The organism is Alteripontixanthobacter muriae (genome assembly GCF_013336795.1).
GTDB classification, from domain to species: Bacteria; Pseudomonadota; Alphaproteobacteria; order Sphingomonadales; family Sphingomonadaceae; genus Pseudopontixanthobacter; species Pseudopontixanthobacter muriae.
On the sequence record NZ_JAAFZT010000050.1, the window covers coordinates 112,866 to 170,536 of the forward strand.

47 protein-coding genes and 1 pseudogene (2 of these 48 cut by a window edge) are annotated in these 57,671 nt (G+C 62.4%); 31 read left to right on the top strand and 17 right to left on the bottom strand.

The features are described 5' to 3' along the window. Nucleotides 1–827, bottom strand: partial view of an alanine/glycine:cation symporter family protein gene (locus tag G7A66_RS13485; protein ID WP_174296260.1) — the 5' portion only. It extends 700 nt beyond the left edge of the window; the window shows 827 of its 1,527 coding nt (coding positions 1–827); its start codon is at nt 825–827; the stop codon falls past the left edge of the window. Nucleotides 828–1,165: 338 nt separating this feature from the next. On the opposite strand from G7A66_RS13485, the gene secE reads away from it, so the two are divergent. Together secE and nusG are read left to right on the top strand one after the other, a co-directional pair. Beyond that, nucleotides 1,166–1,360 carry a preprotein translocase subunit SecE gene (gene secE, locus G7A66_RS13490; protein ID WP_332310567.1) on the top strand — a complete coding sequence of 65 codons (195 nt, stop codon included), beginning with the start codon at nt 1,166–1,168 and terminating at the stop codon, nt 1,358–1,360. 46 nt (nt 1,361–1,406) lie between these two features. Continuing rightward, on the top strand, nt 1,407–1,943 hold the full coding sequence (nusG, locus tag G7A66_RS13495) for a transcription termination/antitermination protein NusG (protein ID WP_170004355.1): 537 nt from the start codon (nt 1,407–1,409) through the stop codon (nt 1,941–1,943). A 140-nt stretch (nt 1,944–2,083) separates the two neighbouring features. On the opposite strand, the gene G7A66_RS13500 is transcribed toward nusG, so the two are convergent. Then, nucleotides 2,084–2,653, bottom strand: coding sequence for a CC0125/CC1285 family lipoprotein (locus tag G7A66_RS13500; protein ID WP_174296189.1), 570 nt, complete (start codon nt 2,651–2,653; stop codon nt 2,084–2,086). A gap of 669 nt (nt 2,654–3,322) precedes the next feature. On the opposite strand from G7A66_RS13500, the gene G7A66_RS13505 reads away from it, so the two are divergent. The 8 genes from G7A66_RS13505 to G7A66_RS13540 all read left to right on the top strand — a co-directional run bounded on the left by G7A66_RS13505 (nt 3,323) and on the right by G7A66_RS13540 (nt 8,634). Then, on the top strand, nt 3,323–4,213 hold the full coding sequence (locus G7A66_RS13505) for an alpha/beta fold hydrolase (protein ID WP_174296190.1): 891 nt from the start codon (nt 3,323–3,325) through the stop codon (nt 4,211–4,213). Nucleotides 4,214–4,367: 154 nt separating this feature from the next. Continuing rightward, on the top strand, nt 4,368–4,691 hold the full coding sequence (locus G7A66_RS13510) for a YnfA family protein (RefSeq protein WP_174296191.1): 324 nt from the start codon (nt 4,368–4,370) through the stop codon (nt 4,689–4,691). A 203-nt stretch (nt 4,692–4,894) separates the two neighbouring features. Further along, complete coding sequence (locus G7A66_RS13515; RefSeq protein ID WP_174296261.1) at nt 4,895–5,245, top strand: ArsR/SmtB family transcription factor; 351 nt, start codon at nt 4,895–4,897, stop codon at nt 5,243–5,245. Next, nucleotides 5,242–5,706 carry an ArsI/CadI family heavy metal resistance metalloenzyme gene (locus G7A66_RS13520; protein WP_174296192.1) on the top strand — a complete coding sequence of 155 codons (465 nt, stop codon included), beginning with the start codon at nt 5,242–5,244 and terminating at the stop codon, nt 5,704–5,706. The genes G7A66_RS13515 and G7A66_RS13520 overlap by 4 nt, the downstream gene beginning before the upstream one ends. Further along, complete coding sequence (arsC, locus tag G7A66_RS13525) at nt 5,703–6,110, top strand: arsenate reductase (glutaredoxin) (protein ID WP_174296193.1); 408 nt, start codon at nt 5,703–5,705, stop codon at nt 6,108–6,110. Before G7A66_RS13520 ends, arsC begins: the two co-directional genes overlap by 4 nt. Then, a complete protein-coding gene (gene arsB, locus G7A66_RS13530; protein WP_174296194.1) occupies nt 6,103–7,158 on the top strand; it encodes an ACR3 family arsenite efflux transporter in 1,056 nt (351 codons plus the stop codon). The genes arsC and arsB overlap by 8 nt, the downstream gene beginning before the upstream one ends. Nucleotides 7,159–7,355: 197 nt before the next feature. After that, on the top strand, nt 7,356–7,793 hold the full coding sequence (locus G7A66_RS13535) for a hypothetical protein (protein ID WP_174296195.1): 438 nt from the start codon (nt 7,356–7,358) through the stop codon (nt 7,791–7,793). Between the two features lie 71 nt (nt 7,794–7,864). After that, a protein-coding gene (locus G7A66_RS13540; protein ID WP_174296262.1) for an IS5 family transposase occupies nt 7,865–8,634 on the top strand; the annotation gives its coding sequence in 2 pieces (ribosomal slippage) (nt 7,865–8,180 and nt 8,180–8,634; 771 coding nt in all). Nucleotides 8,635–8,773: 139 nt separating this feature from the next. On the opposite strand, the gene G7A66_RS13545 is transcribed toward G7A66_RS13540, so the two are convergent. Then, nucleotides 8,774–9,229, bottom strand: a complete 456-nt coding sequence (locus tag G7A66_RS13545; RefSeq protein WP_174296196.1) for a hypothetical protein — start codon at nt 9,227–9,229, stop codon at nt 8,774–8,776. A 475-nt stretch (nt 9,230–9,704) separates the two neighbouring features. On the opposite strand from G7A66_RS13545, the gene rplK reads away from it, so the two are divergent. Together rplK and rplA are read left to right on the top strand one after the other, a co-directional pair. Then, on the top strand, nt 9,705–10,136 hold the full coding sequence (rplK, locus tag G7A66_RS13550; protein WP_174296197.1) for a 50S ribosomal protein L11: 432 nt from the start codon (nt 9,705–9,707) through the stop codon (nt 10,134–10,136). Nucleotides 10,137–10,140: 4 nt separating this feature from the next. After that, nucleotides 10,141–10,839: a 50S ribosomal protein L1 gene (rplA, locus tag G7A66_RS13555; RefSeq protein ID WP_174296198.1), complete on the top strand. Its 699-nt coding sequence runs from the start codon at nt 10,141–10,143 to the stop codon at nt 10,837–10,839. Nucleotides 10,840–10,918: 79 nt separating this feature from the next. On the opposite strand, the gene G7A66_RS13560 is transcribed toward rplA, so the two are convergent. From G7A66_RS13560 to G7A66_RS13570, 3 genes are read right to left on the bottom strand one after another with little or no spacing between them, the layout of a single operon-like run. After that, nucleotides 10,919–11,467 (bottom strand): pseudouridine synthase, encoded by a 549-nt coding sequence (locus G7A66_RS13560; protein WP_174296199.1) that lies wholly within the window; start codon nt 11,465–11,467, stop codon nt 10,919–10,921. A gap of 21 nt (nt 11,468–11,488) precedes the next feature. Beyond that, on the bottom strand, nt 11,489–12,253 hold the full coding sequence (locus G7A66_RS13565) for a competence/damage-inducible protein A (protein ID WP_174296200.1): 765 nt from the start codon (nt 12,251–12,253) through the stop codon (nt 11,489–11,491). 4 nt (nt 12,254–12,257) lie between these two features. Next, nucleotides 12,258–13,793 (bottom strand): flavin-containing monooxygenase, encoded by a 1,536-nt coding sequence (locus G7A66_RS13570; RefSeq protein ID WP_174296201.1) that lies wholly within the window; start codon nt 13,791–13,793, stop codon nt 12,258–12,260. 125 nt (nt 13,794–13,918) lie between these two features. Here G7A66_RS13570 and G7A66_RS13575 point away from each other — a divergent pair, with 125 nt between their 5' ends. Then, nucleotides 13,919–16,012: a TonB-dependent receptor gene (locus G7A66_RS13575; protein WP_174296202.1), complete on the top strand. Its 2,094-nt coding sequence runs from the start codon at nt 13,919–13,921 to the stop codon at nt 16,010–16,012. Here G7A66_RS13575 and G7A66_RS13580 read toward each other — a convergent pair. Next, nucleotides 16,006–16,305 (bottom strand): flagellar export chaperone FliS, encoded by a 300-nt coding sequence (locus G7A66_RS13580; protein ID WP_174296203.1) that lies wholly within the window; start codon nt 16,303–16,305, stop codon nt 16,006–16,008. The genes G7A66_RS13575 and G7A66_RS13580 overlap by 7 nt on opposite strands. Nucleotides 16,306–16,474: 169 nt before the next feature. Here G7A66_RS13580 and G7A66_RS13585 point away from each other — a divergent pair, with 169 nt between their 5' ends. The 3 genes and pseudogenes from G7A66_RS13585 (at nt 16,475) to G7A66_RS13595 (ending at nt 20,359) form a co-directional block, all read left to right on the top strand. Continuing rightward, on the top strand, nt 16,475–16,723 hold the full coding sequence (locus G7A66_RS13585; protein ID WP_232366915.1) for an FHIPEP family type III secretion protein: 249 nt from the start codon (nt 16,475–16,477) through the stop codon (nt 16,721–16,723). A gap of 58 nt (nt 16,724–16,781) precedes the next feature. Next, nucleotides 16,782–16,952 (top strand): annotated as a pseudogene (locus G7A66_RS13590) (sigma-70 family RNA polymerase sigma factor); the annotation flags it as partial. Nucleotides 16,953–17,083: 131 nt separating this feature from the next. Beyond that, on the top strand, nt 17,084–20,359 hold the full coding sequence (locus G7A66_RS13595) for a helicase-related protein (RefSeq protein WP_232366901.1): 3,276 nt from the start codon (nt 17,084–17,086) through the stop codon (nt 20,357–20,359). A gap of 6 nt (nt 20,360–20,365) precedes the next feature. Here G7A66_RS13595 and G7A66_RS13600 read toward each other — a convergent pair whose 3' ends face one another. Then, nucleotides 20,366–22,579: a fused MFS/spermidine synthase gene (locus tag G7A66_RS13600; protein WP_174296205.1), complete on the bottom strand. Its 2,214-nt coding sequence runs from the start codon at nt 22,577–22,579 to the stop codon at nt 20,366–20,368. A gap of 78 nt (nt 22,580–22,657) precedes the next feature. Continuing rightward, nucleotides 22,658–24,286 carry a mechanosensitive ion channel family protein gene (locus G7A66_RS13605; protein ID WP_232366902.1) on the bottom strand — a complete coding sequence of 543 codons (1,629 nt, stop codon included), beginning with the start codon at nt 24,284–24,286 and terminating at the stop codon, nt 22,658–22,660. 206 nt (nt 24,287–24,492) lie between these two features. On the opposite strand from G7A66_RS13605, the gene G7A66_RS13610 reads away from it, so the two are divergent. Next, nucleotides 24,493–25,704: an acyl-CoA dehydrogenase family protein gene (locus tag G7A66_RS13610; protein WP_174296207.1), complete on the top strand. Its 1,212-nt coding sequence runs from the start codon at nt 24,493–24,495 to the stop codon at nt 25,702–25,704. A gap of 14 nt (nt 25,705–25,718) precedes the next feature. Then, the gene (locus G7A66_RS13615; RefSeq protein ID WP_174296208.1) at nt 25,719–26,789 is read left to right on the top strand and encodes an acyl-CoA dehydrogenase family protein; all 1,071 of its coding nucleotides are present in this window, start codon (nt 25,719–25,721) and stop codon (nt 26,787–26,789) included. A gap of 66 nt (nt 26,790–26,855) precedes the next feature. On the opposite strand, the gene G7A66_RS13620 is transcribed toward G7A66_RS13615, so the two are convergent. Continuing rightward, nucleotides 26,856–28,616 carry a class I adenylate-forming enzyme family protein gene (locus G7A66_RS13620; RefSeq protein ID WP_174296209.1) on the bottom strand — a complete coding sequence of 587 codons (1,761 nt, stop codon included), beginning with the start codon at nt 28,614–28,616 and terminating at the stop codon, nt 26,856–26,858. Between the two features lie 210 nt (nt 28,617–28,826). Between G7A66_RS13620 and G7A66_RS13625 the strand changes: the two genes are divergently transcribed. Beyond that, nucleotides 28,827–30,062, top strand: coding sequence for a serine hydrolase domain-containing protein (locus G7A66_RS13625; protein ID WP_174296210.1), 1,236 nt, complete (start codon nt 28,827–28,829; stop codon nt 30,060–30,062). Further along, nucleotides 30,055–32,121 carry a 3-hydroxyacyl-CoA dehydrogenase NAD-binding domain-containing protein gene (locus tag G7A66_RS13630; protein WP_174296211.1) on the top strand — a complete coding sequence of 689 codons (2,067 nt, stop codon included), beginning with the start codon at nt 30,055–30,057 and terminating at the stop codon, nt 32,119–32,121. The genes G7A66_RS13625 and G7A66_RS13630 overlap by 8 nt, the downstream gene beginning before the upstream one ends. 44 nt (nt 32,122–32,165) lie before the next feature. On the opposite strand, the gene G7A66_RS13635 is transcribed toward G7A66_RS13630, so the two are convergent. Further along, nucleotides 32,166–33,203 carry a YihY/virulence factor BrkB family protein gene (locus G7A66_RS13635; protein WP_269748221.1) on the bottom strand — a complete coding sequence of 346 codons (1,038 nt, stop codon included), beginning with the start codon at nt 33,201–33,203 and terminating at the stop codon, nt 32,166–32,168. Between the two features lie 121 nt (nt 33,204–33,324). Here G7A66_RS13635 and G7A66_RS13640 point away from each other — a divergent pair, with 121 nt between their 5' ends. From G7A66_RS13640 to G7A66_RS13660, 5 genes are all read left to right on the top strand, one after another. Beyond that, nucleotides 33,325–35,703 (top strand): autotransporter assembly complex protein TamA, encoded by a 2,379-nt coding sequence (locus G7A66_RS13640; protein WP_174296212.1) that lies wholly within the window; start codon nt 33,325–33,327, stop codon nt 35,701–35,703. Next, nucleotides 35,703–39,992 (top strand): translocation/assembly module TamB domain-containing protein, encoded by a 4,290-nt coding sequence (locus G7A66_RS13645; RefSeq protein WP_174296213.1) that lies wholly within the window; start codon nt 35,703–35,705, stop codon nt 39,990–39,992. The genes G7A66_RS13640 and G7A66_RS13645 overlap by 1 nt, the downstream gene beginning before the upstream one ends. Further along, nucleotides 39,992–40,225 carry a hypothetical protein gene (locus G7A66_RS13650; RefSeq protein WP_174296214.1) on the top strand — a complete coding sequence of 78 codons (234 nt, stop codon included), beginning with the start codon at nt 39,992–39,994 and terminating at the stop codon, nt 40,223–40,225. The genes G7A66_RS13645 and G7A66_RS13650 overlap by 1 nt, the downstream gene beginning before the upstream one ends. A gap of 84 nt (nt 40,226–40,309) precedes the next feature. Continuing rightward, on the top strand, nt 40,310–40,828 hold the full coding sequence (locus G7A66_RS13655) for a flavin reductase family protein (protein WP_232366917.1): 519 nt from the start codon (nt 40,310–40,312) through the stop codon (nt 40,826–40,828). A gap of 85 nt (nt 40,829–40,913) precedes the next feature. Further along, nucleotides 40,914–44,312, top strand: a complete 3,399-nt coding sequence (locus G7A66_RS13660) for an amidohydrolase family protein (protein WP_174296216.1) — start codon at nt 40,914–40,916, stop codon at nt 44,310–44,312. On the opposite strand, the gene G7A66_RS13665 is transcribed toward G7A66_RS13660, so the two are convergent. Beyond that, nucleotides 44,297–45,118 (bottom strand): sterol desaturase family protein, encoded by an 822-nt coding sequence (locus G7A66_RS13665; RefSeq protein WP_174296217.1) that lies wholly within the window; start codon nt 45,116–45,118, stop codon nt 44,297–44,299. The genes G7A66_RS13660 and G7A66_RS13665 overlap by 16 nt on opposite strands. Nucleotides 45,119–45,174: 56 nt before the next feature. Here G7A66_RS13665 and G7A66_RS13670 point away from each other — a divergent pair, with 56 nt between their 5' ends. Next, a complete protein-coding gene (locus G7A66_RS13670) occupies nt 45,175–45,750 on the top strand; it encodes a TIGR04282 family arsenosugar biosynthesis glycosyltransferase (RefSeq protein ID WP_206675229.1) in 576 nt (191 codons plus the stop codon). Continuing rightward, nucleotides 45,747–46,484, top strand: coding sequence for a glycosyltransferase (locus G7A66_RS13675; RefSeq protein ID WP_174296218.1), 738 nt, complete (start codon nt 45,747–45,749; stop codon nt 46,482–46,484). The genes G7A66_RS13670 and G7A66_RS13675 overlap by 4 nt, the downstream gene beginning before the upstream one ends. On the opposite strand, the gene G7A66_RS13680 is transcribed toward G7A66_RS13675, so the two are convergent. Then, the gene (locus tag G7A66_RS13680; RefSeq protein WP_174296219.1) at nt 46,466–47,494 is read right to left on the bottom strand and encodes an SDR family oxidoreductase; all 1,029 of its coding nucleotides are present in this window, start codon (nt 47,492–47,494) and stop codon (nt 46,466–46,468) included. The genes G7A66_RS13675 and G7A66_RS13680 overlap by 19 nt on opposite strands. A 161-nt stretch (nt 47,495–47,655) precedes the next feature. Here G7A66_RS13680 and G7A66_RS13685 point away from each other — a divergent pair, with 161 nt between their 5' ends. Both G7A66_RS13685 and G7A66_RS13690 read left to right on the top strand, forming a co-directional pair. Next, on the top strand, nt 47,656–49,083 hold the full coding sequence (locus tag G7A66_RS13685) for a dihydrolipoyl dehydrogenase family protein (protein WP_174296220.1): 1,428 nt from the start codon (nt 47,656–47,658) through the stop codon (nt 49,081–49,083). Further along, a complete protein-coding gene (locus tag G7A66_RS13690) occupies nt 49,044–50,099 on the top strand; it encodes a radical SAM protein (RefSeq protein WP_232366904.1) in 1,056 nt (351 codons plus the stop codon). The genes G7A66_RS13685 and G7A66_RS13690 overlap by 40 nt, the downstream gene beginning before the upstream one ends. 17 nt (nt 50,100–50,116) lie before the next feature. Here the strand turns inward: G7A66_RS13690 and G7A66_RS13695 are convergent, their stop codons facing one another. Next, nucleotides 50,117–50,650, bottom strand: coding sequence for a group I truncated hemoglobin (locus tag G7A66_RS13695; RefSeq protein ID WP_332310566.1), 534 nt, complete (start codon nt 50,648–50,650; stop codon nt 50,117–50,119). A gap of 10 nt (nt 50,651–50,660) precedes the next feature. Continuing rightward, on the bottom strand, nt 50,661–51,575 hold the full coding sequence (locus G7A66_RS13700) for a DUF3034 family protein (RefSeq protein ID WP_174296221.1): 915 nt from the start codon (nt 51,573–51,575) through the stop codon (nt 50,661–50,663). Between the two features lie 107 nt (nt 51,576–51,682). On the opposite strand from G7A66_RS13700, the gene G7A66_RS13705 reads away from it, so the two are divergent. Together G7A66_RS13705 and G7A66_RS13710 are read left to right on the top strand one after the other, a co-directional pair. Further along, a complete protein-coding gene (locus G7A66_RS13705) occupies nt 51,683–52,300 on the top strand; it encodes a cupredoxin domain-containing protein (RefSeq protein WP_174296222.1) in 618 nt (205 codons plus the stop codon). Then, nucleotides 52,297–54,615, top strand: a complete 2,319-nt coding sequence (locus G7A66_RS13710; RefSeq protein ID WP_174296223.1) for a putative bifunctional diguanylate cyclase/phosphodiesterase — start codon at nt 52,297–52,299, stop codon at nt 54,613–54,615. The genes G7A66_RS13705 and G7A66_RS13710 overlap by 4 nt, the downstream gene beginning before the upstream one ends. Before the next feature lie 140 nt (nt 54,616–54,755). On the opposite strand, the gene G7A66_RS13715 is transcribed toward G7A66_RS13710, so the two are convergent. Then, nucleotides 54,756–56,189: a methyl-accepting chemotaxis protein gene (locus G7A66_RS13715; RefSeq protein WP_174296224.1), complete on the bottom strand. Its 1,434-nt coding sequence runs from the start codon at nt 56,187–56,189 to the stop codon at nt 54,756–54,758. Then, nucleotides 56,186–57,671, bottom strand: the 3' portion of a protein-coding gene (locus G7A66_RS13720) for a putative bifunctional diguanylate cyclase/phosphodiesterase (protein ID WP_232366905.1). It continues 35 nt past the right edge of the window; only the last 1,486 of its 1,521 coding nucleotides appear in the window; the start codon falls outside the window, past its right edge — the gene reads right to left on this strand; it ends in the stop codon at nt 56,186–56,188. Before G7A66_RS13720 ends, G7A66_RS13715 begins: the two co-directional genes overlap by 4 nt.

A 57,671-nucleotide genomic window follows, 5' to 3' on the forward strand; every position in this document is an offset into this window, starting at 1 on the left:
CCGACCGCGCTCTGCGGATTGAAAGCCCCGTGGAAGATACGGGCGAAGGTTTCAGGGATGTCCTGAATGTCGAGCAGGATGGCGATGGCCGCCATCACCAGATAGGCCGCGGCCATGAAGGGCACGACTTTCTCCGCCACATTGCCGATGGACTTGATGCCGCCGATGATTACCACGAACACGGCCAAGGCGGTGATCAGACCGCCCAGCCATTCTTCCAGGCCGAACAATTCGTTCAGACCGTCGGCGACGGCATTGGCCTGGATGGAATTGCCGGTGATCAGCGCCGACACCAGCGTTCCGATGCAGAACAATATGGCCAGCCACGTCCATTTCGGGCCAAGGCCCATCATGATGTAGGTCATCGGTCCGCCGCGATAGGTGCCGTCAGACGTGCGTTCACGGTAGCGGATGGCGAGCGACCCTTCGGCGAAGCCCAGTGCCATGCCGATCAGCGCGGTGACCCACATCCAGAAGATCGCGCCCGGCCCGCCCAGCGACAGCGCCGTCGCCACGCCCGCCAGATTGCCGGTGCCCACCTGGCCCGAAAGCGCGGTGGACAGCGCCGCGAAAGGAGAAATCTCGCCCGCGCCTGACGTCTTGCGCCCGGCGAACAGGCCCTTGAAGGCACTGCCGAGGTTCCGGATCGGATAGAAGCGCAGCCCCACCATGATCCACAGGCCGACGCCCAGAAGAATGAAGACCATGGGCGGGAAGGCGATGACTTCCTCGCCGTTCCAGGTGCCGCCCCAGATGAAGTCGGAAATATTGGTGATCGGCGCGATCAGCGCTTCCGATCCTGATAAAGTCGTATCCTGCGCAGCCATGCGGCCCCCCTTGGCGTCATCCACGAAAGCAAGGGTGCTAGAGCGGAGCGAAGGATTGTGCCAGCCCTTATGTGCCGCTGATGTCATGGCCCCCGAGCGGGCGTTTGGCGGTCTTGCCATTCGGCGCCCTTGCGCCTACACCGCATCGTCTTTCCGACATCGGAGCCGATTTAAGCCCCTCCCGACCTTGCATCGGGGCGGCGCTGGCCCCATCCCGGAAGAGACGAGTAACATTTGCGAAGGCAGCGGGAACGGCAGACATGGCCAGGACGAACGGCAGCAAGACCAATGATGGACGCGGCAAGGACGCCGCCGATCGCGCCGCGCCCGCGCGCAGCGTGACCAAGACCTCGCCCGGCGAATTCATCCGCCAGGTGCGGACGGAAGCCAGCAAGGTCGTCTGGCCGACGCGGCAGGAAACGGTGACCACCGCGATCTTCGTCGGCATCATGGTCGTCATCCTGTCGCTGTTCTTCCTCGGCGTCGATTCGGCTTTCGGCGCCATCGTCGGCTGGCTGCTGACGCTGGCTTGAAGTCAGCTCAGCGCGACTACACCAAGACACTCATACAGGATTACACATGGCTCGCTGGTATATCATCCACGCCTATTCGGGGTTCGAGAACAAGGTTCGCGACGCGATCATCAGCGAAGCGGAACGGCTCGGCCTGTCCGACGGGGTCGAGGAGGTCGAAGTGCCGACCGAGACCATTACAGAGGTAAAGCGCGGCAAGAAGGTGCAGACCGAACGCAAGTTCATGCCGGGCTATGTGCTCGCCAAGCTGAACCTGACCGACGATGTCTATCACCTCGTCAAGAATACGCCCAAGGTCACCGGCTTTCTGGGCAGCGGCAACAAGCCGCAGGCGATTTCGGAAAAAGAAGCCGCGCGCTATTTCGGCGGCGTCGAGGAAGCGAAATCCGCACCCAAGAAGCAGGTCAGCGTCGATTACGAGATCGGCGATTCCGTCAAGGTGCTGGACGGCCCCTTCGCCAGCTTCAACGGCGTCGTGGAGGAACTGGATTTCGACAAGTCCAAGGTCAAGGTCGGCGTTTCCATCTTCGGCCGCGCCACGCCGGTCGAACTGGATTTCGAACAGGTCGAACTGTCGAAATAACGCACCTGACCATCTCCGCTGTGCGGCGTCCGGCACGAATTGATCCGAAGCCATTGTAACCGGCGGGAGCGCCGATGGCGAACGGCTTTCGGCGCGCTACGCGGTCTTATGACCGGCAGCGCTCCGAACAGCTGGTCTTCCTACCCGGGCATCTGCACATTGGCTTGCAGGCGCGCGATTACTTCGGAGGCATCGAAATTCGGTTGTGCTCCGGCCGGAGGCGTTCCGCGGTACATCCGCACGGTTGCTCTTGCGTCATATCGCTCGATGCGGTCGATATCGACCGTGGTTCCTGGGACGGGGCCGCCGATGAAGGGGTCATAGGTGTTGTAGGCACCGCCAACGCCGTAGAAGCCGTAAGTCGGCGTGAAGGTGGAATAGGTGCCGATACCGGTCGCGGGGTAGGTATCAACATCGGTCGAAACGCTGCGGTCCACGTTTTCACGCACCAGGCTGAAACCGTTGTAACCGCGCTGGCGCGTCAGTTCCGCAGCGCGGTAGAGCAGATAATCCTCGACCGTTTGACGGGAGGTGAACTGGTTTCCGGCAAAGGAAACCCGGTACAGGCCTTCACCCAGCCGCGTGCTACTATAGCCGAAATCCTGCGCCGTGGCCGACGCGCTCTGCGGTGCGTAGGGGGTGGACTGGCTGCACGCCCCCAGGCTGATTGCGGCTGCGGACAGGGCACTCACTAAGGCTAATCTGGTCATTCGCTTTCTCCTTAAGCGCTTGTAACCCCTTCCGTTTTCATTCAGCGCATGACGCAAGCCGGTGTTCCGAGAAAGTCTGGCACGGTTTGCATGAGGGCTTTGTCCAAGGTTCAGATGTTCGGACTAATTTTTTGAGTTCGATATAAGCGGACCAGCTGCTTCCAGTTATTCCGCGCCAGAAGCTGCCTGTCGGCTAACGACTCAGTTGCGGACGTTCGGCCTTCAGCTAAGCTGGCCTGATGGTTGGCAATGGCTACGAAGGCCTCAGTCGGGGTGATAGATGGGGTTGCGGGGCCGCAGGCCTTATTGGCGTTCCAACACTATTCTTCCTGTTCGGCCTTGCCGCACTTGGTGACTGCGCGTCGGAGTGCACTTGGGGCAAGCATCCCTTTTTCAATGTATTGCTGCCATTCGTTGCCGTGACGGCTCTGGTGTTCTTCGCGGTTCCTCACTGGTGAACCGCATGAGGTAATGTCCGTATTCCACCCCAAATTCAGACGTTCGCGCCTGCCGATAAGTTTACCAGGAACGGACCGGCAGCTTTCTGCAATCTTGTGCCAAAAGCTGACTGGCAGCTCACGACCCCATTGCAGACGTTTCGGAGACCTGTGACACTGCTCCTCGCGGGCCACGCTTGAGTGCCCTAAAAATCTTCTTCGGCGGAGTTCTATGCAGATTGAGCGCAACGGGTGGGTCATCAACTTCGAAGCGTTAAGCCCGAGGTCAGGTCCGCCTCTGGTCCTGATTGCAGGAATGGGCGAACAGATCGGCAGCGTGGAGTTTCCTGACGACCAAGCGCAGCTCTTTGCCGACAACGGCTACTACGTCATCAGGGTCGACAACCGCGATTGCGGCCTTTCGCTGCCTCACGTGGAGTTGCCCCGGAGAGACTTCATGCAAACCGTGGCCGCGGCACAATCAGGTGAGCAGGCTGAGATCGATTATACGCTGTGGGACAATGCTGACGACATCGCCGCAGTGCTCGACGAACTGGAGATCAAGCGAGCCCACTTTTGCGGCGCTTCGCTCGGAGGCTTGATCATTCGCTGGTTCGCTGTTCGGCATCCTCAACGGGTGCTCAGTCTGACCATCATCATGAGTGGTAGCGGTGCAGGCTTTGGTGACGATGGCCCGCAAGTCGGACCTGGCGCAATCGCCGCGATGAGCGGAAGAACGGGGCAGCCCGACCGAAGTCAGGCGATCGAGGCCTACGTGGAGAAGTGGCGTAGTTATTGGGGATCGGCGTTTCCGTTTCCAGAGGACTGGTTGCGAGAGCGAGCATCTGTCGCTCACGACCGCTCTTATCGTCCGGATGCATATGTGCGTCAGATGATCGCCGCCTTCGCTGCACCGGGTTTGTGGCATGCGCAACGGGCTATCGATTGCCCGATTCTTGTCATCCACGGTGATGAAGACTCTGTCTTCTCTATGGATCACCCCCGTGCGCTTCACGCGCTTTGGCCTCAGTCCCGTCTCGTCGAACTCCGTGGCGTCGGACATGCAATGCCAAAGGAAACGTGGGACGAGAGCATGAGCGAGATGATGAAGCTACACTCCTGACGAGCGGCAGCTTTCCACCCCACTTTCAGCTATTCTGGGCTCAGCGGCTCGATCCTGAAACCTGCCGAGCAGCTTCCGCCTCCCTTCCGCCAGAAGCGGAATTTCTCGAAGCGACCCCATTGCAGACATCGGCACCGACTGCGAAACGGGCCGAGTGACTGCTCTCGCCTACATCGGTGCTGCGCTAGCGGAGATAGCCGGATGCTTTGCCTTTTGGGCATGGCTGCGGTTGGACAGGTCACCGTGGTGGCTCATCCCGGGCGTGGCTTCCCTGTGTCTCTTCGCCTATTTGCTGACGCTCGTTGACGCGGAACATGCTGGTCGCACTTATGCTGCCTACGGCGGTGTCTACATCCTGTCCGCTCTTGTTTGGCTATGGCTCTTCGAGGGTGTGCAGCCCGACAGATGGGACGTCGGTGGGACCGCGCTCGCGCTTTTGGGAGCGGCAATCATCCTATGGGGTCCGAGGACCGCCTGACCATCCGCTTCGCACCTGGTTTCGTGACCTTCTCCGGCGAGCGAAACCCCGCCCAGAAGCACACCAATCGCTAACAACCTCATAGCCCTCGCTTGATCTCGCTCGGGCAAGGCGCTCCAGAGGCGAGCTGTGAACTATTTCGACGATCATAGAAATATCGCTTGACCATCCTCGCGAGCTGCAATATTTCGACATTCATGAAAATGAACTCACCAGCCGCAGTTGAAGCGCTCGGAGCTCTCGCGCAGGAACATCGCCTCGCGCTGTTCCGCCTGCTGGTTCAGGCGGGGGCCGCGGGAATGCCAGCTGGTGCAATCGCTAAAGAGCTAAAAATTCCCAACTCCTCGCTGTCGTTCCATTTAGCGCACCTCACCCGCGCCGGGTTGATCCAACAAAGACGCGAAGGTCGCTCACTCATCTACACCGCCGACTATGAGGCGATGAACTCTCTCGTCAGCTTCCTCATGGAGAACTGCTGCGGAGGTGCGACTTGTGCCCCCGAAGCCGCTTGCGGTGACGATGCCGCTCAACCTCAAGGAAAGGTATCCGCATGAAGCGCTTGCATGTTCACGTCGGGGTCGACGACCTCACCCGCTCCATCGGCTTCTATTCAACCCTGTTTGGCGCCGGGCCGACGGTTACCAAAGACGATTACGCGAAGTGGATGCTGGACGATCCGCGCGTCAACTTCGCGATCTCCTCCGGCAATGCTCACAAGGGCGTGGAGCATCTAGGCATCCAGGTGGAAAGCGCAGACGAGTTGCAGGAGGTCTATGGCCGCCTCAAAGCAGCCGACCGACCTGTTGTCGAAGAGGGCGCCACCACCTGCTGCTACGCCAAGTCGGAGAAGAGCTGGATTGCTGATCCGCAAGGCATCGTGTGGGAGGCATTCTTCACCAACGGTGAGGCGACGGTCTATGGCGACAATCCCGAACTGTCGGCTCTCTCCGCTAACTCTGCCGAAGCAACCTGCTGTGCGCCTGCGATGGCTCCCAAAGTGACGTGCTGCGGGTGAGCGTTACTATCTACCATAATCCCGCCTGCGGCACTTCGCGCAACACGCTGGCGCTAATTCGCGCCACCGGGACCAAGCCCAAGGTGATTGAGTATCTTGCCGACCCTCCTTCGCGTGATGTCCTGATGTGGTTGATCGAGCGAATGGAGATCGCGCCGCGCGACCTGCTGCGGCAGAAAGGCTCGCTGTATGCCGATCTCGCCCTCGACGACGAGAAGCTGACCGACCACGATCTCGTCAATGCAATGATGGAGCACCCTGTTCTGATCAATCGTCCGATCGTGGTCGGGCCACGCGGGGTCAAGCTATGCCGGCCTTCCGAACTAGTGCTCGATGTGCTCGACCAGTCGCTTCGGGAAGACTTTACCAAGGAAGACGGCGAGCTTGTGAGGGCACATGGCTGACGCACAGGGGCAAGCGAGCGCGCTCGGTGTATTCGAGCGCTGGCTCTCGCTTTGGGTTGCGCTGGCGATCGTGGCGGGGCTGGGGCTCGGAAACGCTCTGCCAGAGATTTTTGCCGCACTGGCCGAGATTGAATATGCTTCTGTCAACTTGGTGGTTGCGCTGCTGATCTGGGCCATGATCTTCCCGATGATGGTCGCGGTGGACTTCGCCAGCCTGCGCGACATCGGACAGCGGCCGAAGGGGCTGGTGCTCACGATTGTCGTAAACTGGCTCGTGAAGCCGTTCACCATGGCTGGACTTGCAGTCCTGTTCTTCGAGGTTGTCTTCGCCGACCTGATCGCACCAGCCGATGCGCAGCAGTATATCGCCGGGCTGATCCTGCTGGGTGCGGCGCCGTGCACGGCCATGGTGTTCGTATGGTCGCAGATGACCCGCGGTGACCCGGCCTACACGCTCGTGCAGGTCTCGGTAAACGACGTCATCATGATCTTCGCTTTCGCGCCCATCGTGGCGCTGCTGCTGGGGATCACCGACATTTCAGTGCCGTGGGAGACGCTGCTGCTCTCGACCGTGCTCTATGTGGTCATACCGCTTCTCGCTGGCGCGCTCACGAGGCGATACTTGCTGGCAAGGAGCGGCGGAGATACCGACGCGGTGACCCGTTTTACGTCGTCCTTGAAGCCGATCTCGGTGCTCGGACTCCTGCTGACGGTTGTTCTGCTGTTCGGGTTTCAGGGAGAGGTGATCGTCTCCCGTCCGCTGCTGATAGCTCTCATTGCCGTTCCGATCATCATCCAGAGCTACGGAATATTTTTCGTCACCTACGCCGCCGCGTGGGCGTGGCGGGTGCCGTTTCCAATCGCCGCACCTTGTGCCCTGATCGGCACCTCGAACTTCTTCGAGTTGGCCGTGGCCGTGGCGATCGGACTGTTTGGGTTGGGAAGCGGCGCTGCCCTTGCTACGGTTGTGGGAGTGCTGGTCGAGGTGCCGGTAATGCTGTCCCTCGTGGCGATAGCCAACCGGACGCAGCGGGGCTTCCCCCAGTAAGCCTCGTCAGATGAGATCAGGCTCTCAACAGCCGAGCTCAAAGCTGCCGGTCCGCTTTCCACCCCAATTTTGGACATTCGGACCTGCCGGAGTTTTCGCCAATAGCGGACTGGCTGCTTTCTGCCATTCTTTACCAAAAGCTGCCTGTCGGCTAACGACCCAATTGCGGACGTTCTCCGAATTGCTAAAATCAAACGATGAGTTTCTATTATTCAGCAATAGACGATAACGACGCGATCCGTGCAAACGACGTGCAGGGTGGACCGTGTCCCGATACCTCTGACTTTCCGTCCATTCACGAGCAAAGTGTGATGGCCTCGCCGCACCTCTGGGAACTCACCGCGATTGCAAATGGAACCCCTTATAGGGATTGCACCTCCGAACTTGTGCCTGTTTGGCCGGCCGGGGAATGCTCGACAGCGGAGCCGATTGCGCAGTTTATTCAACGCCTCCCGGACACTTTGCGTGACGACTTGGCGGATATTGATAATACGCCGGAAATCGCGGCGACTTGGGCAAAGAGCGTATGGGGTATGCAGCCTGATCAAGCCACTAAATTTATAAATGAAGTCAGGGAGCTAGCCGATCAAGCTCGTTCGGTCGGCGAGCATCTATATTGGTGGTCTTCTCTTTAGGCGGTAAACTCATAAACTGGGTTGCGCTTAGCGGCGGTGATTGATTCAAGGCCCGAGAAGGAGCCTTGCACATGCGTCGTCGTTTTGATCTGACAGATTTAGAGTGGTCGGTGGTCGAGCCACTGCTTCCGAACAAGTCTCGGGGTGTTCCCCGGGTGGATGATCGCCGGGTGATCAACGGTATCCTCTGGCGGTTCCGCACCGGCAGTCCATGGGCGGACATTCCCGAGCGTTACGGTCCCCAATCTACCTGCTACAATCGCTTTGTCCGCTGGCGCAGAGCCGGTGTCTGGGATCGGCTTCTGACGGCGGTTTCGCAGGCTTTCGACGGCGAGCTGGTGATGATCGACAGTTCTTCCATTCGGGTCCACCAGCACGGTGCGACCCTAAAAAGGGGGACCCAAATCGCTGCATGGGACGTTCCCGCGGCGGCTTGACGACCAAGATTCATGCCCTGGTCGATGGCCGGGGGCTGCCGATCCAACTACACCTGTCCGAAGGGCAGGCGAGCGATTGCAAACAGGCCGAGCCGCTGCTCGGCGCCCTGCCGAAAGGCAGCACCTTCCTTGCCGACAAAGCCTACGACAGCGATGCCATCCGCCGGCAGATCACAGCGCAGGGCGGCTTCGCCAACATCCCCGCCAAGCGCAACCGCAGGCAAAGCTTCGCCTTCAGCCAGTTCCTCTACCGCTATCGCAATCTGATCGAACGCTTCTTCGGAAAACTTAAGCATGCCAGAGGTTTGGCGACCCGCTACGACAAACGAGCCGACAACTTTCTGGCCGCCATCAAGCTCTTCTCAGCACGTCTCTGGATCAACGCTTACGAGTCTACTGCCTAGAGATCTCCTCCCCGTCCGTTTCCCACCCCGATTCCAGATATTCGCGCCTCTCAATTATTTTGCTGAAAGCGGACCGGCGGGCAGAGGCAATCAAGCAGGCAGTTCTGCCCTCTCAGAGTCGAACTGCCAGCCGCGCTCGTCAGTAGAACGCGTGCTCTCCGCTTACGGTCAGGTCGCGCGCGCTCTCGAGATTGACGTGCGTCTGGTAGTAGAACTTGTCCGTGCGGCGGCCGTTTGCGTGAAACCAGATCCTGGTCGTGCGGGCTGTTCCTCGAACGGCGATTGTCTTTCTGGAAACTGCCTCCGGCAAGGGTGCGCCCAGGCGATCTTCCAACGCGCGTTCGGCCTGTGGAGTCACGGCGATCGTCAGGTTTCGAGGATCGCGATAATCAGGTTGGGAATTGAGGAACAGCCGCCCGCCCTCGCGCCCGGTCCCGCGCACGACCATCTCGAACACGCCGGTGATGCCTTCCTCGGATTGCGCGGCGTTGATTACCGCCTGTTCCGGTGAAATGCGGAGCGGCAAACGGTCGATTGCCGGTGAAGCGCAGGAAGCCCCAAGAAGGGCGAGACTGGCAATAGAAGAGTTGCGCATCGAATCTCCGGAACCGCGATCGCCCTGATTATCGCATGGATTGTTGCCTTAAAAAAACTATTCAACATCCGGCAGCCGATACCCGAGCGAATAGTCGATCTTGCCGGAACAGGATGGCCGCCGACAGGCAATGCTTGCGGCGCGATCCGGCTTTCCTACAGGGGTGCTGCGGCCTAGCACCTGCTCATGCCCTTTCGCCTTTCGCATGCCACTTTATCGCTTGATTTCCAAAGCATGTGCCGGGGAGCAGCTTCCTTTTCAGAACAGTGTTCCATGTGTTCCATCGCCGGGCCGCGCGTCGCATTGGTAGAGGGCGGGGAAGGCGGCGTTTCGCTTGCATTGCCGCGCAAAATCGCTATGTGCGCGGCTCCCTGAAAAGGAACCACTGCGGGAGGCGAATGCGTTCGCTGTCTGACCGCTTATCATGAGGGCGCCTCGCCAGCGATGCGCCCGACAGTGTGAAAGGAGGCCACAAGTGGCCAAGAAGATCGAAGGTTACATCAAGCTGCAGGTGCCCGCGGGCGCTGCAAACCCGTCGCCCCCCATCGGCCCCGCCCTGGGCCAGCGCGGCGTCAACATCATGGAATTCTGCAAGGCGTTCAACGCCGCCACGCAGGATCTGGAAAAGGGCGCGCCGATCCCGACGGTCATCACCGTCTTCGCCGATCGTTCCTTCACTTTCGCCACCAAGACGCCGCCGGCCAGCTTCCTTATCAAGAAGGCCGCCAATCTGAAATCTGGTTCGAAAGAGCCGGGCAAGGTGTCCGCCGGAACCATCAAGCGTTCCAAGCTGTCCGAAATCGCGGAAACCAAGATGAAGGATCTGAACGCGAACGATATCGAACAGGCAACCAAGATCATCGAAGGCAGCGCGCGTTCGATGGGCCTCGAAGTGGTGGAGGGCTGAGACCATGGCAAAGCAGACCAAGAAGCAGAAGGCCCGCATCGCAAACCTGAACCCCGAAGCGGTTTACGATTTCGACGCAGCGCTGAAGACCCTGCGTGACAATGCCAGCGGCAAGTTCGACGAGACCGTCGAAGTCGCGATGAACCTGGGCGTCGACCCCCGCCATGCCGACCAGATGGTGCGCGGCATGGTGTCGCTGCCGCAGGGCACCGGCAAGGACGTGAAGGTTGCCGTATTCGCGCGCGGCGACAATGCCGACAAGGCGCTGGCCGCAGGGGCCGACAAGGTCGGTGCGGAAGATCTGATGGAAGACATGCAGGCCGGTAATCTCGATTACGACCGCGTAATCGCCACGCCCGACATGATGGGCGTCGTCGGCCGCCTCGGCAAGGTGCTCGGCCCCAAGGGCCTGATGCCGAACCCGAAGCTGGGCACGGTTACGCCCAACGTGGAACAGGCCGTGAAGGACGCCAAGGGCGGCCAGGTCGAATACCGCGTCGAAAAGGCCGGTATCATCCATTCCGGCATCGGCAAGATGAGCTTTACTGACGAGGCGCTGAAGGAAAACTTCCAGGCTTTCACCGGTGCTGTCGCTCGTGCGAAGCCCTCGGGCGCGAAGGGCAAATATGTGCGCAAGGTCTCGCTGACCAGCACGATGGGCCCGGGCCTGAAGATCGACACGGCAGGAATGGAAGGCGCCTGAGGCGCAGCCTGTCACATGAATTGAAGAAGGGCCGGCGGGGAAACCTGCCGGCCTTTCTCATGGCACCAGGGTTTTGCGTTCAGACCGCAATCTCGCGCCACTCGCCCGGGGCAAGGCCATCCACGGTCCAGCTACCCACGGCATGGCGTACCAGACGCAGGGTAGGGTGCCCGACCGCGGCCGTCATGCGCCGCACCTGCCGGTTTCGCCCCTCGCGGATGGTGAGCGACAGCCAGCAATCGGCAACGCTCTTGCGGAAACGGATCGGCGGATCGCGAGGCCAGAGATCAGGTACGGCAATCCGCTCGACCTCGGCGGGCAGGGTGGTACCGTCCTTGAGGCGCACGCCCTGCCGCAGCCTGTCGAGCGCGTCGGGCGAAGGTTCACCTTCGACCTGCGCGAGATAGGTCTTGGCCATCTTGTGCCGCGGCTCCGCAATCCGCGCCTGCAAGCGGCCATCGCCGGTCAGCAGCAGCAGCCCTTCGCTGTCCTTGTCCAGCCGCCCCGCCGGATAAACCCCGGGCACGGCAATGAAGCGCGACAAGGTCACCGCATCGGCCGCAACGCCGGAGTCTGAGAATTGCGACAGGCAGCCGAAAGGCTTGTTGAAGAGGATGAGAAGGGACATGGTGCTGCAACAGGCCCGCGTTCAGATCCCGCCCGGAGTGAAGTCGAAGCCAGCCGCGCTGAGCCCGTCGCACAGGCTGTGGAGGCAGCTATGCAACTGGTCGGCATCGGTGCTGCGGATGACGAAGTTGGCACCTACCTTGCCTTCGCGGAAGAAGGGATAGCTGCCGATCTGCGCATTCTCATGCGCTTTCTCGACCGTTCGCAGCAGATCCGCAACCTCGCTCTCGGGGATGAAGCCGCCCACCGTCTCGCTCATCAAGGGTGCGCCGCCTTCCAGTGTGCCGGTCAGTGCGTCCAGCATGCCTGCGGTGATGTGCGGCACGCCGGCCATCATGTGAATGTTGCCGATCTTGATGCCGGGCGCGCCAGACATGCGGTTGGGAATCAACTCGCCGCCTTCGGGAACACGCGCCATGCGCAGTCGCCCCTCGTTCAACCCACCCTTGTCCTTGTAATAGCGCTCGAGAATAGCCCGCGCCTCGGGATGGATGATGACCGGCACGCCAAGCGCAGTGGCCACGGCATCGACCGTGATGTCGTCGTGCGTGGGGCCAATCCCGCCGGTGGTAAAGAGGTAATCATTTCGGTCGCGCAGAATGTTGACCGCTTCCACGATGCGGCTTTCGACATCGGGAACGACGCGCACTTCATCAAGGCGGATATTCTGCACCTGCAACCAGCTCGCGACTTGCGAGATGTTCTTGTCGTGAGTCCGGCCCGAAAGGATCTCGTCGCCGATGACGACAAGACCCGCAGTCCAGATACGCTCGCCCGTGCTCGTCATAGTGCTATTCCGCTGCCTGAGCCCGGGCTGCAGAGGGGGCCGTGTCGAACTGCATGACGCCGTCGTCCACCCGGTCGTTCTTCATAGCGGCGCGGTCCTTGCGGTAGTCCTGATTAAGCCGCCAGGGCAGGTTTTTCGCGCTTTTCGGCATGATGTGTTTCGAGCGCTGGATATATCCGGACGAAAAGTCGAACAGATCGTCCTCCTCCAGCGCGTGATCTTCAGGCAAGATGGGCGTCGCGACATCCGCGACGATGGCCTGCATCTGGTTGAGCAGCTTGCAGACGTATTCCGAGTTCAGATCGGCCCGCAAGGTCCAGCTGGCGTTGAGATAGCCGAACACCACAGCAAGGTTCGGCAGGTTGGAGAACATGCAGCCCTTGTAATAGAAATGCTCGGAAAAATCGATCGGCTGTCCGTCCTTGCGCATGTCGATCTTGCCAGCGATCGCAAGGCTGAGGCCTGTGGCAGTCACGATGATGTCGGCGCGGATCAGCTTGCCCGATTTCGTCAGAATACCTTCCGGCACGAAACGGTCGATGTGATCGGTGACGATCTCCGCCCGATGCGCCTTGATCGCTTCGAACAAATCGGCATCCGGCACCAGACAAAGGCGCTGGTCCCACGGATCGTAGGGCGGGGTAAAGGTTTCGGCATCGTAGCGATTGCCGAGATGCTCCTTGATCTTGCCGGTCAGGAATTCACCGAACTTGGCGGGATTATTACGCGCGCGCTTGTAGAAGAAATCCTGCATGGTCACGTTCTTCCAGCGGGTCAGGCGATAGGCTATCTCTTCTGGCAGGATACGGCGCAGGGCGTTGGCGAATGCATCCTTGGCCGGGCGCGTCGCATACCATGTGGGCGTGCGTTGCAGCATCGTGACCATCTTCGCCTTGCGAGCCATGGAGGGCACGATTGTTACGGCGGTCGCACCCGATCCGATCACCACGACCCGCTTGTCGTCATAGTCCAGATCCTCCGGCCAGAATTGCGGATGGACGACCTGGCCATCGAAATCTTCCCGCCCTTTGAAACCTGCGTCGAACGGCTGATCGTAATCGTAATAGCCCGATCCCAGATACAGGAACCGGGCAGTCATTTCCGAGCGTCCCCGATCGTGTTCGGTGACGATGTGCCAAAGGGCGGATGAGCTATCCCAATCGGCGGAAACCACCGTCGCACCGAAGCGTATATGGCGGCGGATGTCGCGCTCGTCGGCAATCCGGTTGAGGTACTGGAGAATGGCCTCGCCATCGGCGATGCTCTTTTCGTGCTTCCAGGGTTCGAAGACGAAGCCCAACGTATGCATGTCACTGTCGGATCGCACGCCCGGATAGCGGAACAGATCCCAGGTTCCCCCAAGGTTTTCCCGCCGTTCCAGCAGGGTGAAGCTGCGGCCCGGACACATTGCCTGCAGATGCGCAGCCATGCCGATCCCGGAAAGGCCCGCACCTACGATCGCAACATCGACATCGGCTGAAACCGTGCTGCCCTGTGCGGTGCTTGCGGGAATTGTTTCTGCAGTCTGGTTGCGCACCATTGGCTCTCTCCGTTGTTGACACTGGTGTAAGTGGAACAGTTCGCCTTGGCAACGGATCTGGGGGTCGGCTGAAGGCAGGCAGTTGTGGACTGGTCTTGCTGCTCTGCTCTGGCTATCGCGCCGCCATGCGCAAGTATATCGGATCTCCCGCTCTCTTTTCCCTCAAGCTTTCCTGCCTTCTGCCGTTCGCAGTTCTGGCGCCGCCGGTTCTTGCGCAGGAGCAAGGTGACATACCTGACGAAAGCTTGCAGCGACCTTCGAACCAAGCTGAAAATCAGGCGGACGATCTCTATGAGATCATCGTGACCGGTCAGGGACTACCCGAAACGCCGGCTGCTCCTGCCTATTCGGTGCGTGATCTCGAGCGTGAGCAGATCGTGGGATCGCCCTCGGGCCGACTGGAAGATGTCCTTGCCTCGGTCGCGGGGTTCCAGCAGTTCCGCCGATCCGACAGCCGCTCGTCCAATCCCAGTGCGCAGGGTGTGACATTGCGGGCGCTTGGCGGGAATGCAACAAGCCGGGCGCTCGTCCTGCTTGACGGGGTGCCCGTCGCCGATCCCTTTTTCGGCTACATTCCCTTCACCGCCATCGCGCCCGAACGGCTGGGCCAAGTGCGCGTCACGCGCGGAGGCGGAGCCGGACCTTTCGGCGCTGGCGCTCTTGCCGGTACCATCGAACTGACCAGCGCCGATGCCGCCACCCTGGGGCCAGTCAACGCGGCGGCGCTGGTCAACGATCGCGGAGGTACGGAGGCGAGCATCAATTTCGCACCGGAACTCGGCCGCGGATTTGCCGTAGTCGGCGGCCGATATGACCGCGGCCCGGGCTTCTTCACCACCCCTTCCGACCAGCGCGCGGCCGCAAGCGCAAGATCGGAATTCGAAAGCTATTCGGGCCAGATTCGCGCCGTTGCCCCTGTGGGGGCAGGCATCGAATTGCAGGCACGTGTGCTGGCATTTGCCGACGACCGTACCTTGCGTTTCGAGGGTGCAGACAGCTCCAGCAGCGGCCAGGACGCCAGTCTGCGGCTGGTGCGCCGGGGTGACTGGCAGGTCGATGCGCTCGCCTATGTTCAGGCGCGGAATTTCAGCAACGTCGTCATCAGTTCCACCCGCTTCACGCGGGTGCTGGACCAGCGCAACACTCCTTCGACAGGATTGGGCGGCAAGATCGAGATCCGCCCGCCCGTAGGATCTGATCATGTCCTGCGCGCCGGAGCGGATTACCGGCGTGCGAAGGGCGAGTTGCAGGAGGAAGCCTACAGCGCTTTCAGCGGCAATCTGACCGAACGTCGCCGCGCCGGCGGTACGAACAGCGATGTTGGACTGTTCCTGGAAGATGACTGGACCCTCGGCAGGCTGGTGGTCACCGGAGGCCTCCGGGCTGATTACACCCGGATTGCAGACGGTTTTTTCATCGCCCGTGATGCCTCGGGCGAAACCGTGACGAAACTGAATGCGCCGAACCGGTCGGACTGGACGTTTACCTGGCGCGGCGGGGCGGCTTGGCAGACGAGCGACACCTTGCGTTTGCGGGCTGCCTTCTACCGCGGGTTGCGCCTGCCGACCCTGAACGAATTGTATCGCCCTTTCGTGGTCTTCCCCGTGGTGACGCAGGCCAACGCCGCTTTACGCAACGAGATCCTGGAGGGCTATGAAGCAGGTTTCGATTTGACACCGGCTCCTGGCGTCGAACTGTCATTGACTGCTTTCGACAACAGGGTGGAAGATGCCATCGCGAATGTTACCCTGACACCTCTTCTACGCGAACGGCAGAATTTGCCTGCCATAGCGGCGCGCGGGCTGGAGATAGGCGCTGCGCTATCGCGGGGGCAATTCGCACTGGATGCGACACTCGCCCTGACCGATGCCGAGGTGGAAGGCCGCGGCCCTTCGCTCGAGCTTGATGGTAATCGGCCGCCGCAGACGCCTAGCTTTGCCGCCGCTGCAAATCTGGCGTGGAAGCCGCGACCTGACTGGCTGCTTTCCGCAACGCTGCGCCATGTCGGCAAACAGTTCGAAAGCGATGTGGAAACGGATCGCCTTCCTGCTGCAACAACCATCGGGGCGCTGGCTCAACTGCCGCTTGGAGGCAAGCTCTCGCTCGTATTGAGGGGCGAGAACCTGACCGGCGAGACTATCGTCACCCGCAATTCGGGCGGCAGTGTCGATCTTGGTGCGCCGCGCACCCTGTGGGCTGGGTTGCGCTTCGGTTACTGACCGCTCGCATCGCCGCTTCGCGCAGCGGTGTCGAGGGCGCTGAGTATATCATCCAGATCGGTGATGGTCCGCGCCACGGCGTCGGCGTCGAAGCTGGTCATGCAGCGGGCAATCACCGCGTCGCAACTGCCGTAGATCGTGAGCAGTGCAGGTCCGAGCGGATGATTGGGCTCCACACCTGCGCGCAGGGCCTGCACGGCCGATCTGGCCCGGACGAGCTCGCGACCGCGCAGCAGCAGGTTGCCATGCCGGTCGGCATAGAGGGCGCGGCGAAGGGCTGCGGTGGCTTCCATGAAGCAAAGCGATGTCAGAGCATGGCCATCGGAACCCTGGATGCAGGCATCCTGCTGCCAGCATATGTCGGCAAGCTGTTCGCCGAGCCTGGCGCGCTGGGCCTATAGCGCTTGACCGATCCGCCGATGCTACCGGGATTTAGATGTCAGTGGCCGTACCCTGGTTACGCTGGAACTTGGCTACGCGCTTGTTCCTCTTGTCGATGAAAAGCGCGGTGCGCCGCTGGTGTCGCGCATCACCGGGGGCCGGAGACAGCTTTCGCAAAGCTTCGGCTTTATAGTTCCGCAATTCCGTGTGAGGGATTCGCTGGATGTCGACCAGGCCGCCTACCGCATCTTGCTGGGCGGGATGCAGATGGGGGGCGCCGTCACCAAACCCGTGTGCATCCTGGCGATAGATATCGGTGACGTGCGGTAGGGCCATCTGTTGCAAGGCGAAGCGACGAGGGATCCCACTCTCGGTTGCCCGGCATAATGCCCATCTGCCCGAGCGCCAGCGGCTGGTCCTGCAACTGTACTTCGTGGAGCAATTGAACCTCTCTGAGATTGCCGCGGTGCTGGAGGTCAGCATTCCGCGCGTGCATCAGATCAAGGCCTCGGCGCTGCAGGCACTGCGGCAAATGTTGGAGCCCGCAGATCAGGATTGAGGATCACGCCGGTGCGTCAGTGACGGCCATGCGGAACGGTGCGAGGGATCGACCGTTCGTCTCGGCAGGACCGTCCTTTACCAAATCCTCTCGAGGTCCGAAATTGCACAACATCCGAAAGCCTCCTGCCGATGCCGTCATCACCTGTGCCTGCCGCAACCCTGTCCGAAAGCAAAGAACAAGAAGGTGGCGCGGATGACACTCGCATGGGCGAAACCGCCGCCATGCTGGTTGAAGCGCTGCTCGGTTCCGACAGCAAGCGGATATTCTTTGCTGCCGGCGACGAACCGCGCGCCCGCAGCATTGCGGCGATGCTGAAAGGGATGTGCGGCGAAGAGGCGCTTGTCCTGTTCGTCCCGTCGAGCGATGCCTTGCCCGGCGACGATTCACCGGCATCCCCCGCCAATGTCGGACAGCGCGTGTCCTCCCTGCGGACATTGCACGGCGCTTTGGCAGCAAAGAGCGTTCAGCCCGTGATTCTGGTCACCACGGGCGAGGCACTGGGCCGGCAATATGCGGCACCCGACGCCTACGCGGCTCGGCCACCCGCCGTTTCGGTGGGTGAAGCCGTAGACCTTGCCGCGCTTGCGCAAGAGCTTGAGGCAATCGGTTATATCGCTGACGAACGCGTCGACGAACCGGGCGAGATCGCCTTGCGCGGGCAAGTGCTCGATGTCTTCCCCGCCGATGCACCAAGGCCCGTCCGGATCGAGGAGGCGGGAGGCAAGATCGCGGCAATCCATGTCTATGACGCCGGCGATCAGCGGTCGATAGAAGATCGCGAAGATTATGAAATTGGCCGTGCCGCCGAACCGCGAATCCGTACCAATCCCTCGTGCCTGCTGGATCATCTGCCCGGCGCCACTACGATCATCACGCCCGCCGCCGAAGACCGGCGTCGCCGCTTCCTTGCCTTGGCAAAGGATGCCGCGAGCCGGCAGCCCGGAGAACCTGATCCGCAGATCACGGCCGAAGCAGACTGGCGGCAAGCCATGAAAGACCGGCAAACGCTGGACCTGCAGCCATCCGGTAAAGCCCCGCCGCGCTTTGTCGAGGCGAAGTCCCCTGACAAGGCATTCGCCCGCTATGCGCGCAAGGCAATTGCGGCAGACAAGCGGATCATCATGTGCGGCTCTGCGCGCGATCTCCGTTTCCTGTCCAAGCGCGCGGCCAAGTTGCTGGAGCAGGAGGCATCGCTGGTCGCTGACTGGTTTGCGCTGCAAAAGGCAGCGAAGGGATCGATCAGCACCCTGGAAGTGCCGATCGACCGCGGTTTCATCCGCGACGATCTGGCCGTCATCGCCGCTGCCGATCTCCTGGGCAGTCGTGCAGGCCGGAGCGGTGACGATGCGCAGATGTCGGCCGCCGAACAGTTCGGGTTTGGCGAGATCAGGGTCGGCGACGTCGTCGTGCACGAAGATCACGGCATCGCCGTGGTGGCGGGTCTGGCGCCGATGCCGGTCACGACGCTGGAACAGAACGGCGGCGGGTCCCCTGATGGCGACCCCACGAGGACGGCAGGAGACGCTATCGTTCTCACCTATGTCGAAGAGAATACCCGGCTCGTACCGGTGGCCGAAGCGGACCTTCTCTGGCGTTACGGAGCCGAGCAGGACGCCGTGAGCCTCGACCGGCTCGACGGATCGAGTTGGCAGAAGCGGCGCGCAAAGATCGATAAGGCAATCGCCGAAAGCGCGGCGGAACTGATCGCCCTGGCTGCCGAAAGGTCGGACAGCACAGCCCCTGTGTTCAACCCTGAAGTGGACGCATATGAGCGTTTCGTTGCGGGATTCCCATTTACCGAAACGCCCGACCAGGCGCGGGCCATAGACATTGTGCGCGAAGACCTTGCATCAGGCGCGCCGATGAGACGGCTGGTCGTTGGCGATGTCGGCTATGGCAAGACGGAAGTGGCCTTGAGAGCGGCTGCCATTGCCGCCCTGTCGGGATGGCAGGTCGCTCTGGCCGCTCCGACAACCGTGCTGGCCCGCCAGCATCTGCAGACATTCGGTGAACGTTTCGCGGGCACGGGGATCGAGGTCGCAGGGCTTTCGCGCGTGAATAGCAGCGCGGAACGCAAGCGGGTGAAGGACGGTCTGGCGGACGGGTCTATTCGCATCGCCATCGGCACTGCCGCCGTTGCAGGTAAGGGCGTGGAATACAAGAACCTCGGGCTGGTCATTATCGATGAAGAACAGCGCTTCGGCACGGCGGACAAGAACCGGCTGCAGGAATTGAGCGCAGGGCATTCGCTGTCGCTTTCCGCCACGCCCATACCGCGCACCTTGCAGGGTGCGCTGGTCGGGCTTCAGCAACTTTCGGTGATCGCCACGCCGCCCGCCAGGCGGCAGCCTATCAGGACCGATCTGGGCACGTGGGATCCTGACCGCATCAGGGCAGCATTGCTGCGCGAGAAAAGCCGCGGCGGGCAAAGCTTCATCGTCGTGCCGCGCATTGCGGACATAGAACCGCTGGCGGAAAAGCTCGCGAAGCTCGTGCCCGAACTGGAACTGCTGCGCGCTCATGGCGACATGCCGGCGGACGAGATCGACGAGGCGATGGTCGATTTCGGCGCGGGTCGCGGTGACATTCTGCTGGCGACCAACATTATCGAGGCAGGGCTGGACGTGCCCAGGGCCAACACCATGATCATCCACCGCGCGGACCGGTTCGGGCTTTCCCAGCTGCACCAGCTACGTGGGCGGGTGGGTCGGGCAAGCCGCCGCGGCCATGTCCTGCTGCTGACCGAAGGGGAGGACCAGATCGCACCGCGGACCCTGAAGCGGCTGCGCACGCTGGAGGCATTCGACAGGCTCGGCGCAGGTTTCCAGATCAGCGCCCGCGACCTCGACATGCGCGGCGCCGGCGACCTGCTCGGAGATGCACAGGCCGGGCACATGAAGCTGATCGGGGTGGAACTTTACCAGTTCCTCCTGGAGAGCGCCCTGCGCGCCGAACGCGGCGAGAATGTCGAACGCTGGACGCCGGAACTCAATCTTGGCGTGGAGGGGCATCTATCCGAAGACTGGATTCCTGATGAGGAATTGCGGGTCACGCTCTATGCCCGGCTCGCCCGCATCCCCGAGAGCACTGCGCTGGATGCCTTTGCCGAAGAACTCGTCGACCGCTTCGGCGCCATACCGGATGCTGCGGAACGCCTGCTCGCCATAGCGCGTATCCGTGCGACGGCCCGCCGCGCCGCCATTGCACGCATAGATGCGGGCCCGGGCGCCATTGCCCTGACGCCGCGCGACGGATTTGCCGCCGATATTGCCGAGGCGGGATTGGAAGCCAAGGACGATCGGCTGATCCTGAAGGAACGCATCGCCGATCCGGGCGAAAGGCTGGTCCGTGTCGTCAGCCTCGTCGACATGCTGGCGGACAGCATGGATGACGAGGAGGACTGAGGAGCCTTACCAGCGGAGCAGTGGCAGGATTGACGCGTTGTCATCGGTCCAGGCCCGCTCCGCCGCAGTCGGCAGTTCGGACCAGGTGGCGTCCACATTCCTCTCGATCCGGCCCAGCGCTTCTTCGTCCTTCGCCATTGCAACCCAGATCGATTCCGTCTGGCCGTCCCGCTCGTATTCGCGATCCTGCCGCAGCCGCGCATCCCAGCCGCTTGCCTGCGCGAGGGCAGCGATCATCGGAGCGAGATCGATATACCGATTGGAGATGTGAATGACGGCCACTCCGTCTTCCGCCAGCACTCGCCCGTAGGTGGCGAAAGCTTCTTCGGTCATCAGATGCAGGGGTATGGCATCGGAAGAAAAAGCATCGATGACGAGAATGTCGAACTTGCCCGCAGGCTCCTTTGCAAGCTGAATGCGTGCATCACCGATGACGAGCCGTGCATCGGGGGCGCAATCCGACAGGAAGGTGAAGTCACCGCGGCGCGAATATTCGTAAACCTGCGGATCGATCTCGTAAAAGGTCCAGTGCTGGCCAGGCTTGCGGTAGCAGGCGAGGGTGCCGACGCCGAGCCCGACCACGCCGACATTCGCGCCGGGCGCAGCGCTGCGCAGGGCAAGTCCGGCCCCGGAAGTCGGTCCGTAATAGCTGGTCGGCTCCCGCCGCCGTTCGGGTGCCAGCCACTGGCGCCCGTGCAGGGTCGTCCCGTGGCTGAGCATCCTGCTCGCGCCGTCATCCGACAATTCGACATTGTAGATGCCGAAATAGCTGCGTGTGCGATCGCCCAGGAAACTCGCCTCGAGCGTAGCGATCCCGCCCAGCCCCAGCATGAGCAGGCCGAAAATCGTCGCATAGGCCCATCTGACGCCGATCACCACGATGCCTGCCGCGATCAGCCCCAGCGTCAGATTGAGGATCGCTTCGCCTCTCGCGTCTTCGACCGCCTGCGAGAGGGCATAGGATAGCGCCCCCGCGCCGATCACGATGGCTCCCGCCAGAATGGTTTGATAGCGAAAGTTCGTCCAGAACCGCTCCATGACGGGCAGCAGCGCCCGCTGGGGCAGCAGGATCGCGGCGGCCAGCAGGAGGATCGGATGTTCGTAGACCCAATCGAAGATGACGGGTGCCAGCAGGCCCGTGAAGATGCCGCCTATTACCCCGCCCACGGCGACCATCAGGTAGAAGAAGGTCAATTCCTCCGTTCCCGGCCGCAACGCGAACAGCCGGCCGTGCAGGGCGACCGAGAGGATGAACAGCAGCGCGATCATGGCGATGGCGATGATCGGATTGCTCTGACCGCCCGACACCATGGCCAGCCCGCCCACCAGCAGCAGCAATTCGGGCGCGAAGCGGGACAGGATTGCCGACCATTCGCCGCTCTCGGAAAAGGCGACGGTGAAGCTGAGCAGATAGAAGCCGAGCGGAATGACCCACAATAGCGGCATCGCCATCAGATCGGTGGTGAGCAACGTCGTGGTCGAGAGCATCAGGCCCGATGGCACTGCGGCCAGAGCGACCCAGAGCAAGGCGCGTTTGAAACGGCGTGGTTCAGGGCCGCTTTCAGCCGCTGCTACTGCTGGAGAAGCCTGCAACCCATCGCCCGCCACCTGCCGCTTCGAATTCCTGCCCCGCGCCCAGGCGCTGGCGGCCACAAGGCCGATCACCAGCACGTAACCGGCGGTCCAGACGGTGCTTTGCGCCCCCAGCGACAATCGGGGCTCCAGCAGCAGAGGATAGGCGAGCAGCCCTGCGAAACTGCCGAGGTTTGAGGCTGCATACAGGGCGTAAGGGTCGCCGGCAGCGGGCGAGGCAGCGTACCAGTTCTGCAGCAAGGAGGCTTGCGCGGAAATCAGCAGAAAGACGGGGCCGATGGTCAGCAGGAACAGGATCGGTACCCACAGGACTTCCCATCCCGGTGCAGGCGCGGGCAAGTTCGGAAGGGCGATCGGCAGCATGAGCAGGGCCAGCACCATAAAGACGAGATGAATGGCTGCCTGCCGCCTGAGGGGCAATCGCGCGAGCGCATGGGCATAGGCATAACCGCCGAGCAGCAGTGCCTGAAACACGACCATCGCGCTGTTCCAGACGTTGGGTGCACCGCCCAGCAGCGGCAGCGCCAGCCTCGCCACCAGGGGCTGAACAAGGAACAGCAGGAAACTTCCTGCCGCTATGGCAGCCACGAACAACGCGCGGCGCGGCGGCGAAGCGACAACGGACATCACGCTGCCGAGAACAAGGGATGTATTTCAGCACAGGGGCACGCACGGATGGTCATTCTGGTGCAGCTTTCAGGAGGTTCATTGCGCTGAACGCGGCTTGTTCTCACCCGGTTCGGGTCGCAGATAGACCGTGCTCGTGGGGTAGGCTATCGCGATATCGGCTGCTTCCAGGCGGCTGTAGATATCCAGCAGCAAATCCTGCCTGACGCTCAGACTCTCGACGAAATCGGGCAGATCGATATAGGCGAAGACCTCGATATCGACCGAACTTGCGCTGAAATTCGTCAGCTTTGCCCGGCGAGGATCTTCCGCGACGCGTTCGTCATCCTCTAGCACCTGTTCGATGATGCGGATCGCTTCGCGCAAGCGTTCGGCGGACAGGGCATATTCCAGTCCGATGAACACGTTGAAGAAGAATTTGTCCCGCTGCGAGTAGTTTTCGATCTGAAGGGACGAGAAATCGCCATTGGGGATGGTGACGACAGTGCGGTCGTTGGTGCGGATGCGGGTGGAGCGCATGCCGATATCCTCGACCGTCCCCTTCACGTCGCCAACGCGGCAGAAATCGCCGACCTGAATGGGCTTGTCGGCTATCACCATGATGCTGCCGACCAGGTTTTCGACCGTCTTCTGCGCGCCCAGGGCAAGGGCGATACCGCCGATGCCGAGCGCTGCGATGCCTGTCGTCACGTCGATGCCCAGCGTGTCGAGAATGGCCACGAAGGCGACCACCACAAGGATCAGCTTCGCTGCGCGGCGCGCCAGCGTCACCACAGATACGGCCTGACGGCGTTCGGCCTTTTCCATCCGGTGCATCAGTGAATATGCGACGGCATCGATCAGGCGCAGCACCAGCCATGCCAAGGCGATCCAGGCGGCGATGCCGATGTAACGCAGCAATATCTGCCGCGCGACCAGCGAAACCGCGACGCTGTTGCCCCAGATCTGGAAGATCACGACGGCCAGCAGCAGGCTGAACGGCGGCAATGCGGCGTAAAGGAAGCGGTAGATCGCGCTTCGGCGCGGCTTCTCCATCGTCCTTTCGAAGCTCCAGAGAATTACCGCGGCCGTCAGCCGAAAGACCAGGAACAGCCCCAAAAAGATGGCGATCAGGCGCAGCCAGTCCTCGACAGGGGCGCCGGCGACCAGGATGCGGTCCGGTTCGTCGGCGATCGTTCCTTCGCCAATCTCGACCTCTGACAATGCGGCGGTGGTGCTCGCCGCTATCCGCCAGATGCCCTCTTCTTCGTCCTGCCGCAGCAGGATGGGTTCTCCTTCCGCCACGCTGTCATTTGCTGGCGCGACCCTGCCGACAAGATCGGCCGGCAGCACGCCGACCTGCTCGAGATCAGGTTCCAGCCCATCATTCAGGAACCCGGTCGGTTCATTCGACAATTCGGCAAACAGCTTCAGCCGTCCGCCCTGATCGAGCGCGATCTGCAAGGCTCGTGCCCGCATGGCGGCGCTGCTTTCGGCGCCTTCGGGCATTATGAAATATTGTCCGGCGCGGGTGTAATCCTGCTCGGCCAAGGCGCGCAGCAATGCGGTCACGGCAGATCGCGGCGTGTCGCGTTCGTAAGCGTCGGGAGCGGGTGTCTCCTCCGGCGGTTCGCCGCCCGGCAGCAATTGCGCCATTGCGGGCCCGCCGCCCAGCGGAAGCATGGCGAGGCTCAGGGCGAGGAGGAAGAGGCGCAGGCAGGATTTCATGGCGCCCCTCATTCGAAAGGGCGGCTGCGATTGCAACCCTCTTCTTGAATTTGGCCGCGAAACGTCGGGAGATCGGACCAGACCAAACGATGGCGAATGTGCGCGCAGCTATGCAAATCATTGCCCGTCACGGTTGCACCGGCACGGAATATGCGCTTGATACGCGACAACACGCAATAATGCGGCACCTTGCAACGGAGAGAGCCATGGCCAGCCTTGCCGAACCGGAATCCCGAACATCCGATGACGATTTCCGCCAGGAGGTTCAGAATTTTCTGGCAAAGAACTTCCCGCCTGAACTGAAGGGCAAGAGCAATGCCCTGTCCAGCGTCGAAGGCCCGACCGAAGAAAGCCCGGCGGAACGCGCATGGCGCGAGGCGATGGGCGCAAAAGGCTGGGGCACGCCCACCTGGCCGGCCGAATATGGCGGCGGGGGGCTGAGCCGAAAGCAGGCGGCCATATTAAACGAGGAAATGGCCAAGGTGGGCGCTCACAACCCCATCGGCGGCATGGGGGTGATGATGTTCGGCCCGACCCTGCTGGAATATGGCAGCGAAGAACAGAAGCACGAACATATCCCGCCGATCTGCCGCGGCGAAATCCGCTGGTGCCAGGGTTATTCCGAACCCAACGCCGGTTCCGACCTAGCCAATCTGCAGACCATGGCCGAAGACAAGGGCGACCATTACCTCGTCAACGGCCAAAAAACCTGGACCAGCGGCGGGCAATGGGCCGACAAGTGCTTCTGTCTGGTGCGGACGGATCGCAGCGACAAGCATCGCGGTATCAGCTTCCTGTTGATCGACATGGATTCCGAAGGGGTGGATGTCCGGCCCATCCGCATGATCAGCGGCGTCAGCCCGTTCTGCGAAACCTTCTTCACCGATGTGAAGGTGCCGAAGAAGAACCTCGTCGGCGAAGAGGGCGAAGGCTGGACCATCGGCAAGCGTCTGTTGCAGCACGAACGCACGAACCTGTCGGGCGGAGGGGCGATGGCCAGCCTGATGGGAGCCTCGCTTGCGGATATCGCCAGGCATTACGTCGAAACCACCGAAGAAGGCGAGATAGCCGACCGAGTATTGCGCGACAGGATCGCCGATTTCGAAATCCGCTGGAACGCGTTCTTGCTGACCGCGCGGCGGGCTGGCGAGGAGGCGAAGGCATCGGGCGGCGTATCGGAAATCAGCTCCGTACTGAAGAAGCTGGGCACGAAACTTGGCCAGGAGCGCGCTGAACTCGCGATCGAGATCATGGGCTTCCAGGGTCTAGGCTGGGAAGGCGATGGCTTTTCCGAAAAGGAGCTGCAGGGAACCCGTGGATGGCTCTTCGGCAAGGCCACGACCATCTATGGCGGATCGACCGAAGTTCAGAACAACATCATAGCGAAGCGTGTCCTCGGCATGCTCGACCACCAGTAAAGGAGCGATCGAAAATGGCCGTTCTCAACGACGAACAGATCATGCTGCGCGACATGGCGCGCGAATGGACGCAGAACGAAAGCCCCGTCACCGAATGGCGCAAGGTCCGCTCCGGCGGTGACGAGCGCGCCTTCGACCCGGCGGCCTATCAGACGATGGCCGAAATGGGGTGGACAGGCGTCATAGTGCCCGAAGAGCACGGAGGGAGCGATTTCGGCTGGATGTCGGCTGGCCTTGTGATCGAGGAACTTGGCAAGACGCTGACGGCAAGCCCCATCGTGTCCTCGACGCTGGCGGCCTCGGCAATCATGCTGGCTGGCAATGACGAGCAGAAGGCGAAATGGCTGCCGAAGCTGGCGAGCGGCGAAGCGATCGGCACGCTGGCGATCGACGATAATCCGCGCCACGACGGCAAGGTCGATGGTACGAAGGCGTCGGGCGGCAAGCTCACTGGAACCAAGCCCTTCGTTCACGAGGCGCACGGTGCCGACATATTCATCACCGCATCCGACGATGGACTGTACATCGTCGAGAAGGGCGAAGGCGTCAGCCTTTCCACCCGCAAGCTCGCCGACAGCCGCAGCCATGCTGCCGTCACTTTCACCGATGCGCCAGGCGATAGACTGGCGAACGGGCCAGACGATTTGCTGGACCAGCTGCTCGACCGCGCCCGGGTTCTGACGGCGTGCGAGATGCTCGGGATGGCGCAGGCGGTGTTCGATACGACGCTCGATTATCTGAAGCAGCGTGTGCAGTTCAACCAGGTGCTGGCGACGTTCCAAGCCCTGCAGCACCGCATGGCAGACCTGTTCGGTGACATCGCGATGATGCGGTCTGCCGTGGAAGGCGGATTGCAGGCACTGGATGCAGGGTTCGGCATACCGCGCGCGGCCTGCGTGGCGAAGGTCACCGCCAATGATACGATGCACAAGGTCAGCCGCGAAGGGCTGCAACTGCATGGCGGCATCGGCATGACCGATGAATATGATGTCGGCTTCTACCTCAAGCGCGCCAGGACACTGGAAGCCGATTGGGGTTCGAGCGCGATGCTGCGGAACCGCTTCGCCGAGATCGGCAAGTACTGACGGTCAGAAGCGCCGCCTCTCGCCCGCGAAATTCGCAAGCGGGTGGCGGCGCATCTGCAACACCGGTCAGAAAAGAGCCGCAAGGTCCTTCTTCAGGATCTTGCCATTGGCATTCCTGGGCAGAGTCGTCGGCGAAAAGACGATGCGGACCGGCACCTTGAACTTCGCCAGTCGTGCCGCGACCCATTCCTGCAATTCGGCCTCACTCGCGTGCTGGCCGGATGCCAGATGCACGATAGCTGCGGGTTCTTCGCCCAGCACCCGGTCCGGCAGGCCGATCAGCGCGGCGTCGGTGACGGAAGGGTGGTCATAGAGAACATTCTCGATTTCGGAGGAATAGATGTTTTCGCCTCCACGAATGATCATGTCCTTGGCGCGGTCGGCGATATAGCAGAGGCCGTCCTCGTCCAGCCAGGCCAGATCGCCCGTGCGGACCCAGCCATCGACAAAGGTTTCCGCCGTGGCTTGCGGCCGGTTCCAATAGCCTTTCACAACCTGCGGCCCGCGCGCCCACAGTTCACCGATCTCGCCAGGCGGCAGTTCCATGCCCGAAACGGGGTCGGTGATCTTCAGATCGCTGACAGCAACGGGCGGGCCGCAACTTGCCGGTCGATCTCGGTAGTCTTCCGCCGAATGGCCGGTGACCGTCGCCATCGTTTCAGTCATGCCCCAGCCATTGCCGGGGAGCGCGCCAAAAGTGTCGGCGATACGGCGAACGAGTTCGGGCGCTGCCGGAGCGCCGCCATAGGCGATCGTCTCCAGCGAGGAGAGGTCGTAATTACTTCTCTCCGGATGCTCCAGCATCTGCCAGGCGATGGTCGGCACACCGCCGGTCACCGAGACCCGTTCCCGCTCGATGATGCGGAAGGCCTCGACCGGGTCCCATTTGTGCATGAAGACCATCGTGTTGCCCGCGGCGATATTGCCCATCAGCCCGGCGGAACAGGCGGTGACATGGAACAGCGGAATAACCGTGAGATTGGTTTTCGGCTGCGGGGCGGGCAGGGGATCGCCCCGCCGAAGCACCGTCATCGCGCCATTGAATCCGGTCGACATGATATTGGTGCAGAGATTGCGATGGGTGCCGAGCGCTCCCTTGGGATTGCCGGTCGTGCCGCTGGTGTAGAAGATGGTCGCATCGTCTTCGGGCGCGATTTCGGCGGGCGGAAGATCATTTTCAGGCAGGTCGGCGTAGCCGCCTGGGTTGCCGATGATCTCCTCCAGCCGCACAGTCTCGGTGTTCGCATCGGCCGGGACGCGTGCTGCGACGATCGTTTCCAGTTCCGGGCAGCCGGCAAGATGCGGAGTGAGCCGCTCCAGCCGTTCGGCATCGCAGATCAGCAGCTTCGCACCGGAATCGGTCAGACCGTAGGCAAGTTCCGGCCCGGTCCACCATCCGTTCAGCGGAACGCAGATCGCGCCCACTGACGTGACGGCGAAGAAGGCGACCGGCCATTCCGGCAGATTGCGCATGGCCAGCGCGACACGGTCGCCCTTGCCGATCCCGCGTCCCTGCAAATCGGCCGCGAGCACTGCCACAGCCCGAAACCAGGCATCGTAAGCAACCCTTTCATCATCATATACGATGAAAGTCCGGTCACCATGACTGCGGCCGATCTCCGCCACTTGGCGAAGGCTCGGGGGTGCATTCTTCCAGACGCGCGTTGGAACGCCCCGGATAGGGATCGTTTCCATCGCGAAGCGCGCATCGGGAGCTGTCAGAAGGGTACGGCATTCGCCCCGGCTGCGGGCAGGCCAGCCATCCGGCCTCGTCCATTCGCTGCTGGCCGGCGCAGTGATGTGTCCCTTCGTTGCCTGCTGTGTCATCGCACTCCGCCTCGAGGAAGGCGAGGCTGCGGAAGTGTGGCTCTCGGGGGCATGACGGCATCCTTTTTATATTCTTGTGCGCAGACTAGGGCCGGTCCGCAGCCGGTGGCAAGCCGAAACAGGGTAGATTTGCTTGGCCGTTTACAAGGCGCCTCTGCGGCAGCTATGCCTGGGCCAGAGGCCTGAACGGCATGTAAACAGGGGATTGCGATGTTCGATCTGGCACAGCCGGAAACGCTTGGTTTTTCCGCCGAAAGGCTTGGGCGTATCGAGCCGTTCCTGAGACAGGCGTACTGCGAGAATGGCAAGCTGCCGATGGCGCAATTGCTGGTCGCGCGCGACGGGCAGCCGGTGCATTACACGCGCATCGGCACTATGGGCGAGGGGCGGGGCGACCTGCGCGACGATGCCCTTTTCCGCATCGCCTCGATGACCAAGGCGGTGACCTCCATCGCCTTCATGCAGCTAGTTGAACAGTGCAAGGTCGCGGTGGAAGACCCGATTGCGAAGGTGCTGCCGGAATTTGCAGGTCTTGGCGTCTACAATGGCGGCGGCGGCGATGTTCCATTCGCGCCGACGAAGCCGACCGGGCCGATCACCTTTGCTCATCTGCTGACGCATATGTCGGGCCTGACCTACGGCTTCCAGAACCGCACCAGCGTGGACGCGGCCTATCGCGAGGCCAATCTCGATCTCGCCTCACGCTCGCTTACTTCGGATGAATATGCGCGCCGCGTGGCCGACATTCCGCTGGAATTCGCGCCCGGCACAAGCTGGAACTACTCCATTTCCACGGATGTTCTCGGGATCGCGGTCGAACGCCTATCGGGCATGTCGCTGGGCGAATACTTCGAGCAGCACATCTTCGCGCCGCTCGGCATGACAGACACCGCATTCCGCGTGGCGGATGGCGAGGCAGAGCGGCTGGTCGACGCCTATGTCTATAGCCCCGGCAAACCGCCCCGGATGATCGACCGCGGTCCCGACAGCAAGCTGAACGGCCCCGCCAGTTTTCACAGCGGCGGCGGCGGTCTGATCGGCACCATCGCGGATTATCACCGCTTTGCATCCATGCTGCTGGGCGAGGGCACTCTCCACGGCGCGCAGATCGTCAGCCCCAAGACGCTGGCGCTGATGACGGCCAATCACCTGCCGGGCGGGCAGGATCTGACGCAGATGTCGCAAAGCCTGTTTTCCGAAGCGAACAATGCCGGGACAGGTTTTGGCTTGGGCTTTGCAACTGTGATCGACCCCGCGCGCACTCTGATCCCGTCGAGCATGGGCGAATTCTACTGGGGCGGGGCCTACTCTACCGCCTTCTTCGTCGATCCGCTGGAGAAGATCACGATGGTCTTCATGACGCAGGTCTATCCCTCCAGCACCTATCCCATCCGCCGGCAGCTGAAGACGCTGATCTATTCTGCCCTCACTTGCAGCAATGCCTGAAGGAGTTCCCCTCGTGACCACATCCGGACCGATCCGCACCGAAACCCATGACGACGTCATGGTCATCATTTCCGATAATCCGCCGGTGAATGCCTTGGGGCAGGCCGTGCGCAAGGGCCTGGCGGACGGCATTGCGGCTGCGCTGGCAGATGATTCAATCAAGGCGGTGGTGATCCGCTGCGAGGGGCGCACCTTCTTTGCAGGAGCCGATATCACCGAATTCGGCAAGCCGCCCGTCGGCCCGAACCTGCCCGAGGTTTGCGATGCGATCGAGGCGAGCGACAAGCCCGTGGTCGCCGCCATTCACGGCACCGCACTGGGCGGTGGCTGCGAAGTGGCGCTGGCCTGTCACTACCGCGTGGCCGTTCCTTCCGCGAAGCTTGGTCTGCCCGAGGTCAAGCTGGGTCTCATCCCCGGCGCTGCCGGGACGCAGCGACTGCCGCGACTGGTCGGGGCGGAAGCAGCCCTGCCGCTGGTTGTGGGCGGCAACCCGATTTCTGCGAAGAAGGCAGAGTCGATCGGCTTGCTGGACACTGTCGCTGAAGAAGGCAATCTCGAACAGGATGCCATTGCTTTCGCAAGGTCGAAGATCGGGCAAGGAGTGCCGCGCACCTCGGAAAAGAATGCAAACAAGGACGGCGTCGCAAACCCCGCCATCTTCGACGATTTCCGTCAGCAGAATACCCGCAAGCTGAAGGGTTTCGACGCGCCGGAGGCAGCGATTGCTGCCGTCAAGGCAGCGGGTGAACTGCCCTATGCCGAAGGCGTCGCCAAGGAGCGTGAGCTGTTCGGCAAGCTGATGGCCGGCACCCAGAGTGCCGCGATGCGCCACTATTTCTTTGCCGAACGGGCGGCCAACAAGATCGACGACATTCCGGCCGACACGCCGCTGATCGACATCGCAAAGGTCGGCATCATCGGGGCTGGCACCATGGGCGGCGGGATCGCGATGAACTTTCTGTCCGCAGGCGTACCCGTCACCATGCTGGAGATGAAGCAGGATGCGCTCGAGAGCGGCACCGGCGTGATGCGCAAGAATTACGACAATGCTGCCAAGCGTGGGCGGATGAAGCCGGAACAGGTGGATGCCGCGATGGGACTGTTGTCCACCACGCTGGACTATGCCGATCTGGCCGATTGCGACCTCGTCATCGAGGCCGTGTTCGAGAGCATGGACGTGAAAAAGGACGTGTTCGGCAAGTTGGACGCTCATGTGAAACAAGGTGCGATTCTCGCGTCCAACACCAGCTATCTGAACGTGGACGAGATCGCACAGGCGACATCACGCCCCGGCTATGTTCTAGGCCTGCATTTCTTCTCGCCCGCCAACATCATGAAGCTGCTGGAGATCGTGCGAGGCGCAGAAACGCGAGATGACGTGCTCGCCACGGCAATGAAGCTGGCGAAGAAGATCGGCAAGGTCGCGGTAGTCTCCGGCGTGTGCGACGGGTTCATCGGCAACCGGATGCTTTCGCCGCGTCAGAAGCAGGCGAACGAACTGGTGATGGAAGGCGCGAATTACTGGGATGTCGACGATGTCCTGGTGGATTTCGGCTTCCCGATGGGTCCGTTCCAGATGGGCGATCTTGCCGGGGTGGACATCGGCTGGCATCGCGATCCGTCTAAGGTGACCAATGTCCGCGAGGCGCTGTGTGCCGTGGGGCGTTTCGGCCAGAAGACCGGCAAGGGCTTCTACGATTACGATGCCTCGCGCAATCGCACGCCTTCGGACGAAACCAAGGCCATCATCGCCGATTTCGCTGCGAAGGAAGGGCGTGAACAGCGCGACATCGGAGCCGACGAGATCAGGGAACGCCTGCTCTACCCGATGGTAAACGAGGGCGCGAAGATCCTGGACGAAGGCATGGCGCAGCGGGCCAGCGATATCGATGTCGTCTGGGTCAACGGCTATGGCTGGCCGGTCTTCACTGGCGGGCCGATGTTCTGGGCCGATACCATCGGCCTCGACAAGGTGGTCGCCGGCCTCGACAAATACGGGCTGGAGGTCAGCGACTACCTCCGCGGCAAGGCCGAAAGAGGCGAACGCTTCAACTCATGATTAAGAAGGGAGCGGGCCGGCCAGAGCGGCCGGCCCGCTCCCGTTCAATTGTTTGAATTGCGCGCCGATTTGCGTGCAAGTCTCTCCATCTCGCGGCGACGCTTCTTCTCCTGCACGGCCAGCGCATGGCCGCGCAGAACCGTGCTGTCGGCCAGGACCGCGCCCCTTTCACCCAAGGGCGCTTCCGGCCCGATGGTGGAATCCTGCAGCGTCTGCCGCTCGGCCTCTGCATTCACCAGCGCACCCAGCAGGATCGCATAGGCCGACAGGAACAGCCACATCAGGAAGACCACGATGGCCGACAGCGATCCATAGGTCGCGTTGTAATCCGAGATATAGGCGACATAGAGCGAGAAGCCGAACGACACGGCGATAAACAGCAGGGTGGCGAGCACGGCACCCGGCGTCAGCCAGCGCCATTGCGCCCGCGCCCGATCGGGTCCGAAGCGCATGATGACGGCAAACCCCAGGCTGCCCAGCGCGATGGCGAAACCCCAGGTCAGGAGGCTGAACAGGCTTTCGACCCGCGACCCGATCAGGATGGATGTCTGCGTCTGCAGCCAAGTGAAGACGCTGCCGCTGACAATGCCGACCAGGGCGATGCCGATGGCGCACAGGGTCAGCAAGGCGGCGCGAGCGGTAATCTTGATGATCCCGCGGGTCTCTTTTTCCTCGTTGATGACATTCAGGGCCTTGATCAGGCCGCTGGCCGCTCGCATCCCGCCATAGATGGCGAAGGCAAGCGCGATCAGCAGGGCAAGACCCGTCACGCCGGAACTGGTCGTCACGACCGCAAGCAATTGCGCTTCGATCAGGGTGGCAGCATCGCTTGGCAGCACTTCGACCAGCGCGTTCATCTGCCGTTCGACCATGCTGACATCGCCGATCAGGCCATAAATCATGACAGTACTGGCGATGAGCGGGGTGATGGCAAGAAAGGTGAAAAAGGCGACTCCGCCTGCCAGAAGGTTCAGATTGTGGAAACCCGCCATCATGAAAACGCGCTTCAGGACCTGGATCCACGCTGCCCGCGGAAGGCGCCAGGGCGATTCAGCGATTGCGCCAGGTGTCTCGATAGGCAATGGTGCGCCATCGTCATCGCCAGCGGGTTCGCCCTCATGTGACGATGCAGGACGGGATTGGGGATGCGGCTGGATGGCGTGTCTCCGGTTGCCTTCGGGGTCTGGAGTTTTCGCGGTCGTAATGGGTTTCGCTCTCACACGCTATGGTCTTCTGGCAGGTGCTGCCTGGGCGGCGCTGGGCTGCGCGGGGCAAGCTCTGGCGCAGGAAGGACCCATGGCAGAGCAGCAGCCGATCCCTGCGGACAGGGCCGGGCAGAGCGACGTGCTGGCAGACATACCGATGCCGCCGCCCCCGCCGGAGGACGCGGCATTGCCGTCGATCCCGCCCATCATCGAAATGGATGAATTCCGCGAAGCGATCCCTGACCTGGATGTCGACAACGACCCAGAACTCGATCGGCCGCTCGAATCCATTGCCGAATTCGAACGCCGCATGGCTGTCGAAGCTGGGGAAGACGACGCCGAGGCGCTGGCGGACATCAATCCTGGCGCTGAAATTGCGCTGCCGCCACTCGATGTCGAAGACGGGGCGGAAGTTCCGCTTGGCGACCCGGCGCTTGCAGATGGCGATCCGGTCGAAGAAATCGGCGACGCGCCTATTCGCGACGCCGAGCTTGCTGCGCCTTTGCCGCCGCTGGGCGAATTTCAGGTCGAGCCTGTCGAATTTGCCGATGCCGAGGACGGGAGCGACGTTCTCGAAGTGGATTACGCCGTTGCGATCAACGGTCTGGAGGAAGCGGACGAGGCGACGGAAGCCGACCTTCGCGGCACCTTCGCGAACCTTTCCGCGCTTGAGAATGACGATGGCGACGCGGCCAATATCGCGCAGATTGCCGCGCGTCTTGCCGAGGACAGCGTCCTTATCAAGCGTTTGCTGGCCGCAGAAGGCTGGTTTTCCGCAGAGGTCGAGACCCGCGTCGACCGTTCGGAGGCAGCCGATGGTCAGCCGCTGACCGCAGTGCTCGACGTGATGCCGGGCGAGCGCTACGAATTTGCCGAGATCAATATCGACGCGCCGCCGGTTGTGCCCGAAGGGCTGATCGCCGACAATCTGCCGCTCGAGGTGGGCAGTCCCATCATCGCCCAACGGGTTCAGGCCGCCGAGGCAAATGTTGCAGTGACCCTGCCGCAGCAGGGTTATCCTTTTGCCGAGGTCGGGCAGCGCGACATTCTGCTCGACCCGGAAACCGGCGACGGCGTCTATACCTTGCCTGTCGATCCGGGTGTTAGGGCACGGTTCGGCGGCTTCAGCACGTCGGGCGACATGGCTTTCGGTGCGGAGCATCTGCGGACCCTGTCCCGCTTCGAGCGGGGCGAGCTCTACGACAGTCGCATGGTCGACGATCTGCGCCAGGCCCTGGTGGCGACCGGCCTCTTCAACACCGTGGCAGTGACACCGGAACGCACGGGCGAAACCGCAGAAGACGGCACTGAACTGGTCACGATTGCGGTGGAACAGAACGCCGGACCCGCGCGGACGCTGGCCGCAGGTGCAGGTTATGGCACCGGGCAGGGCGTGCGGCTTGAAGCCAGCTGGACCCATCGCAACCTGTTTCCGCCAGAAGGTGCGTTGATCGTCAACGGCGTGGCCGGCACGCAGGAACAGGGCGCGGGCGTGATCTTCCGCCGGTCCAACGCGGGGCGGCGCGACCGGACCTTTTCTGCCGCTGCCGAGGCGCTGCATACGAATTACGAGGCCTATGAGGCGTTCACCGCCCGGCTTGCGACCCGCGTCGCCTATGATTCCACGCCGATCTGGCAGAAGCCGTTTACCTATGCCTATGGCGCGCAATTGCTTGCGACGAATGAGGACGACTTCAATCCTGAGACGGGCCTGCGCGAAAGGCGGACCTTCTTTATCGGCGGATTGCAGGGGCAGGTGGGCTTCGACACGACCGAAAGCCTGCTCAACCCGGTCGAAGGTTTCCGCGTCACGGCGCTGGTCGAACCGGAAGGATCGCTGCAGGACGGCTTTACGCCCTATGTGCGTGCGCGGCTGGACGCTTCAGCCTATTATCCCGTCGGCGACAGCTTCGTTATTGCAGGGCGCGTGGCGCTCGGCACCATTCAGGGCATCGACCGCTTCGACCTTGCACCGTCACGCCGGTTTTATGGCGGCGGGGGCGGTTCGGTGCGGGGCTTCGGCTATCAGAACCTCGGCCCGAAATCGCTTGAGCCGAACCCCGATTTCGATCCCGACGATCCAGAGAACGAGGAAGACCCCTTCATCACTCGTCCGATCGGCGGACGCAGCCTGAACGAAGCGGCGATCGAGGTGCGGTACCGCTTTGGCGACTTCGGGATCGTCGGCTTTGTCGATGCCGGGCAGGTCTATGAAAGCACCACGCCCGATTTCTCCAACCTGCGCTTCGGCGCTGGCATCGGCGGGCGGTTCTACACCAATTTCGGACCCTTGCGCCTCGATATCGCTACTCCGCTGGGCCGGCAGGAGGGTGAAAGCCTGATCGCTGTCTACGTCTCGATCGGTCAGGCCTTCTGATGGCGGTGGATGACGACGATGTGACCGGGCCCGGGCTTGGCCACGCCGTGCAGGACGAAGGCACCTACATTGATGCCGAAGAGCATGAGGTGCAGCAGCGACCCAGTTGGGGGCGGCGGATTGCCGTCCGGATCTCGAAAATTCTCGTCTTCATCATCCTCGGCATCGTCGCTCTGCTCGCGCTTGTCTATTTCGGGCTGAACAGCGGCCCGGGCAAGCGGTTCATCGCCAACCAGATCGCGGGTTACGAATTCGAGAACGGCATGCAGATCGAGATCGACCGTATCGGCGGGTCGATCTACGGCGAGATGATATTGGAAGGCTTGGCCGTTCGCGATCCCGAAGGCACTTTCCTGACCTCGCCGGAAGTGGTGGTGGACTGGCGGCCTTTCGCCTTCATCAACGATCATGTCGACATCCGTTCGGCAACGGCAGAGCGGATGACCTTGCTGCGGCTGCCGGAATTCTACGAAGTTCCTGAAACGGACGATCCGCTTCTGCCCGATCTCGACATTGACATCGATCGCCTCGCGATCGGACGTTTCATCGTCGAACCCGTGGTTACAGGCGAACGGCGTGTCGCCAGCCTGGCAGGTGAGGTTCACATTGCCGACCGCCGGGCGCAGGTCGTCCTGAACGGAGCGACCATTGCAGGCGAAGGACGCGCTGGTGGCGACGAAATCCGCCTGGTTCTGGATGCCGTGCCGGAAGAGAACCGCCTGGCCCTGGACCTTGCACTGGATGCACCCGCAGACGGTGTGCTGGCAGCGCTCGCCGGGCTGGATCAGAGCATTGCGGTAAACGTGAAAGGACGCGGCGACTGGGCCGCGTGGAATGGGCAGCTCGACGCCGATCTCGGCGGCGAGAGCTTCGCCGATCTCGCGATCATCGCCCGTGACGGTACTTTCACGTTGCGCGGCCCCACGCGCGTCGCGCGGCTGCTGGAAGGGCAAGCCGCCGCTCTGCTTGGGCCCGTGACAGCCGTCGATGTGACCTTCACGCCCGAAGAGCGGCGGGTCGAACTGGCTGGCAGCATCAGCAGCGACGCTTTCCGCCTTAACGCGAATGGCGGCATCGATCTTTCGGACAACAGCTTCGATGCAATGCGCATCGGCTTCGTTCTTCTGCGGCCCTCGGTTCTGGCGGAGGATCTGCGCGGCAGCGGGCTTCGCGGCAATCTGGTGCTGGACGGCGCCTTCACCGCGCCCGAAGTGGCCTATACCATCAATGCAAATCGTATCCTGTTCAATGACATCGGGCTGCAGAACTTGCGGGCGACGGGGCAGGCCAGGGTCGACCCCGACCGGATTTTCATTCCGGTGGATGCGCGCATCGAACGGATAACCGGGCTGGACAGCGTTGCCGGCGGGACGCTGACCAACGTTCGCCTGAATGGCGACATCGCGATCGAGGGCACGCGCCTTCTTTCCGATAATCTGCGCATCCGATCCGACCGGATCGATGCCGGGCTGATCCTGCTCGCGGACTTCTCGACCGGCCTGTACACCGCCGCTATCGACGGGCGGATTGACAATTACCGCGTCGACGGAGTCGGCATTTTCGACATCAGCACCGATGTCGACCTGCGGACCGAGGCGCAGGGCTTTGCGCTTGCTGGCCGCGTCAACGTACGTTCGCGTCTGATCGAAAATGAAGGCGTGCGCGATTTCCTCGGCGGGAACGCGGTTGCCGGGGCGGACATACGCTACGCCCCCGACGGCACGATCTATTTTGACAATCTGGAACTGCAATCACCGCTTGTACGGGTGACGAGCGGCAGCGGATCGTACACGCAGGACGGGCGGATCGTTCTGGATGCAAGGGCCGTGACGGAGCAATATGGCGAAGTCGGAGTCAGGGTGCGGGGCACGATTGCCGATCCCGATGCGACGATTACCGCCGCCAATCCGGACTTCGGGCTGGGTTTGTCGAACCTCAACGCGAACATCACGCGGTCCGGCAGCGGCTATCGGCTGAACGCCACCGCCAATACGGATTACGGACCGCTGACCGCCGACGTTATCGTCAACGCTGGCGATGTGCTGACGCTCGACATCAACAGCGCCAATCTCGGCGGCATCGAATTTGCCGGATCGGTCCGGCAAACGCCTGCAGGCCCGTTCGCCGGGCGGCTTACCGCCAGCGGGCGCGGCATCGAAGGCGTGGTGCGGCTCGACAGTGAAGGGCAGTATCAGGCTGCCATCCTCAACCTGCGCGCGCGCGATGCCAGCCTGCCCGGCCCGGCGCAGCTCACCATCGGCACGGCAATCATCGACGCACGGGTGGTCCTGTACGACCAGCCCTATGTCGTGGCCGATGTTCAACTCGCCGACACTCGTTTCGGCGAGATCGTCATCGACGCCGCCCGCGCCATCGTCGATTACCGCGACGGTCGCGGTGACGCGAAGCTGCTGGCGCGCGGCACCAGCGGCGTGCCTTTCCGCATCGCCGCCAATGCCGATTTGCGGCCCGATCTGTGGCGAGCGGCAATTGAAGGGCGTGTGCGCGGCATCGAATTCGAAACGGTCAACCCTGCGCGCATCGTGCCCGGTGATGGCGAGTACCGGCTGCTTCCCACGCGCGTCGATTTCGGCAGCGGCAATCTGCGCCTTGCAGGTACATATGGCGACGGGATCAAGGTGCAGAGCCGTCTCGACTCGCTCGACCTCGACATCATCAATGCCTTCGTTCCGGGCCTTGGACTCGATGGAACCGCCACAGGCAGTCTCGATTTTGCCTTGTCAGGCACCGGCGCTTTTCCAAGGGCCGATGCGAGACTGTCGATAGACGACTTCACCCGCACCACGGCGGTTTCCGTCAGCCAGCCCGTCGACATCAATTTCGTCGGCAAACTGCTGGCCGATGGCGGCGAGGCGCGGGCCGTCATTCGCCGCCGCGGCAGCGTGATCGGCAGAATGGTCGCCACGCTCAGCCCATTGCCGCCCGGCGCCGGTTCATGGAGCGAACGCCTGCTGCAAGCGCCGCTCGGCGGTGGCATCCGCTATAACGGGCCGGCCGACACGCTGTTCTCGCTGGCTGGCCAGCCCGACCAGCGCCTGTCTGGGCCGATCGGCATTGCGGCCGATTTCGGCTGCCGCGTCTCCGACCCGTGCCTACAGGGAATCATCCGGGCGAACAGCCTGACCTATGAGAACCTGGCGTACGGCACACGCCTGACGGATATGAACCTCAGCGCGCGCTTCAACGGCGATCGCCTGGAGATTGAGCGTCTGGCTGCCGAGGCGGGCGACGGGACCGTGCAGGCGACGGGCTTCATCAGCCTCGCTTCGGACAGCGGCTACCCCATGGATATCCGCATCGCACTGGACGACGCCCGCCTGGCGCGCAGCGATGCCTTGTACACCGCCGCGACAGGCACCCTGCGCCTGACCAAGGCACCGGGCCGCGATGCCTTGCTTGCAGGCGAGCTTCTGCTGCCCGAAACGCGTTATGAGATCATACGCGAAGGCGCGGCCGAAATCCCCGAACTCACCGGCGTCCGGTTCAAGCCGCCACGCGGACCGCAGCGCATTAGCGAAAGCGAACCGGAAGAGAGCCTGCCCGGCCTGTTTGAACAATTGCGCCTCGACATCGATCTGGTCGCACCGGAAGAACTGTACGTGTCCGGCATGGGCCTGGAATCCGAATGGAGCGCGGATCTGAATATCGCCGGGTCGAGCGCGGCACCGGTCATGTCGGGCGAGGTGGAACTGATCCGCGGTACGCTCGGCTTTGCCGGACGCTCTTTCGACCTGACATCAGGCCGCCTTGCATTCACCGGTGGGCGCGAGATCAACCCGACGATCAACATCGTGGCGACCGAGGACATCGAGGACGTGACGGTCAACGTGGTCGTGACGGGCCGGGCGCAGAACCCGCAGATCGAGTTCACCAGCACACCCGGCCTGCCGCAAGACGAGATCATTTCGCGCATTCTGTTCGGCAGTTCGGTTGGCAATCTGTCCACCATTCAGGCGGTACAGCTTGCCGCTTCGCTCAATTCGCTTCGCGGATCGGGCGGCGGGCTGAACCCGCTCGGCAAGCTGCGATCGGCCACGGGTGTCGACCGGCTCCGCATCCTCGGCGCGGATGAAACCAGCGGACGCGGCACCGCGCTCGCTGCGGGCAAATATCTGACGGACGATATCTATGTCGAGCTGATTACCGATGCGCGCGGCTTCACCGCGACGCAGCTGGAAATCGCGATCACGCCCTTCCTGTCGATCCTGACCCAGGCCGGTGGATCGGGCGGCACGGACGTCAATGTGCGCTACCGCCGGAATTATTGATGCGCGCTGCGGCACTCTTGATTTTCGCCCTGCTTGCCGCTTGCGATCAGGAAGAGGACTTCGACACCCGCTTCGAACGGACCAAGGCTGACCTGGAATATCGCTCGGAGATCCTCGAGCGGGATTTGGCGACGCGCAGGGCGGCGGGGCAGGGCGAGCAGGCGGCTCCGACCGCGAACCCGTCCGCCGATCCTTCCATCGCCGGAGCAGCGGCGGCACCTGCGCCCGAATAGCGCTTGCATGTCCCGGGGGCAGGGCCGACACTGACACATCCAGGCATTGACCATCAGGCGCGGCCTGCGCCATTGAGAGCCGTGATGACATCCGGCCCGCCAGCAACCCCTCCTGTGGTCCCTTCCGACGGCCCCACTGACCTCGGCGCGAATTTTCGTGCGGCCATGCGGCGGCTGGCCAGCGCCGTCGGGGTGCTGACTGTGCGCGGACCGGACGGGCCGATCGGCATGGCGGCGACCTCGATAACATCGCTCACCATGGACCCGCCCGCTTTGCTGGTCTGCGTCAACCGCAAGGCTGCGCTACATGCCTGCATGGAGAAGGACGCGCTGTTCTGCGTCAATTTGCTGTCGCGCCATCAGAGCGCCATATCGGCGGCATTCGGCGGCGGTGTCGCGCATGAGGATCGCTTCAGGCAAGGCAGATGGCACAGCGAAGCCGACGGCCTGCCGCGGCTGGAAGATGCACAGGCGATCATGATCTGCCGCATCGAGAAGATCGTGCCTTACGGAACGCACTCCATCGTCATCGGCGCGGTGGATGAAGCGCAGGTCAGCGGAGCCATCGCCCCGCTGATCTATCAGGATGGCACCTACCTCTGAGCCAGTGTCAGGAAGGCACCTAAGGCCAATGGACGGGGCGTGTCTGCCGCTCTAGACATTCCCCAAACAGTCTTGGGGAATTTGCATGAAGAACCGTCCGTCTACTCTTCGCCTGTCGGTGATCGCAGGCTTGCTGCTGGGGTCCAGCAGCTTCGTCCACACTGCCGCGGCCCAGCAGGCGCAGCCTGTGCAGCCCCCGGTGGAAGCGACTGAAGCGCCCGAGGATGAGGCACGTTCGCCTGAAATCCAGCCCGAGGCATTGCCCGATTTGCAGACCGGCGTTCGCATCGAGCCCGCCGCAACGACACGGACCGGGACAGCTACGACTGGCCAAACTGCGGATGACGACAAGTGGGACGTGAACAATCCTCGCGGCGCCACCATCCGCCAGGTGCCAATCCGCACGGACGAGGCCAGCTGGATGGACGTCGATGTCAGCCCGGACGGGCGGACGCTCGCCTTCAGCGTGCTCGGCGACATTTACACCATGCCGATTTCGGGCGGCACGCCGCGCCGGATCGCGGAAGGGCTCGCCTGGGAGGTGCAGCCGCGTTTCTCTCCCGACGGGCAACGCATCGCCTTCACATCCGACCGGGGCGGCGGCGACAACATCTGGATCATGAACACTGACGGCGGCGATGCGCGGCAGGTGACCAAGGAAGATTTCCGCTTGCTCAACCAGCCAAGCTGGAGCCCCGACGGGCGCTTCATCGCGGCGAAGAAGCATTTCACGACGGGTCGGTCGCTCGGGACCGGGGAGATCTGGCTCTATCATGTCAGCGGCGGCGGCGGGGTGCAATTGGTTGAGCGGCCCAACGAACAGCATCAGAAGGAATTGGGCGAACCGATCTATGCCGCCGACGGCAGCGCCATATATTACACGCGCAACAACACCTCCGGCCCGATCTTCGAATATGCGCAGGATTCCACCCAAGGCATCTTCCAGATCGACCGTTATGACCTAGTCAGCGGCGAGATCACGACTGCGGTTTCCGGGTATGGCGGCGCGGTCAGGCCAACGCCTTCGCCCGACGGCCGGCAGATCGCCTTCGTCCGGCGCGAGGAAGGCCAGTCAAAGCTGTTCGTGAAGGATTTGCAAACCGGTGCCGAGCGGATGATTTACGGCGACCTGGACCAGGACGTGCAGGAAACCTGGGCCGTCACCGGCGTCTATCCGAACATGGACTGGACGCCCGATGGCCGTTCTCTGGTCTTCTGGGCCGGCGGCAAGCTGCGGCGGATTGACGCGGATGGCGGAAACGCGGCCCTCATCCCCTTCGTCATCGACGACACGCGCGGCGTGGCCGATGCCCCGCACCCCACCATTCAGGTGGGCGAAGACAGCTTCACCACCAGAATTCCGAAGTTCGCCAGCGTGTCGCCCGATGGCGGGCGGGTCGTCTTCGAGACACTGGGCAAGCTTTACGTCAAGCCCATGGCAGGTGGCGAGGCGCGGCGCCTGACCAGCGGCCGCAGCAATGACGATACTCTTGAACTGTTCCCAAGCTGGAGCCGAGACGGCAATCGTATCGTCTTCACTCGCTGGACAGACGAGGGGCTTGACCAGATCGTCACCGTCGATGCAAGGGGCGGAGCAGAGCGCGTCGTCACCACTCAGCCGGGCCATTACGGCCTGCCCCGCTTTTCACCCGACGGCCGGACAATTGTGTTCGAGAAACGCGCAGGCGGTTATCTGACCGCTCCCGAATATTCCGAAGACCCCGGCGTCTACCGTGTTGCGGCCAGCGGCGGGACGCCAGAACTGGTGGCGCGCGGGCTGGGTTCCCCGCAATACGGCGCGCAGAACGACCGCATTTTCATGCTGGGCAGCGAAGACGGGAAGCTGCAGCTTGTCTCGTCAGACCTGAACGGCGAAGCGCGGCGGGTTCATGCGCAAGGCGAATTGATCAACGATTTCAAGGTTTCGCCCGACGGGCGTTTCCTCGCCTTCCGGCAAAATTACGAAGTCTTCGCCATGCCCCTGATGCCGGGTGGACAAGCCGTTTCCGTCGGCGCGTCAGGCGGTCCGCTGCCGGTAACGAAGGCCAGCGAAGGCGGGGCGGAATATATCGGCTGGTCGCAGGACGGCGCGCGCCTGCACTGGAGCATGGGTCCGCAGCTGTTCACCGTGGCAACCGACAGTCTCTTTCCGAATGCTCCTGCAGATGAAAATGCACCGTCCTTCACCCCGCCCATGAGTGGTCTTTCGCTGGCCATGACACGACAGGCCGACCGGCATCAGGGCAGCGTTGCGCTGGTCGGCGGGCGCATCCTGACCATGGCGGAAAATGGCGCGAACGGCGGCGTGATCGAGGATGGCGTGATCCTGATTGAAGGCGATCGGATTGCCGCGATCGGGCCGCGCGGGCAAGTGTCGGTGCCGTCCGGAGTGCGGCAGGTCGATGTCAGCGGGCGCACGATCATGCCCGGCCTGGTCGATGCCCATGCGCATGGGCCGCAAGGCGTGGACGATCTGGTGCCGCAGCAGAACTGGGCGCTGGTGCAGAACCTCGCGCTCGGAACCACCACGATGCACGACCCCTCGTCATCCTCCAGCCAGATCTTTGCAGCGTCAGAACGGCAGAAGGCGGGCATGTTGCTCAGCCCCCGCATCTATTCCACCGGCGAAATCATCTACGGAGCCAAGGCACCGGGCGTTTATGCGCAGATCGACGATTATGACGATGCGCTCGCCCATGTTCGCCGGATCAAGGCGCAGGGCGGGGTTTCGGTGAAGAACTACAACCAGCCCCGGCGAGAACAGCGCCAGATGGTCGCCCGCGCCGCCGCGGAAGAGAACATGCTGGTGGTGGCGGAAGGCGGGTCGCTGTTCGGCATGGACATGAACCTTGTCGCCGACGGCAATTCGACGCTGGAGCATAACATCCCGCTCGACACATTCTACGAAGATGTCGTGCAGATGTTCGGACAGAGCCAGACCAACTATACGCCGACGCTGGTCGTCACCTATGGCGGACTTGCGGGCGATCCCTATTGGCGGCAGGCGACCGACGTGTGGGAAAACCCGCTGATGGTGCACACGCCCCCGCAGCAATTGCTTGCCCAAACCAGCCGGCGAGTGAAGGCACCGGAATGGGCTTTCGTCGATGACGACAATGCGCGCGAGGCGAAGAAGCTGGCGGATGCCGGTGTGCTCGTTTCCATCGGCGCGCACGGCCAGCAGCCCGGCATTGCGGCGCATTGGGAGCTGTGGAGCTTCGTGCGCGGCGGCATGACTCCGGTCGAAGCCTTGCGTGCGGGTACGATCGTGCCTGCCAGGTCGCTGGGCATGGCGGAGGATATCGGCAGTCTTGAGGTCGGGAAGCTTGCCGATCTGCTGGTGCTGACCGCCGACCCCAGCGAGGACATCCGCAACAGCGACGATATTGCTCAGGTTATGCTAGGCGGGCGGCTATACGACGCGCAGACCATGAACGAGGTGGAAACCGGAGACGCACGGCGGCTGCCCTATTGGTGGGAGTAAACGCCGCTGCTGCCTGATTGCCGCGCCGGCTGCGTCCTGAAGGGCGCTTCCAGCGCGGCGTTCAGGGCGATGTCTTGTTCCGCCTCTGCATCGTCTACGCCGATGCAAATGGCGGTTTGAGGGGGCGTATCGCGAAACGTACCGTGCAAATGGTCCCAAATGGCGATGCCGCTGGACCAGTTGCTGTCCATCTCCGACCGGCGCTGGCTGTGGTGAATGCCGTGCATGCGCGGCGTCGTCAGGAATGTGGCCAGGCGGCGATCCAACCCGTTCGGCAGGCGCAGGTTGGAATGGTGAAACAGGATGGATCCGAAGAAGAAGGCGCGCCAGATCGCCAGTTCACGCGGAGATACGCCGCTCACCCGCACCTGCATCATCCGCCAAGGCAGCGACGCAAGCATGTCGATGAAGTGGAACCGAATGGCGGTCGACATGTCCATATCCGCATCCACATGATGAACCCGGTGGAACCGCCACAGGAAAGGCACCTTGTGGGTGGCGACATGCCAGAGATAGAAACCGTAATCCATGGCCAGAAACCCCGCCAGAGCGCCAGCAATCCCGGGTATGCCCCCTTGCAAGCCTCGCGACTTCCGCTGATTGCGCTGAGCTATCGCATCGGTCAGCGGCGTTTCATAGGCGGCGATCATCGCCTGACACAACGCCCCCATGGCAACGTTCCGCGCCACGCGCGGCGCGGGTGCGCGCGTCTGCCTGCGCAGGGGGCGCATCCGTTCCGCGAGGAACAATCCGCCCACAGCCGCCGCGCCGATCAGGCCGAGCGCCAGTTTACCTCTCACACTCATGTCCTTTCGGAAATGGGCGCTTGCACCGCTTGCGTCGACCCCTCAACGCAGAAATCATGCAGCCGCATTTAGCCCTTTTCGCCCGCTATCCCGAACCGGGCCAATGCAAGACGCGCCTCATACCCGCGCTCGGGCAACGCGGTGCCGCAGATATGCACCGGAAGCTGGTTGAACGGACGTTGGCAGTCATGCGCGCCAGTGGATTGCCTTTCACTGTCTGGATTACCGGAGCCGCTGCGGAAGCATTTCGCCAATGGCTCGGGCCGGATGTGGATTTGCAGGAGCAAGGCCCGGGCGATCTGGGTGACCGGCTGGCGCGAGTCCCGGCACCCATGATCCTGATAGGCGCGGATATCCCGGACCTCACCGCCGACCACCTGCGCAGCGCTGTGACGGCGCTGCAAGAAGCGCCCTTCGTCATGGGTCCGGCCGAGGATGGAGGGTATTATCTGCTCGGTTGCGCTCAGGCGGCACCTTTCCTGTTCACTGCCATCGCCTGGGGCGGCGATACGGTCGCCGCCGAGACGCGACATCGTATTGCGGCCAGGGGTATGGATTGCGTTAAACTAGAGCCACTTGCAGATCTCGACCGGCCTGAAGATCTGCACCGCTGGCCCGGACTGCTGGCATGAGCGATCCGGGCAGCCGCACCAGCATCGTCATCCCCATGCTGGACGAAGCGGTCGCCCTGCCGCGCCTCGTCCGTGTTCTCGGCACCCTCCATCCCCGGCCTGTCGAAATCATCGCCGTAGATGGCGGCAGCACCGATGCGAGCCGCGACATCGCGCAGGTAGCGGGCTGGACCGTTCTATGCGCGCCCCAAGGCCGAGCGATCCAGATCAACGCCGGTGTCGAAGCGGCCCGTGGGCCCTATGTCTGCGTGCTGCATGCCGACACGATCCCGCCGGACGATTTCGTGGCAGTCATTGAAAGCAGTCTTGCAGACCGAAGCGTCGCCCTGGCGGGCTTCACGCCGATCATCGCCGGACCCGATCGTACCCGCTGGGGCACTACATTCCACAATTGGCTGAAGACCTGGTACGCGCCTCTGCTGGTGCGGCCGCATCTCTTCCTGCGCGGCGTCCGCCTGCTGTTCGGCGATCACGCAATGTTCTTCCGGAGAGAGGATTACCTTGCGGTCGGCGGCTGCGACCCAGGTACGCCGGTGATGGAGGAGGCGGATCTCTGCATAAAGATGGCGGAGCGCGGGCGCGTCAGGCTGGTGGGACGAGCGGTTCACACGTCGGACCGCCGCATCGCCGCGTGGGGCCCGGTGAAAGCGAACTGGATCTATTTCAAGATCGGGATTCTCTGGGCCTTCGGCGCAAGATCGCGGCTTGCCGATCACTATCCCGACATTCGGTAAGCTTCCGCAGGCAGAAAACCCTGCTGGATGCAATAGTCGATCAGGCGGATGAGGTAATCATAACCGGTTTCCGGACAGGCGAGGCCGGTCACCGCGCGGAACTGCCGGTCGTCGAAATGCGGGTTGCGCTGGAAATAGGTGCTGTAGGCGTCCGCAATTCGGACGTAAGCCCGTCGTTCGCGCGGCGGCAGCACGGCCGGGTCAAAATCTGCGGCGGGTACCAAATGCGGCATATCGAAATGTGCGTAGCTGCCGATGGCGCGCGCGAATTCGCTGACCGGAATGGGCGAACCGGACGTCAGGTGAAAGGTTCCACCTTCCGCGATGTGCATGTTTTCTGCCAAAGCAACCAGCCCTGCGGCAACATGGTCGATCGGTACGAAGTCCAGTGTCGCGCCTTCGGAGACAGGCATAGTTTTCACGATGCCCTTCGCAATCATGCGGAATGCCCCGTAGATCGCATCGAAATTACGGATTTCACCCGTCGCGCTGTCACCCAGAACGATGGCCGGACGGGCGATCGCAAACGGCACACCGCTTGTGCGAACGGCCGTTTCGGCAGCGGCCTTGCTCGCCTCGTAATTATTGGCAAACTGGGTGCCGGGCTGGACGGCCTGTTCCCGGATCTGGCCATCGCGGGTGCCGCATACATAGGCCGTGCTGACATGCAGGCAGGCTGCGCCCGCCGCTTCTGCGAACTCCAGCGCATGTTTTGTGCCGCCGACATTGATGCGCTGCAATTCTTCCTCTGGCGCATCGAAGTGCAGCGACGCGGCGCAATGGACCACGAGGTCGAGATCGGCGGGAAGGTGTCCGGTTTGCAGCCCCAATCCTTTCTGCGTGACGTCGCCGTGCAATACCCGTGCGACCGCGACAGCCTTGCCGTCATTCGCCCGGACCTCCGGATTGCGATGCACCAGTGCCGTGACCTGATGGCCATTCGCAATCAGACGGGCGCAAAGCTCTCCCCCGATCAGTCCGGCAGCGCCGGTTACAAAAATTTTCAGCAAGCTCGTGCCCCTCTCGATGTCCGGCAGGAGATCAGCCGGCAGCTTTCCGCTCTCACAGCGTCTTTGCCTCTGCCGCCATCGTATGTCAGGGTAAGTCGCACAGATTTGATCTGTTTGCAGCCCCGCATCACGCCAAGGTATTCATTTAGAATGGACAGCCATTGAGATATTCCCACGATGCTATCGTGATCGGTGCCGGGTCGGCGGGGCTGACGGCAGCGGGCGGGATTGCCATGTTCGGTAGGAAAGTTGCTCTGATCGAGGCGGGGCCAATGGGCGGGGAATGCCTGAACACCGGCTGCGTGCCATCCAAGGCGCTGATTGCGGCGGCGGCGCGCGCCCATGAAGGCCGCCGGGGAAGCGCCGATGCGCCGCGTTTCGGCGTGGCGCTCGGCGAACCGCAGGTCGACTGGCGCGGGGTTCATGGCCACATCCATGAAGCGATCGCCACCATCGCGCCGCATGATTCGCAGGAACGTTTCGAAGGCATGGGCTGCGAAGTGCTGCGCGAAACGGCGCGCTTTACCGGGCGCAAGCGGCTGCTGGTCGGCAATCGAGAGATTACCGCTCCTCGCATCGTCATTGCGACGGGTTCGAAGCCCGCTCTTCCGCCCATCGACGGATTGGAGGAGGTACCGTTCCTCACGAATGAAAGCCTGTTCGACCTGGAGGATCTGCCCGAACATCTGATCATCGTCGGGGCAGGGGCCATCGGAATGGAAATGGCGCAGGCGTTCCGCAGGCTCGGCAGCGATGTCACAATTGTCGATCCGGGCGAACCGATGGGCCGTGACGACCGCGATGCCGTCGCCCTCGTGACCGAGGCGCTGAAGAACGAAGGCGTTCGCTTCATCAAGGGCGAAGCTGCAAGCGTCTCGCGCCGCGCGGGCGTGACCCGGCTTGCTTTGAAGGACGGCCTCGAACTCGAAGGCAGTCACCTGCTGATCGCAGCGGGCCGCACCGCCAACGTAGATGCGCTGGGACTCGAAAAGGCTGGCGTGGAGGTCGGCAAGGACGGGATCGTTACCGACGGCCGCCGCCGCACTGCTAACAAGGCGATATATGCAATCGGCGATTGCCGTGCAGGGCCGCGCTTCACCCATGTTGCCGGCTATGAAGGCAGCAATGTCGCGCTGGAGATCGCCCTCGCGATCCCCGCAAAGGTCGATTACGCTGCGCTTCCCTGGTGCACCTATACCAGCCCCGAATGCGCGCAGATGGGGATGACCGAGGGACAGGCGCGCGACAAGCACGGCGATGCAGTCTCGATCGTCCGCGAGAACTTCGATCACAACGACCGGGCGGTGACGGAAGGGGACGAGCGAGGTTTCCTCAAGGTCGTCATGAAGGGCCGCAAGGTGCTGGGGGTGACCATTGTCGGCAGAAACGCGGGCGAATTGCTGCTCCCCTGGACACAGGTGATGACCGGCAAGAGTTCGACCTTCGCGCTGGGATCGTCGATCATTGCCTACCCAACCCGCAGCGAGATCGCCAAGGCCGCGGCTTTCTCCGCCTGGGAGCCGACCGTTTTCGGCACGGCGCCCCGCAAATGGTCGGCTTTGATCGCAGGGACGCGGCAGATATTCTGATGAATGCAGGTCCAAACCAGCAAAGGGGGCGCAGCAAGAGCCGCAACGCGCCCGCCGGGCCTTCCCCGTTCAGGGAACAGGATGTTGCTCCGCTGAGAGCCGAGAAGTTCAGGGATCCGCACCTGACCGCCGATGGCAGCACGCGCGCATCAGTTGCGCTGGAAAAACTCGACACGCTGTGGTTCAACACCGGCACTCTCTGCAATCTCGCCTGCGCAAGCTGCTATATCGAGAGCAGTCCGACGAACGATGCCCTGATCTACATCACCGCCGCAGAAGTGTCGGATTACCTAAACCAGATCGATGCGTCAGGTCAGGATGTGCGCGAGATCGGCTTCACGGGCGGGGAGCCGTTCATGAACCCTGCGTTCCCCGAAATGCTGGAGGGTGCGCTCAGCCGTGGATATCAGGTTCTGGTCCTCAGCAACGCGATGAAGCCCATGCGGCGGCACGAAGCCACGCTGCTGGGCCTGCGGGACAGATTTGGTGCCCGGCTGGTAATGCGCATCAGCCTCGATCACCATACGAAAGCGGTGCACGAAGCCGAGCGCGGTCCGGGCAGTTGGGACGTGGCAATGGCCGGATTGCGCTGGCTGTCAGAAAACGACTTTGCCCTTGCGGTGGCCGGGCGCCTGCTTCCTCACGAACCGGAGGGCGAAGCCCGCACCGGTTTTGCGCGCCTGTTCGCGGAAGAGGGAATTTCGGTCGATGCCATGAACCCGTCGCGGCTCACTCTGTTTCCCGAGATGGACGAAACTGCGGACGTGCCGGAAATTACCACCGCCTGCTGGTCCATCCTCGGCAAGTCACCATCGGATGCAATGTGCTCCAGCAGCCGCATGGTCGTGCACCGGAAAGGCGAGCCGCGCGCCCGCGTCGCCGCCTGCACCCTGTTGCCTCATGCGAAAGGGTTCGACCTCGGCGACACGCTGGCCGAGGCTGCTGTGCCGGTCGCACTGAACCATCCGCATTGCGCGCGCTTCTGCGTGCTTGGCGGAGCGAGTTGTTCGGCCTGAACGGTCGCCCGTGCCGATCAGCGTTCGATGATGTCGGGCGACATGGGCGCAAGCTTCGCCAGAAAGCGGTTCTGCGCTGAAAACGGCACTTCGGCCTCCCGCATTGCCATCTGCAAATTCTCCACCAGCGCGTTCATGTCGCCCTTCTGAATGCCGAGTTTCGCATGGCTCGCATGCATGTCACGCCCCGTGTAATCGCAACCGGCGTTCAAGATGTAACAGAATTGCTCGAACAGAGTTCGCCGCAGCCGCACCAGATCGTGACTTTCGAAAATTGCTGCGATGCGCGGGTCCGAAAGGTTGATGGCCACCAGCCGATCGGTGATGGCGCGAATACCTTCCTGTCCCCCGAACAGTTCCGCCATCTTGCCACTGGCGAACGGATCGGCCCCGGCATTGGCATTGTCCGGCACATATGGGTCGACCGGCAATTCGCCTGTGACCGGATCCGCTGCAATCTCTTCCACGCCAAAAGCTTCGTCCCAGTCGACGTTCTCGGGCGGCGCTTGCTGCATCAGCAGGAGAGCGGCGGCGATGGGCATGGCAGGCATCGAATACGTCCTAGAAAGCTAATTGCGCCGAGAGCAGCGCGCCGCGCTGATCGTCAAAGGTGGCGATGGAGCCGAGATCGACATAAGCGGCGGTAACCGTGACATTGTCGTCAACGACATAGGCGGCGAACACATCCAGCCAGTCGTCCTGCCGCGCAACAGGGAGATCGTCGGGCATGGTCCGATATTCCGCGCCCACGATAAGGCGGCGCGATAGTTGATAGGCAAGGCTGCCCTCGAACTGAAGACTGTAATCGTCGCCATCCAGCCGCGACCCTGCCGGGTAGTTCTGCCCGAAGCCGAGCAGGCCTGACTGGTTGCCTTTCGTCAGCCGAGCCGTCGCATTGGCAAGCAGGCTGTGCGACAGGAACAGCTTGGTCGCGCTGAGCGTGATGTCGGTACCGTTGCCCTCCAGCGCACCGACAGCACGCACCACCTGCTTGTCGAGATTGCGCTTGTGCTGCACGCCCAGCGCGATCTGGGGCATCAGCGGGTCGCCATATACGAGGTCGCCCGCCAGCTTCAGCTTGGCGGCAAAGACATCCTGGTCCAGCGTGAAGCCGCGACCGAGCCCCAGCTCGGTACCCACATCGCGGGTATCGAGGCTCTGCCGGGCGTAACTCAGTTCCAGCCGGTTCGCGATGCCGACAGCGACGCCATAGCTGCGCCAGCCAAAGTCGGACAGTTCGATGCCGGTGACGTGGCCAGTCACGCCGATGCCGTCCTCGGTTCCCATCCCGCCGATCGTTGCCCACGTGGCGAGGCCGCCGCCGCTGCTACCCTCGATGCTGGAAACCGCATTGGTCAGGACCAGCTTTTCCCCTTCGAACAGATCAAGGCGTTCCGCCATTGCCGGAGAAGGGGCGAGGCCGAGCGACAAACCAAGAGCCGCAATCAGGCGGTGAGGGTAGAGCGTGCGGAACATGGCACCTGATATCGTGTGGAATGGTTAATTTTCCTTGCCGGTCCCTGCTGCGCCTCGCGCGTTGGCTGGTTACGCATTCTTAAAGTCCGAGGGTTAATTTGCGGCGCATGATCCTGCGCATCCTCGCCACGCTGGCCCTCGCCGCCCTCGTGCCTCTTGCCGCTTCGACGGCAGCGTCACCGGCTTCGGTGCGCGTCCAGGTGGTGGATCCCGCCGGCGTGCCGGTCCGCGATGCAGTTGTCGAACTCGACCGGAGCGGCGGTTACAGGGGCGGGGCAATCCGCTTTCCCTGGCACATGGCCATGGCGCAGAAGGGGCAGGAATTCGTGCCCGGTACGCTGATTGTCGCCCGGGGTAGCAGCGTGGCCTTTCCCAATCTGGACCGCGTGCGGCACAGCGTCTATTCCTTTTCCAAAGCAGCCCGCTTCTCCATTGACCTGTACGGGCGGGACCAGTCGCGGACACAGAAATTCGCCATTGCGGGCAGCGTCGCGCTAGGCTGCAACATTCATGACTGGATGAACGGCTACATTCGCGTGGTCGAAACCCCCTATGCCGCGAAAACGGATCACAACGGCTACGCCCGCATTGCTGCCGTTCCCTACGGCTCCTATGGTTTGACGGTATGGCATCCCCGCGCGAGGCTGCCGGGCGGAGAATTCAAGCGCAGCCTCACGATCGACACGGGCAGCATCGCACAACGCGTGCAGATGCGCCTGCGGTGATCGCCCGGAATATGCTGGCGGGGCGGCGCCTGCACTTCGCCTCGCTGTCGCGGCGGATCGCGGTCCTCTACACCCTGCTGTTCGGCCTTGTGCTGGCATCCATCATGGTCCTGGTGAATCACGGCATCCAGCGCTTCGCCGAAAATGCCGCCACCCGCGATCTTGCTGCCCATGCCCGCGTTTTCGACGAGATACTCGAACTGAGAGCTCGCCAGATGCGCGGTTCGGCCGATGTGCTGTCACGCGATTTCGGTTTTCGCGAGGCGGTGGCGACCGATGACGCGGCGACGATCAGCAGCGCACTCGCCAATTTGCAGACCCGGTCCAATGCTTCGGCGGCATTCGTCATCGGACTAGACGCTTCGGTGACGGGCTCGGGCCGATCTGCCCTGCCGTCGGCGGAAAGCATGTGGTCTGCCCTGGATGAGGGGCAGGAGCGCGGGGTCATCGAGATCGGCGGAAAACTGGCATTGGCGGCCGCTTCGCCTGTCGAGGCGCCCGATCTTCTCGGCTGGCTGGTGCTGGCGCAGCCACTGGATGCTGCGGAAATGTCGCGGCTGGGGCGGCTTGCGGCTCTTGGCGTAGAGGCGCGGGTTCGTGCAAAACAGGCGCTGCCTGACGGTATCGCCGCAATGCCGCTGGGCCAGGTTTCGCATCTGCTGACGGAGAACGAGCACCTCTATCGGGTTTCCGCCCTTCCTTCGCTGGCGAACGGAGTCGAACCGCGCCTCGTTCTCAGACATTCGCTGCAGGCGACGCTAGCCGAATATACCAGCCTGCGCCTCCTGCTCGGCCTGTTCGCAGGCCTCGGCCTTGCCCTTGTCATCCTGCTGAGCGGCCGCATAGCGCGTTCGATTGCAAGCCCGATCAGCAGGCTCGACTTGGCCGCAAGAGCAATGGCTCAGGGACGCGCCCGGCATGTGCAGGTGGATAGCGAGGATGAAGTCGGCCGACTTGCCACCAGTTTCAACCACATGGTCGACGCGATCGAGGAACGCGAGAAGCGTATCACGCATGTCGCCTTGCATGACGGGCTGACCAATCTGCCCAATCGCAAGCTGTTCGTAGGCCAGCTGCAATCGGCACTGGAGAGGCGGCATGCGGACGAACGGATCATGGTCGTCTATGTCGATCTCGACGATTTCAAGGTCGTCAACGATACCTTGGGCCACCCGTTCGGCGACTCCCTGCTCTGCCGCGTCGCCGAGGATCTGAAGGCACGTATTCCCGATGCCGTCGTGGCCCGAATGGGCGGCGACGAATTCGCCATCATGCTGAATCGGCTGGGGCCGCAATCCAGCATACCCGCTCTGGCCGACAATCTGCAGGCGTGTTTCGGGCAGGGGATCGAGATCGAAGGCCAATTGGCCGATGCCAGCGCCAGCCTGGGCATTGCGATCGCGCCTGCCGACGGGTTGGATAGCGAAACGCTGATGAAGAACGCCGATCTGGCGCTCTACCGCGCCAAGCGGGAAGGCAAGGGCACCCATCACTTCTTCGAAACGGCACTCGACGAGCAGGCGCAGAAGCGCCGCCGCATGGAACTGGATCTGCGCACCGCCATTCGCGATGGCCAATTCGAAATGAATTTTCAGCCGCTCTATTCCTTGAAGGAAGACCGGCTAAAGGCGTTCGAGGCACTGATCCGCTGGCCACATCCGGAACTCGGCATGATCAGCCCTGCCGAGTTTATCCCGCTGGCGGAGGAAACAGGGCTCATCATTCCCATCGGCGAATGGGTAATTCGCGAATCCTGCCGTCAGGCTGCGGCGTGGCCGGATGATCTGAGTGTGGCGGTGAATGTCTCGCCCAAACAGTTCATGACGCCCAACCTGCCTGCCGTGATCCTGCAGGCGCTGACCACTTCGGGATTGGCGCCGCAGCGGCTGGAACTCGAAATCACCGAAAGCATCTTCATCGCCAATGTCGATACCACTCTGGCGACCTTGCACCGCCTTCGCGAACTCGGCGTGCGGATCGCGCTCGACGATTTCGGGACGGGATATTCCTCTCTCAGCTATCTGCGGTCTTTTCCGTTCGACAAGCTGAAAATCGACCAGTCCTTCGTCACCGACCTTCTCAACGGCGGGAATTCGGGAGCGGTCATTCGGGCCATCATCGCTCTGGCCGACGCCCTCGGCATGGAAACCCTGGCTGAAGGGGTAGAAGAGAAGATCCAGGCCGATATCCTTGCGAGGGAAGGCTGCCGTCAGATCCAGGGGTATCTGCTAAGCCGGCCCATGCACGGCGCCGACGTGGCAGGCTTCGTCGCTGGACTGTACGGACAGAGCTGGAACCGCAGCAAACGCGCATGACCACCGGCGGAACTTTCGCAAGGCCGTAGACGGCTGCGACAACTGCCTTGCGCGAGAAACCGTATTCTAGGGCAGCGGTGTTGTTGAGACCGTCACATCCGGTAGGCAGCTGCTCGTTCGTCAGCGGCGGTGGCCTTCTTTCAGCCCTGCCGCATGTCGCGCAGGAAATCCTCGAACCTGCTGCGCAGGGTCGCCGTCTGCCGGTCCAGCTCCGTTGCGGCGGCCAGCACTTCCGATGCCGAATTTCCCGTAGTTACCGAAGCTTCGCGCACCAAAGCGATGTTGTTCTGCACCTCGTCCGTTCCCCGCGCGGCGAGATCGATGCTGCGGGCGAGATCCTGCCCGGCGACGGATTGCTGATCCACCGCCGAAGCGATGGAGATTGCGGTGCTTTCCAGCTCGTGTACCTGATGGCCGATCTGGCGGAGCGCCTGCACGCTGGCACCGGTGGAATGCTGCATGTCGCTGATCTGTCGGGCCACGTCTTCCGTTGCGCGGGTGGTCTGGGCAGCCAGATCCTTCACCTCGGCCGCGACGACGGCAAATCCCCGGCCGGCCTCGCCGCCGCGTGCAGCCTCGATCGAAGCGTTGAGCGCCAGCAAATTGGTCCGTTTCGCGATGGTCTGGATCAGTTCCACGATCTTGCTGACCTCTTTTGCCGCTGAGGCAAGATCGGACATGGTGGTGTCGGCCTCTGCCGCGCTTCGCGATGCACGGCGGGCGAGGTCCGCAGAACTGGCCGCCTGCCGGCTGATCTCGCCGATGGACATTGCGAATTCGTCGCTGGCGGCAGCCGCGGCTGTCACGCCGGAGGATGCCTCCTCCATCGCCTTGGAAACCCGTTCGGACCGGATGGACGATATGTCGGCTGCGTCGGCCATCGTGTCGGCTGTGCGATGGAGCTGCCCTGCTGCCGTCGCCACATTGCCGACGGTGTCCGCCACAACTTTTTCCAGCTGGTCGGCGACCTTGCGCAGATGGTCCTCACGGTGCTTTCGCAGGTCCTCCCGTTCGGCAGCGACTGCCGCCTCATTCTCACGCAACTGCAGGAAGTGCGCGGTGTGGGCGCGGAACTGTTCGAGTTCCCGTGCCATAACGCCGTAGAGATCGCGTCGATCCTGATGGGGCACATGACAATCCACGTCACCATTGCCGATCCGCTGCATTGCAGCGTTCAGCGCCTCGACGGTGTCCAGCACATCGCGCGACAGCAGCTTTCCGCCGATAATGAAGATCACGGCGGAAACCAGAACCGCGCCAATGGTCCAGATCAGGCCCGACTGCATCAGGTCGGTGAGCTGCCCTGCGCCGGGTTCGGCAGTCGCGGACGCAATCTCGGCCGCGGACTGGAAGTGGAAACAGGCGATCGCAGCCGTGATCGTCAGAAGCAGCAGTGGCAGCCCTGCGGCGACCCACAGTTTGGCATCCTTGTCGAGGTTGGCGATCCAGCTCTGGACTGTCTTTCCGGAATCCGCCTCACGCCGCCCGGACTGCGCAGAAGCAGCAGAGACCCTCTGGCCTCCATTGGCCGAACCCTCGGTCAGCTTGCTTTTATCCATCGCGATTTCGGTCATGCTACTTTCCTGGCGCTGCCTGGTTGCGGGCTTTCGCTCTTTTCCAGATGCTGTGCGATCTGGTCTGCCGGCATGGCCTTGTAATAGAGCCATCCCTGAATCTGGTCGCAGCCCGACATGCGGGCAAGGTCGGCCTGGGCTTCTGTTTCGACACCTTCCGCCGTGACATCCATCTTCATGGCGCGGGCCACGCTGATGCTCGAAAGCATCATGGCGCGGCTACCTTCGTCTGCTTCCGCATCGACGATCAGCGATCGGTCGAGTTTGAGTTTTTCAAACCGGAACTGGCGCAGGAAGCCGATGGAGGCATAGCCGGTGCCGAAATCGTCCAGCACGACGTTCACACCGAATTTCCGGATAAGCTGAAGGCTGCGCTCCGCCACGACGGGGTCAAGAACGAGGCATGTTTCCGTGATCTCAAGCTCGAGCCGTTCTGGGGGGAAACCGGTTTCTTCAAGTATCTGACCCAGTTCGATGGGAAATTCCGGGTTGCGCAACTGTGCTGCCGAAATGTTGACCGAAAGCTTGATGTCGTTCCATGTCATCGCATCCGTGCAGGCCTGGCGCAGGACCCAAAGCCCGATCGCGTTGATGAAGCCGGATTCCTCGGCCACGGGAATGAAGATGTGCGGGCCGACCATCTCGCCATTTGCCCGCGGCCACCGCAGCAGGGATTCCACCGCTGTGACAGCCCCGGTCCGGGCATCGACCAGCGGTTGATAATGCACGCGGAACTCCTCGTGCGCGAGCGCATGGCGCATGTCTTCGTCCATGGCGCGCAGCGCTTCCAGATCGCGATCGAACTTGGGACTGAACCAGGTGCAGCGCATCTTACCGCCGCGTTTGGACGCATACATCGCGACATCGGATTGCCGCAGCAATTCTGACGATGCGCTTTCACCCGCTCGCCCGCGCGAAAGGCCGATGCTGGCACCGATGACGATACGCCGGTCTTCGACAATGATCGGCTTTTCCAGTTTTTCGAGAAAAGCCCTGCACATGCCCTCCAGAATGGTGCCGGCAAGAGGGCCTTCCATGACGAGCGCGAACTCGTCGCCGCCGAGCCGGTAGCAACGCGCCTCGGTCCCGAGCACCTCTTTCAGTACATCGGCAATCCTGCGGATCAGGACGTCGCCGACGAAATGTCCGTAGTGATCGTTGACGAGCTTGAACCCGTCGAGATCGATGAGGGCGAGCGCGATTTCCTCCCCCGCCTCGGTATCTCGCCTGATATCGAGATGAAGGGCTCGCCGATTGGGCAACTGGCTGAGCGAATCGGTCAACCCAAGCTGTTCCAGACGGGCGATATTGTTCATACCGAAGCGGCCGAGAAGTGCGACGGCGACCGCATAGGCTAGCCCGCCCGTCACGATCATCGCTGTCGCATTCGCGATTTCGATACGTTCGTTAAAGAACAGGGCCAGTGCCAGGGCGGCAAAAATGACGCTGAGCACGACAAGCGGCATGAAGACGAGCAATCCC

Coding starts and splice junctions, on each gene's coding strand:
- G7A66_RS13650 (WP_174296214.1), top strand. CDS start 39,992: ATGCGCGCTGCGGCACTCTTGATTTTCGCCCTGCTTGCCGCTTGCGAT.
- G7A66_RS13575 (WP_174296202.1), top strand. CDS start 13,919: ATGCGCAAGTATATCGGATCTCCCGCTCTCTTTTCCCTCAAGCTTTCC.
- G7A66_RS13535 (WP_174296195.1), top strand. CDS start 7,356: ATGAGTTTCTATTATTCAGCAATAGACGATAACGACGCGATCCGTGCA.
- G7A66_RS13670 (WP_206675229.1), top strand. CDS start 45,175: ATGCAGCCGCATTTAGCCCTTTTCGCCCGCTATCCCGAACCGGGCCAA.
- G7A66_RS13660 (WP_174296216.1), top strand. CDS start 40,914: ATGAAGAACCGTCCGTCTACTCTTCGCCTGTCGGTGATCGCAGGCTTG.
- G7A66_RS13630 (WP_174296211.1), top strand. CDS start 30,055: ATGCCTGAAGGAGTTCCCCTCGTGACCACATCCGGACCGATCCGCACC.
- G7A66_RS13500 (WP_174296189.1), bottom strand. CDS start 2,653: ATGACCAGATTAGCCTTAGTGAGTGCCCTGTCCGCAGCCGCAATCAGC.
- G7A66_RS13515 (WP_174296261.1), top strand. CDS start 4,895: ATGAACTCACCAGCCGCAGTTGAAGCGCTCGGAGCTCTCGCGCAGGAA.
- G7A66_RS13690 (WP_232366904.1), top strand. CDS start 49,044: ATGGTCGGCTTTGATCGCAGGGACGCGGCAGATATTCTGATGAATGCA.
- arsB (WP_174296194.1), top strand. CDS start 6,103: ATGGCTGACGCACAGGGGCAAGCGAGCGCGCTCGGTGTATTCGAGCGC.
- G7A66_RS13665 (WP_174296217.1), bottom strand. CDS start 45,118: ATGAGTGTGAGAGGTAAACTGGCGCTCGGCCTGATCGGCGCGGCGGCT.
- G7A66_RS13595 (WP_232366901.1), top strand. CDS start 17,084: ATGCCGTCATCACCTGTGCCTGCCGCAACCCTGTCCGAAAGCAAAGAA.
- G7A66_RS13610 (WP_174296207.1), top strand. CDS start 24,493: ATGGCCAGCCTTGCCGAACCGGAATCCCGAACATCCGATGACGATTTC.
- G7A66_RS13605 (WP_232366902.1), bottom strand. CDS start 24,286: ATGAAATCCTGCCTGCGCCTCTTCCTCCTCGCCCTGAGCCTCGCCATG.
- G7A66_RS13520 (WP_174296192.1), top strand. CDS start 5,242: ATGAAGCGCTTGCATGTTCACGTCGGGGTCGACGACCTCACCCGCTCC.
- G7A66_RS13560 (WP_174296199.1), bottom strand. CDS start 11,467: ATGTCCCTTCTCATCCTCTTCAACAAGCCTTTCGGCTGCCTGTCGCAA.
- G7A66_RS13675 (WP_174296218.1), top strand. CDS start 45,747: ATGAGCGATCCGGGCAGCCGCACCAGCATCGTCATCCCCATGCTGGAC.
- G7A66_RS13620 (WP_174296209.1), bottom strand. CDS start 28,616: ATGACACAGCAGGCAACGAAGGGACACATCACTGCGCCGGCCAGCAGC.
- G7A66_RS13505 (WP_174296190.1), top strand. CDS start 3,323: ATGCAGATTGAGCGCAACGGGTGGGTCATCAACTTCGAAGCGTTAAGC.
- G7A66_RS13700 (WP_174296221.1), bottom strand. CDS start 51,575: ATGTTCCGCACGCTCTACCCTCACCGCCTGATTGCGGCTCTTGGTTTG.
- G7A66_RS13715 (WP_174296224.1), bottom strand. CDS start 56,189: ATGACCGAAATCGCGATGGATAAAAGCAAGCTGACCGAGGGTTCGGCC.
- G7A66_RS13705 (WP_174296222.1), top strand. CDS start 51,683: ATGATCCTGCGCATCCTCGCCACGCTGGCCCTCGCCGCCCTCGTGCCT.
- G7A66_RS13640 (WP_174296212.1), top strand. CDS start 33,325: ATGGGTTTCGCTCTCACACGCTATGGTCTTCTGGCAGGTGCTGCCTGG.
- G7A66_RS13645 (WP_174296213.1), top strand. CDS start 35,703: ATGGCGGTGGATGACGACGATGTGACCGGGCCCGGGCTTGGCCACGCC.
- G7A66_RS13570 (WP_174296201.1), bottom strand. CDS start 13,793: ATGGTGCGCAACCAGACTGCAGAAACAATTCCCGCAAGCACCGCACAG.
- G7A66_RS13625 (WP_174296210.1), top strand. CDS start 28,827: ATGTTCGATCTGGCACAGCCGGAAACGCTTGGTTTTTCCGCCGAAAGG.
- G7A66_RS13600 (WP_174296205.1), bottom strand. CDS start 22,579: ATGTCCGTTGTCGCTTCGCCGCCGCGCCGCGCGTTGTTCGTGGCTGCC.
- G7A66_RS13615 (WP_174296208.1), top strand. CDS start 25,719: ATGGCCGTTCTCAACGACGAACAGATCATGCTGCGCGACATGGCGCGC.
- G7A66_RS13655 (WP_232366917.1), top strand. CDS start 40,310: ATGACATCCGGCCCGCCAGCAACCCCTCCTGTGGTCCCTTCCGACGGC.
- G7A66_RS13695 (WP_332310566.1), bottom strand. CDS start 50,650: ATGCCTGCCATGCCCATCGCCGCCGCTCTCCTGCTGATGCAGCAAGCG.
- rplA (WP_174296198.1), top strand. CDS start 10,141: ATGGCAAAGCAGACCAAGAAGCAGAAGGCCCGCATCGCAAACCTGAAC.
- G7A66_RS13545 (WP_174296196.1), bottom strand. CDS start 9,229: ATGCGCAACTCTTCTATTGCCAGTCTCGCCCTTCTTGGGGCTTCCTGC.
- G7A66_RS13565 (WP_174296200.1), bottom strand. CDS start 12,253: ATGACGAGCACGGGCGAGCGTATCTGGACTGCGGGTCTTGTCGTCATC.
- G7A66_RS13580 (WP_174296203.1), bottom strand. CDS start 16,305: ATGGAAGCCACCGCAGCCCTTCGCCGCGCCCTCTATGCCGACCGGCAT.
- nusG (WP_170004355.1), top strand. CDS start 1,407: ATGGCTCGCTGGTATATCATCCACGCCTATTCGGGGTTCGAGAACAAG.